Raw genomic sequence first — 57671 nt, forward strand, 5'->3', positions numbered from 1 at the left:
TTACTTAGTATTTTTTATTGTAACCAAATATTAATTTACTTATATAAGTATGTCAACCTCATCGGTGATTTGTAAAATTTTTTCGGCTGACGATGGGGGTAATTGGGTATTAACACTCAATCTGTAAAAGTGATTAAAAGGCAATGCAGCAACCCAATTTGGTAGAGTTGCTTGTCGTTGGGCTGCAAATATTTTTTGAAAGTTTGGGTAAGTTTCCCCTAAGTAAGAATCGCGGGTTGGGACTATACAACGTTGGCATGGATTAACCCCAAATAAATCCACATCTCCTACTCGAAAGGAGACTAAATCACCTTGTTCGTTAAATAGCCGATCTTCCCAAAATGCTGGTACACCATCAATCTCGATATTGGCACGCATCCGTCGGCGGATTTCATCTACACTTAAACCGGGAAACCAAGAAGCTACTTCTGTCAAGGTTGCTGTACTAATTACCGTTGGCCCTGGTGAGCGTGTATCGTCAGGAAAGCCCATCAAAGAGTTTTGTCTTAATGTGACAGCAAACCCAAAATAATCACTTAAAGTTGCTTCTAAGGCTTGCCGACTATCATCCAGATGAAAAATTTGTTGTGAGTTGCCGCCTGGAATTTGTAACGAGATAGTTCTATCGAGGAGTGTAAATTGCGCCCTTAGTAGATGGATTTTAGCATGATGTTTGCCATTGACAAACTTACCCTGTTCATCAAAAATAGCAAACTCGCGGTCATGCTGTAGTGCACCACTGGCAAGAACTCTAGCTTTTTCAACTTCGACACCATCCAGTGATTTAACTGGATACAGTAAAATCTTAGCTAGGTAAGGCATCATAGCAATTTGAGATTTTAGATTTGGGATTTTGGATTAAAGATTGGTGATTTAGCAGCCCCCAATCTAAAATCTAAAATTATTTTGTTACTTATCCACCTAATAATATTGTTAATTTATGGATATAGTGGCGATTTATCTATTCCCCCAATATGATTTAGAGGCCAGAAGCGAACTACAGCCCGTCCAATAATATTTTGGCGGGGGACAACACCCCAACAGCGTCCATCGTAACTATTATTACGATTATCACCTAGAACCAAGTATGAATCGGTTGGTATAGTTTGAGGTCTTGCTAAAAAAGGTGGCTGTGGACCTGATTGGCAAACATCAATTACAGTGGTCTGGCCAGAACTGAGATAATTAGTTTCTGGTAGGGGTTTATTATTAATATAGACCTTGCCATCTCTAAGTTGCACTTGTTCTCCAGGTAAGCCAATCACCCGTTTTATAAAAGCATCCTGGTATTGTTCTTTTTGCAACTCTTTTGTAGGTGAAAATACCACAATATCTCCCCTCTGCGGGTCAGCAAATTTATATTTCAATTTATCGACAATGATTTTGTCTGCTTCCCACTGGTTTGGCGTACCATGCAGAGTCGGTTCCATCGATCCAGAAGGAATCCAGCGTGCTTCAGCAACAAAGGTACGAATACCCAGAGCTAGAATAATACTCAATACAATTGTTCTACCTAGCTCTGCGATCCAGGAATTATCGGGTTGTTGACTAGAGTTGTTATCAGGCACTTGATTTTGCATGAAATTACTTAACGGAAGGAAAGATATAGGTAATTAACTCACCTAGTGAGACTTTATCTGTTAATCTTAACGGGAAAATTTTAATTTCCTGATTATGTTCGCATCCTGACTACCAATTTTAGATTGTGGATTTTAGATTTTGGATTGAGGATTATGACTGGTCTCTGGTAGGCGAAAACAACCTAAAATCCCCAAACCTTATCCCTTGTAAAATAAGGTCAATCCCAAATCCCAAATTCCAAATTGATTCACAGAGTACTTCATAGATTAAAAGTAAACTTTTTTTTAACGCGCGGCAAAAAATTTAACACTCCGAGTGCGACTAAGTTTAACCTAAAATCATAGTTGTCTGTCTGTAATATATAGCTCCCTGCGTGAACTTTGTTAGCCCTATGTCATCTCCAAAAATTTTACTGATTCGCCGCGCTCGCATAGTCTTACCCAATGGTGAACTGATGATTGGGGATGTGTTGACGCGCGATCGCCAAATAGTCGAAGTTGCGCCAGAAATCTCCCAAACACCACTAGCCACTGAAATTGACGCAGAAGGGTTAACTTTGTTGCCGGGAGTTATCGATCCGCAGGTACATTTTCGGGAACCTGGATTAGAACACAAGGAAGATTTATTCACTGCCAGTTGTGCATGTGCTAAAGGTGGAGTCACTTCCTTTTTAGAAATGCCCAATACGCGTCCCTTGACAACGACACAGCAGGCTTTAAACGACAAGCTAGACCGGGCCTCACAAAAGTGCGTGGTTAATTATGGCTTTTTTATTGGGGCAACAGCAGAGAATCTACCAGATTTGCTTTTGGCAAAGCCAACATCGGGAATTAAGATTTTCATGGGGTCGATGCACGGTCAGTTGCTAGTTGATGGCGAAACAGCACTCTCTGCGATATTTGCCAAAGGCGATCGCTTGATTGCCGTTCATGCCGAAGACCAAGCTAGAATCAATCAACGCCGCCAAGAATTTGCCAACATCCACAACCCAGCCGTTCACTCGCAAATTCAAGATAATCAAGCGGCAATGCTTGCAACCCAACTGGCATTAAAACTTTCTCAAAAATATCACCGTCGTCTGCATATTCTCCACATGTCAACAGCCGAAGAAGCAGATTTGCTGCGTCAAGAGAAACCGAGTTGGGTAACAGCAGAGGTGACACCACAGCATTTATTGTTGAACACCAGTGCTTATGAGCAGATTGGTACCTTAGCACAGATGAATCCACCTTTGCGATCGCCCCACGATAACGAAGTCCTCTGGCAAGCTTTGCGCGATGGCGTGATTGATTTCATCGCTACAGATCACGCGCCGCACACCTTAGAAGAAAAAGCTCAAGAATACCCCAATAGTCCTTCGGGAATGCCTGGAGTGGAAACTTCCCTAGCCTTGATGCTAACTGCGGCGATGGAGGGGAAGTGTACTGTTGCCCAAGTTGTGAACTGGATGTCTAAGAATGTAGCTGTAGCTTATGGTATTCCTAATAAAGGAGCGATCGCACCTGGTTATGATGCCGATTTAGTGCTTGTAGATTTAAACACATACCGTCCAGTCCGGCGCGAGGAGCTTTTAACCAAATGCCGTTGGAGTCCCTTTGAAGGCTGGAACCTCACTGGCTGGGCTACAACAACTATTGTCGGGGGTGAAATAGTTTATGACAAAGGTCAGGTCAATACGGAAGTGCGTGGTCAAGCTTTAACTTTCTTATAGCAAATATTTATTTAAGCTTACGTAGTAGACAAATAATTTTACATCAAAGTCATACTTGAACGGGCAAGATTTTCATCTATCCAGAGTTAAGACTAGACCAATATGGTTTGGTTAAAGCTAAAAGACGAAAATTTTTGTTTTTTCTCCTTTACCCTTTTAACCAAAGGGTATTGACTTGTCGCTGTATCAGAAATTGCAACTTAAAACCCTGAATTTATTTATAAGTGTTTCAAGTCAAATCTTCAATAACTATAGGACTTACACAATAACTCTCTGAAACTCTTATTCCTTTGTTTCCTAACGTGCGGAAAGCCACTCTGTGTCTATGCAATACAGTTCGGTTAGCTTGTTTACTGAGGAAAGATCCTCGAACCTCTCTTAAAAAGGGGCTATAGAAATAATCAAGGAGAATTGCTATGTCATTCAAAATTTTGGCTTTAGACGGTGGCGGTATTCGTGGAGTCATTGCAGCACGAATACTTCAACAAGTAGAAAAAGAAATTAGAAATCAGGGGAAAGGAAATTTTTTACACGAGTACTTTGACCTAATTACTGGCACTTCTACCGGTTCAATATTAGCAGGAGGAATTGCTGTTGGGAAGGAGAGTGATGAACTAATTAAACTGTATACAGAGCGGGGTAAAGATATATTTCCGCCAAAGGTAAAAAACCGCTATAAAAACTTACCACCCATCATAAAATCAATTATTGATGTGTTCTCAGCAGCTAAATATTCTCATGATGGAATTACTAGCGTCCTCAAAGACGCATACAAATCCACAAGAATAAAGGATATTGAAAAACCGATTGTTTTAATTCTTGCCTACGATACGCTATATCGAAATACAACCTTTTTTACAAACTGTCATCCAGATTTAGGAGACAGATGGTACGATGACTGTTCTTTATGGGAAATATGTACCGCTTCTGCCTCAGCTCCCAGTTTTTTCCCACCATATAAATTAGAACCTATAGATAAAGAAAAATTTGGTGATTGGGAATTTCCACACATTGATGGCGGAGTTTCTGCTAACAACCCTTGTCTTGCAGCTTTGAGTTTAGTAATGAGGATAAGTCAATCTTCAATATCTTCAACAATCAAGCAAAAATATAAATTGGATAATCTGCGATTGGAAGATATTTCTATCCTCTCTATTGGCACAGGTCAAAGTGGTGAACCATATCAATATAAGCAAATAAGCAAATGGAGAGGCTTAGACTGGGTACAAAATCTGACTAATATCTTCATGGAACCTACATCTGAGATTGATAGTACGATTTGCCGACAAATCATGGGTGGATACGATTCTAAACGTTACTTACGCCTTCAATTTGACTTAAATGAGACATTTCAACCCAAGCCAAAAGAAACTTATAAAGATCCTCGCATTGTCTTACCTCCAGAAGATCGAAAAAACCGATTTACAGGCGAAAAAGTCACCGAAGAAATAGATGATGCTAGCGCGGAGATTATTCAGCAGTTAATAGATACTACCTCTGCATTTATCGATCGAGGTCTTACTTACTATACCAGAGACGACTCTGGTTCTCCGATCAAAAAGGCGATCGCTTCTTTTATTAGAGATAACTAGTGCATCCACGTAGGCATATTAACATAAGGTAATTTAGGGCATAACATCTCGTATTTCTACTATGATTCCTGTAAAAATACGAGATGTTTTAGTTAATAATGTCTCGATCCAAGTGCTAATTACAGATGTTAATCTCAGAATTTTTTGTTAGCTAAAATTATTTAAAATAATTAAAAAGCATAAATTAATTTATTAATTGGTATAGATTATGAACATAACTTGGGAATACTAAGTGGAAGGAAAGTTAAACGACTTATACATAACTTGACTTTGTTTAATTTTTCTCTACTAGCTTTGGCTACTCACTAATCCCGATTGGATCTCCGAATGACAGTAGGTAACTAGTCTGGTTCAGGCTGGCTAAGTTCTGTCAAACTCTCATTTACCCAACAACAGTCTATTTACATCTGCTTGATTTATATACCATCTAAATCATTTTTTAACTGCTGATTACAACAATAAAGCTAGTAGATGTCAATCTCGAATATCTCAGAGGTACGAAAGAAGTAGTAGTGGTCTGTCTTATTAATTCTGAGGAACAGACATGTTTATAGTAAGGACTTTAATTATTGAATTTTTAAGCACTTTAGTGCTGATTACAAACTCATCAAAACTTTTGTGATAGACCACTAGAGTAGATAAACAAAAAGTTCAAAAGAACTATATTTCAACTCAACCTATTTGGATCTCTGTTTTTGGCTTTAACTGAACCCTATTGCAATATATCTGCTGTTGAACAATTATTTCGTTTATTTTTGGTTGAGAGAACAATGTTAGTGACTTACAGTGGTGAACGTGGTAGTGGTAGATAGGACGAGTGTGGAGTTCTCCCTCGACTATTGGCAGAAATTTTTTAGTGTTGCGATTTAAAAAGGTGAAATCTCTCGTACTTGGGTCGGGAGATGAACTTAGATAGCACAATTGAATGGTATGAGTTCGACTTGACGAGTACCCCCATCCCCATAAGTTAAACTCACACTCAGATAACTATCTGGCTTGTAGGGTAATCGTTCCGCCCATTCAACTGCCACAATTCCTGGTACAATCTCAGCACCTTCCCAGTAACTTTCTAAATTCAAAGCTGCAACTTCTTGTGGTTCTAAGCGATATAAATCCAGGTGGTAAAGGGGGAGCCGTCCTTCCGTGTACTCATTGATCAGGGTGAAAGTAGGACTGACAATACATTCAGAAATTCCCAAACCCTTGCCAATACCTTGAACTAGGGTAGTTTTACCAGCCCCTAAATCACCTTCTAGTAAAATTACACTGCCAGGAGTCAGGGATTCTCCGAGAGTAATACCTAAGCGTAGTGTCGCCTCTGTATCTGCAAGAAAAATCTTCATATTTTCATCAATTATATTAGTCATTGGGTATTGGGTATTGGGTATTGGTTATTTGCAAATGACTAATGACTACCTACCATGATGACCTCTACCGTACCACCGCAACAATACTTGTGCTAGTTTCTGCGGATTGTGACGGACAACACCCGTTTCATCTTCATACAAAACATTAGCTGGAACAATCCTTCGCCCTAGCTGAATGACAGCTTCTCTATCCAGAAAAACGGGATGAGAATTTTGTTGGGCGTAGCGCATGAGTGATTGCTCCGAGGGGGATTTTTTGTGAATTAGTACAGCATCAAATAGCCGTCTTTGCCCACAAGCAGCATCAATTGATCTAATGTGATCTGCAACAGTATAGCCTTCAGTTTCTCCTGGTTGAGTCATTATATTGCAGATATAAATACGGGGGACAGATGTTTGAGCGATCGCATCGGCAATTTCTGGTACTAATAAATTAGGAATCAGGCTTGTATAAAGGCTACCCGGCCCAATAATAATGTAATCAGCTTCTTTAAGTGCCTTAATCGCTGCTGGTACTGCTGGAGGATTAGCTGGAATGCAACCAATTTTGACAATTTTCCCCCCAGCTTTGGGAATGCTAGACTCCCCGTCAATGCGGCGACCATCAGCTAATTCTGCCCAGAGGCGAACATCACTGAGAGTTGCTGGTAGTACTTGTCCTCGGACCGCTAGCACCTTAGAACTAGCTGCAACTGCTTGTTCTAAATCTCCAGTAATATCACTCATTGCCGTTAAAAACAAATTGCCAAAACTGTGACCCGTTAACCCATCTCCAGCCCGAAAACGGTATTGAAACAATTCTGTTAATAACTTTTCTTCATCTGCTAGTGCAGCCAAACAATTGCGGATATCCCCTGGTGGTAGCACTCCAAATTCTTGACGCAACCGCCCAGAAGATCCACCATCGTCGGCTACAGTGACAATAGCAGTAATATTAGCGCTGTAAGTTTTCAGTCCTCTCAACAACGTAGAAAGTCCCGTCCCACCACCAATTACCACTATTTTCGGCCCTCGGTACAATCGATGATGTGCCAGCAATACATCGATGAGTTCTTCTCCACCTTCTGCTCTTAGTACCTTAGTAATTGAGCCAACGGTGCGAGTTTGTCCCCAAAGCACCAACAGCAAGCCACCGAGCAGCACCAAAGGCCCACTAATATAGTTGGGTAAGATGTTGGTGATTACTACCAAGAAATTCCGAAACAACTCTATCATCCAAAAAATTGGGGTCAGCTTAATCCAGATAGCTAACCCCAAACTCGTCAGCAGTACACCCCCAACACTAATCAACAACCAACGTTTGACCGATAGTCCAGGGGATAACCATTTGAACCACTGGTTAACCCGATAGGAAGTACGAGAACGCGACTGCTTTTGCAGGGCGTTGAGGGCTTGTCTGAGAAAACCAATTGACATACCTGATTTACAGCAGTGCTACAAACAATAATTAACAGAAAATGTACACCACTTGGTTTAAAACACTAGGCGTGAAACTATTATATTTGTCTATTCCATTAGACTAAGAGCAAGTGGTTAAGATTGCCAGTATTCCCACTTAAACAATAGCGTGGCTTACTAAAAGTGAATTGAATGGAAAAACGAATTTTAGGATTAGATCCAGGACTGGCAACTTTAGGGTTTGGGGTAATTACCTATACACAAATTTCCAATAAAGTGCAAGAAACTACAGTAAATATGCTGGATTTTGGGGTAATTAAAACATCAGCAGATGCAGAAATGGGACAGAGGCTATGTACCTTATTTGATGATTTACACACCGTCATAGAAGAATTTAAACCAGATTTGGTAGCGATCGAGAAACTATTTTTCTATCGGATGTCAAATACAATCCTGGTTGCTCAGGCAAGGGGTGTACTCATTTTGGTGTTGGGTCAGTGTCGTCTTCCTTACATAGAGTTTACTCCGGCTCAAATTAAACAAGCTTTAACGGGGTATGGCAATGCGGATAAGTCGGAAGTTCAAGAGGCGGTAGCACGGGAGTTAGATTTAGATGAGATTCCCAAGCCGGATGATGCTGCGGATGCTTTGGCGGTGGCTTTAACGGCTTCGTATCAACTGTAGGTTTGTACTGTACGCAAACAATAAATAAATTTCTTTTCTAATTGGTACGTCAGTACTAGTATAAAACTTATGCATCTTAACACAAGTACTCATACAATTTAGGTATTTCAGCCATGTTTAGCCCACATTCCGCAAGTTAGTTGAAAAATCTTGGTATTTTCCATAACCCAGATATAGCAATGCTTTTAGGTATTAACCTTATATTCGGCATTAGCGTAACTCGCCGCAGGCATCGCAACTCTGCTTAGTATCAAAAGGAAACTTGTTGACATTGACTAATTAATACTCATCGCTTTCTGAGTGCCCATCGCATCAATTGTGATGAAGCAGCCAGATAAGTCATTAAGTGGCATCGAAAGATAAAATACGAGGGTAATAGTGGCTATGTTGCAATTTCAATGCCGATTAGCTTAGTGTGAACAGATGATTGTAGCGTAAATAACCATTTTGGAATCTGTCACACTACACCGTAAATTTACTAATTTGATCGATAAAGTTTTAATTACAAACAGATTAATCAATTTTAGGTAATTTCCGAATAATGAAGAGTTTGCTGATTCCTGTTCAAAATTTGCAATCAAGCGATCGCACTGCCATGTATGCGTTGCTGCAAAATCACTTCCAAGGTATAACCTGGGATGGGTTTCTAGTCGATTTAGAGCGCAAGAACTGGGTTTTATTGTTGAGAGATGAAACATCCAACGCACTCAAAGGATTTTCAACTCTGATGTTATGCCAAAAGACTTTTTTGGGAGAAAAAATTAGTGTAGTATATTCTGGCGATACTATTGTCGATCCTAGTGCGTGGTCGAGTACAACACTACCACGTAGTTGGATTGCCGCTATCAATTTTCTGCGTCAACACTATGCAGAAAATAAACTTTACTGGCTGCTAATTTGCTCTGGTTTTCGCACTTATCGTTTTCTGCCTACTTTTTGGCAAGATTTCTATCCGCGTTATGATGTTACAACACCTGCGGATGTAACAAATCTGATGGTGAGTTTAGCGCAGCAATACTATGGTAGTTTATACCAAGAAGCAACTGGTATCGTCAATTTTCCGCATCCCCAAATTCTCTGTGAAGGTTTAATTGAAATCCCCACAGGAAGACAGACTAACCCCCATATCCAGTTTTTTGAAGAAAAAAACCCAGGTTATCGATTAGGGGATGAATTAGTTTGTTTAACTGAAATTAACTATGACAATCTCACTCGTGCTGGAAAACGGATGTGGGAGTCAGAATCATCGTTACAATTTGTGCAAGATTGTGTTCTTGTTTAACTTTTATGGCATCTACAAACCTACAATCAAACTTTAATAATCCGACACAATTTATAGAAGGATGGTACTGGGCATTACCATCGAAAAAATTAAAAGTTGGTAAGGTAAAAGCTATAACTTTACTAGGTAGAAAGCTGGCAATTTATCGGGGAGTTAGTAGTCAAGTAGTAGCTGTAGATGCTTATTGCCCACACATGGGCGCTCATTTAGCAGAAGGTAAGGTAGAAGGTGATGAAATTCGCTGCTTTTTTCATAATTGGAAGTATGACAGTCGCGGCATTTGTGTAGATGTTCCTTCTCTTGGAAAACCGCTACCTGTGTGTATTAAAACTTGGTATACATCGGAAAAATACGGCATGATTTGGGTTTGGGTGGGAGAAGAAAAGCCAAGTTTACTGCCCTTTGTACCAGAGTTAGAACAGGCAGATTGCAATTATATATTGGGAACTCGATTTGTCAAAAACTGCCATCCCAATGTCTTGCTAATTAATGCGATTGATGCTCACCATTTCAATACAGTACACAATCTGCCTTTAGAGATTGTATTTGATTCCCAAGACATCAACGCCAACGCTATTACCTTCAGTAACATTACACGGGGAGGTAATGATTCTTGGTTAATTCGCCTGATTCGTCCTCTATATCGCAACGAAGTTACTTATAGTATGTGTTATTGGTATGGCAGCACTGGCACTGTGACGTTAGGGCCGGATTTTCTGCACTTTTATATTATATTTACGCTGCGAATGATAGAAGGTGGAAAAACTGAAGGGCAAACAATTCTTGTAACTCCTAAGCGTTCGGGATTTTGGGGATGGGTTTTAAATCGTAGTTTGTTATGGTTAACTCAGCAGGTTGGTAATTACTTTGCAAAAGGTGATACGCAGGTATTTCAGACAATTCAGTTTGATTTGAAGACTCCGACTAAAGCAGATCAATCTATTCTGGAATTTATTCAACACGTTAATCATCAGAAAGCTTTAAGCTGGGGAACTTGGGAAACTGTTAATTATCCAAATATTCAAACCCTATCAGAGGATGTTTGTAAAGTGTCGTATAGCACATCAAATTATGACATTACCCCACCCTAACCCTCCCCTTGTAAAGGGGAGGGGACTAGATTTCCAGTTTCCCCCCTTTATAAAGGGAGATTAGATGCTTTTGGTAACAAATATAACTTTTAAAAAGTCTTCTCAAATTCTAATCATGAATTCACTTTAATTGAACAAGAAAAATATGGATTTTAAATATAATATTGTTGGTTTTGATCTACCACACAGAGATTCTAATGACCGTTTGCGACGGATATTAACAGCAGCATTACCCAATCAGAATAATTTTGCTAATTACCCACAATTAAATTATTGGGATGCTGATTTTTTCAACTTACATCGAGTCCAAATTTTTCAAGAATCTAATATTACGGAACAATCTGCTATTCTGGAGCTTGCAAACCGCAGTTTGTTAGAAGAATCATATTTCATTGAGAAAGCAGGCGTTGGCTACATGGCAAAAATGGTACTGTTAGCAGAAACAGTTGAAGAACGAATTCTTTATGGATTGTTTACGGCTGATGAAGCTACCCACCTTCACAAAATTAGCCATTTTTTACCAGAAATGGAAGTAACTAGCACGGACGATCCGTTTTTGCGCTTATTATCAGAAGTGGTTGGAAGTGCAGATAAAACAGTTTTATTGTTTGTGCTGCAAGTCGTTTTAGAAGGATGGGGTTTAAGCCATTATCGGCGTTTAGCTAAGGAGTGTCGCTATCCAGTTTTAGCAGAACTTTTTTCCAGTTTTTTACAATCTGAATCCCGTCATCACGCTACGGGAACCACCTTGTTTAATCAAACTTCTGTTTCAGCATTCAGTCAAACAACAATTCTCGATATATTAGCACAGTTTTTGTTTATGGTACAGGTAGGGCCGCAAAGTGTACTAGCAGCAGTTGAACAAGTAAAAGGACATCTGACGCGATCGCAAAAAATCCAAATTCTAGAAGAATTGGATACTGAAACCCATAGTGGAACGCGATTACAAATATTGCGATCGCTCATGGGGATAAAATCAGCCCAGTCTATCCTGCAAATTTTGGAAGAACGCGGAGCCTTTCAACCCCTCCCCGCCCATCAATGTGTGTAATTAATATCAATCTTATCTCTGCGTTAAATCAAAACGGATATGGAAAAAACTATTCATCGCAAATTACAAATTAACCACACTCGCAACAAACAGCAAGACCATACTGCTTTAATGGATGAAGCTGTCACCAATTTTCGCTATGAAGATTGTCAAAACGAGTATTGGAATCCAGAAGAGTTTTCCTTGTTATATGGTACACCTTTATGGGAACAGTCCAGCCAACATCAGCGTATAATTTTGAACCAACTTTACTGGGTAGCTTATTACTCACAAATTGTTTCTGCTGAAATTGCCACTATCTTTTTCAATCAAACCAGTGCAGCCGGACTTTACGCTCAAGAAGATTTCCGCTTAATCTGCGATACCTTAGATTTGGAATCCGCCCAAGAGCGATCGCACATTAACGCCTTCCGCACAATTGCCAAAGAGGTTGAACAAGCGTTGTTTGGGGAGCTTATCTTTACCTACCCCATGCGCGGCCCCTTTACAGAAACGATGGTTTATGCTGACACCAATGCTCTAAAAACTTGGTGGAAAAGAATTCAACTTCAATACTTTGGGCTGATTTCTGCAAATAATAGTTTTTTGGCTTGTCAGTATTTCACAGTTCGGGGAGTGCGGACACTAAACGGCAAGTTAGTACAGCACAAACTTAGCAATTATTATCAAAAACATCCTCATCCTGAAGCTGCTCCAATTCCGGCTAAAGTCTCCTATTATCACTTTATGGATGAAAGTTTTCATTTCAATAGTTCGACAATTATATCTCACGATGTTGTCACTTGCCTTAAGCCACCGACTGCTTTTGAGCGACTGGTGGCTAATTTAGGCTTATGGGGATGTCAGCGCGATCATTTTCATTTTTCGGCTGCGATTAACGGGATTTTTTGGTACGATCCGGCGCTGTATAGCAAGATTTATCAGGTGTTGCGATCGCCCATTTTTGGTATGAGCGCTCGAGATGCTAAAGAAATGATGCGGCGTTGTTTTACAGAAGAATCGGAAGGATTACAGCGCAGTTTTTCAACTCATCAGGAAGCGATGAAATCTTATCAGGTCTATGTTGAAAAGCTTGATTATCTTTGGCAACGTAATCGGGATATGTCACTGATGGCTACTAATTCAATTTCTCGATATTTGGTAACTCAAAAAAGGGCTTTTCAAGGTTTTGAATACCGAGAGGATTTATTTTTATCTCACGCAGAGACGGAGAGGCGCAGAGAGGAATGTAAGAGCGTTGTTTAGGTAAAATTTTTGCGTATTATGCCTGACTTATGTAATATATCGTTTCCGGGAAGTGATTTTGCTTCTATCACTTTGGAATTTAATAAAAATTTGTCTGAACATCTTACGATTCAGAATTCACCTGTTTTGTTTGGTTGTCGGACTGGTATTTGTGGCACTTGTTTAATTAAGATTATTGGTAATATTCCTCCTCCTGAAGCTGATGAACAAGAAATGTTAGAAACTTTAGCACCTAATAATCCTTATGCACGGTTAGCTTGTCAGGTTCATGTTACAGGTAATGTTGAAATTTGTAGAATGGAAGGATAAATTTAGTTAAACTTAGTTTAAAGACTTAGTTGAATAAAATCGTGGAAACTGTAAATATCCATCAAGCTGAAATGAATCTCTCACAGCTTTTGTTACGGGTAGAGCATGGAGAAGAAATCATTATTTCTAACAAAGGTATTCCCATTGCCAAGTTGGTTCCGTTTCGTACCTCATCAAATCGCCGCGATAGTTTAGGACAGGATAAAGGGCGTTTTGTAGTACCAGAGGACTTTAACGCTCCTTTACCGGATGAGATGTTGGCAGCATTTGAGGGCGGTGAGGAGTGAAACTTTTGCTAGATACGCAGTGTTGGTTATGGTGGTTTGCCCAATCAGAGCGTTTGAATGAGGAGGCAATCGCACACATTGTCCATGAAAACAATGAATTATGGTTATCAGTTGCCAGTATTTGGGAAATAGGTATAAAAGTTGCTATCGGCAAGTTGCCACTGCCAGATCCTTTAGACAGTTATATTTCTAGTCGGATGGCACAGTTGGGAATGCGATCGCTAGAAATTACAGCCTCTCATGCTTTACAAGCGGCTGCTTTACCATTGCATCATCGAGATCCTTTTGACAGAATGTTGATTGCACAGGCTCAGATAGAAAAAATGACGCTTGTCAGTGCCGATTCAATGTTCAATAAATACGATATTTCCCTGCTTTGGGCTGCCAAATCGTGAGATTTTACTTCAATGGTTGTTGCTTGTGGTGCAACAATTTGCAACTATCTATTACTATCAAACTTGGAATCGCACTTGTTAGTTTTTGGAAAATGTGAGATTTTCTACATATCCACACAAATTAGCTCAACTAGCAGAAGAGGATACATCGGTTTCTTCAAGTTTTAATTCTTTAGGTTCAAAGCTTGATTCAAGTTGATCTAACATCTCTTTACATCCTTCTAAACGAGTACCAAATATTAAATAAAAACTATGTAAAAGCATATTAGAAACTAATACCGAAAATCCTTGCATTTGTTTAGACTTCAAATTGAGAAAACGATTCCGTAGTTCCAGAATATCAGGGTTACTTAAGAATAACTTTAATTTGCCGTTTGTATCACATCCTATATCGACAAGCATCCGAGCGATATCTACTGAATCATTTAGATCCATATCCTCACTGAGGATATTTGCAACAATTCTTTGGTAAGAAAATGGTGTTAATGGATCGTTATCACCATCAGAGGCAGAAATTGCTAATACTTGTTCCTGTAGTTTGGATATGCTTATGTCTAATTGAGCAAGTGTCTGAGAAATTTCCCGAAAACTTTGATGCCAATCTTTTGGAAAGGTATGTTCGCTCTTGTATACCCAAGCACGAGAAATGAAATTATACGCATGTTGTAATATCGTTTGTAACTGGATTTCAATGCGTGTAGGATGTACCGAACGTGAGTAATGACCCTGAAATTTAACTACTATATGTCTTGCCCTATATCCATTACTTTTTTGAATGGGTTGATCTAGTTCGATTATTAAATCATTAGAATCTGCTTTGCGCGATAAAAATCTGGCAAGGATATCAACTTCTTCAAAAGTGGCAACAACAATTCGTATGCCAGCAATATCTTGCATATCAGAGATGTTTAATTTTGTAAATTTACGAGATTTTTCTGAGGCACTTTCATAAGTTTTCAAACGACTTTCAAGCGAGTAAACGTTCACACCTTTTACTTCCTCTAGAAAGAAGTCAAGCTCTAGCAGAAGTTGACGTAATGCTCTCTCGTAAGGCTTTCTAAATTTAAGATACTCAGTTATATTCATGATAGTGAGGATTTTATGCAAGTTATATTTAAGTTCAGTATCTATAGGAGTCCGATTGATTTTGAAAAAATATTGAGACTGAACAACCTGTTTTTTATAAGGCTTTCATCTGAAAACCTGTTCATAAATCAGATAGGATTCCTATAGCACTCTTATACAGCAATATCTTAACCGCATCCTAGAGTGATACACCAATATTGGCTTTAGAGCTTGCCATAATTTAAATACGATCGCTCTCATCACTATGCACTTTGCAGACTTTTGGTATATTGTCGCACTCAGCAACCAACTACAACCTAACAAAGTATTATCACGTAGCATTTTAGGAGAATGGTTAGCGATATTTCGCGGTGAAGATGGACAACCCGTAGCTTTGCGCGATCGCTGTTTACACCGCAATAGCCGTCTATCAACAGGTAAAATCTGTGATGGTGCTTTACAATGTCCCTATCATGGTTGGGTATATGACGGCGTTGGAAACGTTATTGCTGTTCCAGCCGAAGGAGATGATTTCAAACCTTCCTCACAGCGTCGAGCCAAGTGTTACGCTACCAAAGAACAAGATGGCTATGTTTATGTGCGGTTATCCGATACCCCAAGTGTTGCCCCAAGTATTGAGACTGAACCCTTTTCTATGCCTCACTACGGACAAACCGGATGGGAGACGGTGCGGGTAATTAACCGTTTTGCTAACAACGTGACTAATTGTGCGGAGAACTTTATTGATATTCCCCATACGGCTTTTGTTCATCCTGGTGTTTTCCGTACTTCTCGCCAACAAAAGTTAGAGATGACTGTAGAACGCTGCAATGGTTCGGTTTTGGTGGAGTATCGCAACGAAAACAGTAATTTGGGATGGTACAGCCGTTTTCTGAATTTGCAAAATGCAGAGATTAAACATAGCGATCGCTTTTATATGCCAAACATTACCTCTGTAGAGTATAAAATAGCACGTAATCGTCACTTATTCATTACCAGTCAATCTATTCCAGAAAATGATAATTCAACTCTCGTTTACACTGATGTCACCTATAACTACGGTATTTGGAATAAATTAGCGCGTCCCTTCGTGCGGTGGACTGCTCAACACATTATCCGCCAAGACGTGGAAATTTTGGGTATTCAGGGAGAAGCGATCGCTAAATACGGGACACAATTTTATAATACGCCTGCGGACACAATTCATATATTTGTAGAGTCAATTATAGCGGCTATATCTCGTGGAGAAGATCCGCGTTTATTGCCAAATCAATCAGTAGAAGTTACATTTTGGGTTTGAAAATAATTGGTAATTACCCCCCTTAATCCCCCCGATGTATTAGGGGGAGATTGGAAAATCCAGTTCCCTCCCCTTTATAAGGGGAGGGTTAGGGTGGGGTAAAACCCATGTTTAAAATCAGTGTGAGTAATTAAAAGTGGAAATACAAAGCTTTGCACAATTACTAATTTTTGGCACTTTTATCGGATTAGTTGGTTGGACTATTACCAATCAGGTTGGACTAACTCAACTTAAAATAAAAACTCGTGAAGATTGGCTAATAGATAGTACAGGATTAACGATTCAAGGAATTTTGATTCCCTTACTACAAGCTACTTTAGTTTATTCGCTTTATCAACATTTATTCCCTATTCAACAAGGAAGTTTAAAACTATCATTAATACCGAATTTTATTATCAGTTTTGTTGTAGTTGATTATTTATATTATTGGAATCATCGTTTATTGCATACTAAATTGTTGTGGAAAGTTCATCAAATCCATCATACTGTTACTCAGATGGATGTATTAGGAACTTCTCGCAACACACTTTGGACAAGCTTGTTAATTATATATTTATGGATACACACTTTATTTCTATATCTGTTAGCCGATCCCACAGGTTATTTACTTGGAGTCAGTCTAACTTCTGCCTTAGATTTATGGCGACATAGCCGCTTGATGATTCCTGCAAATACTAGGTTATATCAATTTTTATCTTCTTGGTTAATCTTACCACAAGATCATGCTTGGCATCATTGCGGCGAAATCTACAATTATAACTATGGGGCTAATCTAAAAATTTGGGATAAGTTACATGGAACATATTATGAAAGCGAAAAATTGCCATCTATAATTGGAATTCCTATCTCATTAAACTTGTTCCAGAAACTTTTATTTCCATTTTCATGACAGTTATCAGCAAAATACTTTCGTTTTTCCCCACCTTTATATTATTGCTAACTGGTGCAGCAATAATCTACTTCGCTTATTCACCCAATATCTTCAGTATTCTGGCGGTGTTGCTTTCTATTTATGGGCTACCAGTGCTAGTTTACCGCTTGCATGAATGGGTTTATCCTGTGCGCGAGGGTATTAGTTATCTACTAGGTGAAGAATATAGTCCTTGGTGGGGTAGTCATCAAATCCAGGTAATTTATATTGCAATTCCGGCGTTGGAAGCAGTGCTGCGACTGATTCCGGGGGTATTTTCCTGTTGGTTGCGATTGTGGGGTGCTAAAGTTGGGCGAGATGTATACTGGACAACAAGATTGGAGATTGCCGATCGCAGTTTGTTAGAAATTGGCGATCGCGTCGTTGTCGGGCATGGTGTCGGTATCTATTGCCACATCATTAAACCCCGCAAGCAAAATTTAATGTTGTATGTCAAAAAAGTCCAGATTGGCAGCAATGTTTTTGTGGGAGCCGGATCTAATCTTGCTCCCGGTGTAGTCGTTGCTGATGGTTCTTATTTACCAGCAGCTACCAAGCTTTATCCTAATCAAAAGGTGCAATAATGCGTCCGATTATTCAGCTTTTTGGGCAAATCCTCGCGCCAGCTGCGAAGCGATTTTATCGAGCTTTGGATAACCCAGAGTTAATGCAGACATCTGTAAAAAGGGAAATTTGCGATCGCCTAATTAAAAGCGAGTATGGTAAAACTTTAGGAGTTCATTCTGTAGACGATTGGCAGCGTGTACCAATTGTGGATTATAATGCACTGGAACCCTGGTTAAATGCCAAACAGCAGCAAATTGCCCTCACACCAGAACCCATTTTATTCTATGAAAAAACCTCTGGTAGTAGTGGGGCAGTAAAATGGATTCCTTATACTCAATCTTTGCGGCGATCGTTTAATCAGATGTTTTGTGTATGGGCACATGATTTGATTATTAATGGCCCGAAATTTTCCACAGGCAAGATTTATGCTTGTATCTCGCCGCAATTAGATGTAGCTGATAATCAAAGTTTACAGAACGATTTAGATTACTTAGATGGCTGGTTGCGCTGGTTTTTGCGTCCTTGGTTGGTCATGCCCAATAAACTTAATCGGCTGCATGACGCGAACTTATTCAAACATCAATTGGCTTTGGCATTATTAGAAGCTGAAAAACTAGAAATTATTTCTATTTGGAGTCCTAGCTTTCTCCAAGTACATTTAAAATATATTCAAGAAAATCAGGATTTATTGCGAGAAAAATTACACAACCGGATTTCACCTCATCGCCTGCAACTCCTGTGCAAAAGTAATATTCTCTGGATGCAACTCTGGCCAAATTTGAAGCTGATTTCTTGCTGGGATAGTGCCAATGCAGCAGATCAAGCTCAGGGATTAAGATCGCAATTTCCAGGTGTATTAATTCAAGGTAAGGGACTACTAGCAACCGAAGCCCCAATAACGATTCCGTTGATTGTCGCTGGGGGATGTGTGCCGGTTCTTGATGAAGTTTTTTTCGAGTTTGAGGATGAGGGTGGTTCAGTGTATGGTTTGCATGAACTCAATACTGGCAAGGAATACACGATTATTTTATCGCAGAAAGGGGGATTGTATCGTTATCGAATTGGCGATCGCATCCGGGTAACTCATTACTATCGCCACACTCCCTGTTTAGAGTTTCTCGGACGACATCAAGCTATTAGCGATTTGGTAGGCGAAAAGTTACAAGAAACCTTTGTAAATAATGCTCTGGATTTATTGAAATTGCAAGAAACTAATTTTAAAAGCTTAATGCCAATTGCCGATCCTCCACACTATATTTTATTACTAGATTCGGCAAAAGAAACCCCAGAAATTATTGCCGAACAATTGGATCTGGCTCTATCAGAATCATATCATTACCAGAGAGCTAGAGCCATCGGTCAACTTGCACCACCACAGATTTTAATCTCTAATCAAATTCCTGAAATATTAGTTTCCTATCGTATCCGCACTGGAAGTATTTGGGGAGGTATTAAGCATCCAATTCTGGCAACATCACCTATTAGCAATGAATTTTTACAAGAATTAAAATTGAAAGTTGCCAATAAATAGCTAATTTACAACGAAGAATTAACAAAAATAAGTTTAAAGTCTTGACATCAAGTAGAGGTAAATTAAGATTTTTGTTTTCTGAGATGAAGACATAAAGAGGGGATGACGCGGAGAAATTATCAAATACTCTCTCCGCGTCCTTGCGTGCCTTTTATGCAGTAGGTTTTGACAATTGGGCTAATTTATCTGTGTAAATTTCCACTGTGACTGGTGAATTTTGATGAGAAAGGAGCGATCGCTTCATCTCACCCAAGTAAACTGGTACAGAAATCCCTGGTTCTGGGTGGATAATGGTACGGGCGCGAACTGTCAATTTGTCGTCTTCACGTGTACCTGAACGACCATAAGAAAATAAATTACTAGCTGCTTGACGTAAAGTTGCTTCTAATTGTGTTGGCGTAATTTGGGATGATGTGGTGATAACTGCTTGTGTGGAGCCATTGTCATAAACTAGAGTGTACTTGCCTGCTCCTGGAATCACAGCCCGACTTAAGGGGACTATTGATAGTGCAAATAAACCACCCGTCAGCACCAGCATAAAGCCAGTTGTACCCACCAGCCGAAAGCGGATGCCCCATTTGAGAATAAAAGCTAAAGCTGTTAAGGCAGCGAATGCCAAGGTAGCTATACCTGACCATTGGGTGTACTGAAGAAAATTAGCTGTTGTGAGCATAAGGTAGGTTATGGATGCGTCTTTTTTCGTTACCGACACACCTATTTTACCGAGAGCTTACACCATAAGGTCTTTGATTTGTGAGAATTGTAACCCGCAGATACCCCATTTATTTGAGAAGTCGGGTATCTTGTCGATCGCGAATAATTCAGGATTGCTATATCAATTACAAATTATATAGTGCTAGTATTGCCGACAAGTAAAAGATTTATTTCCCTTATCCGAAGTTGAAACATATATCCTATATTCTGCCGGACAAATTTCAACTGAATTAACTGTTTTAATTTGGATGTCATCTGCAATCTCACAACTTTGGAACTGTCCTTTTTCATCGAAAGATATGTAATTTTTTCCTCGGCAGGGAATATTGGATATCTCTGAAAGAGAACTGAAAACTTGCACATTAGTATTTCGATCGAGTATACAAGTTAACAGCGAACCATTGGGATAATAAATCATATTACCTGCTTCACACTCAATTGCTGCTTTTGCAGGTAGAGGAAAAGCAAAGTTAATTGTCAATAACCCTAATGAAGAAGTGAAAAATGTAAAGCTTTGCAATGATAATTTCATGAAGAAATTCTGGTTTTTTTACTAAGCTAAATATTTTTTTATTATGTTTGACTAAATAAAAATAGTAAATATACAAAAGGGCATCTACAAGAGATGCCCGTCATGTAGAAAAAACCCAAAGGGTCGTCCCTACACCTTCCCAACAATCAGCAACAGTGACTAATTAGGTATTAGTCACACTCACAGTCACAGACGTGAATATAGTAATCTTATTAACTTAAAACTATAAATGCCCCCCGTGCATACACTGAAAAAGTTATTGCGGTTCTAAGTCGCGGTGGCTGCGCTGCGATCGCCTGATACTTTAACACTTAAGTTTATGATGTTTAAGATTTAAATAGTTGCGATTTGTCATTTCCTAACTAATTTTGATGAGATGCAAGCTTGTCATATTGGTTATAACGATGTATTACTCCACAAATGGCAGCAAATATTACCCATGAAAGTGCATTCAAACGAAAATCAAAGAGGGTTACATCTACTGTATTCAATAGCATCCAACCAACAAATGCCAAAAGATAACTAAAAAATATCAATCTATCTTCTGTATTTATATGTTTTGCGTTTCGTAGTAATTGGACACCTGTAATCAAAATCCAAGCGAGTAAGGCACAAAATAACAAAGTGCTGGGAAAGCCAGTTTCAGCAGATAACATCAAAAAAAAGTTATGGGGATGGCCCAAGGGAATTTCCATTTGGGCTTTATAGAGTCTACTAAAACTACGTAACCCCCAGCCAGTCAAAGGATGTTCTTGAGCTAAAGACCAGGCAAATCCCCACTGAGTTTTTCGCATTAAAGCGACTGGCCGATCTGGATACATGTCGTCATTTAACCTTGCCCAAAAGAAAGCAGGAACGTACTGACGAAAAAATTGAGCGACTGGTGAGGGAGCAAAAGCTGCCAAAAGCACACTAGAAACGATCGCAGCTACACCACCCACAAGAATACGCCAGCCTTGGTAAAGTGCATAAGCTAAACAGGCAAAAATAGCGATCGCCCACCCATTGCGCGAGTTGGTGAAAATTAAGGCAATGAAATTTGTGATCATCGCCACCGTTAAGAAGAGAAAAGGGAGAAATGATTCTTGACTCTTAGCTTTTAGTTGCTGATAGTTTTCTAGCCACAAACCTAGACCAATGATGAAAACTATCACTAGATAAGCTGCGAAAGTGTTAGCGTGCAAGAATAGGGAAGCGATGCGACCTGGCGGATTTCCTCCTGGTCTGATTGTCCAACTCAATACAACCCACACAAACTGGAACTTAAAACTCCAGCCTAAAAATAACTGTCCCAAACCAAGAATTACCACTGGTATGGAACCGATTACTAAAACCCAAGCCATTTGGCGCAATTGGACAAAGGTTTGAATGAGAGCGCTATGAGCAACGAAAAGTAAAAAGAATGGTAATAAATTAAATAAGCCGAGAAAAGCTGCTGTTTTGTCATCGGCAAACCCAGCACTCACGATCAGCAACAGACTCAAAAGGGCAAATCCCCAGTTGAGGGGGCGGCGATTAATTTTGCGAGATTGTTTCAGCCAAGTTATTAATGAAACAAAACCTACAGTCACAGCCCCCAACAATGGACTCAATGGGAAGATTAACAGTGCCCATAGAGAGTAATTCCAAGAAGATCGCCAACGAGACTTGAAATAGTCAGAAACTTTGTTCAAGCTGGCTCCCAACATTCCTCACGAGTGAGGCGAATTTGGGCTAGGGCGAAAATAGTAGGAATGATCCGACCATAGTTAGTGGCGATCGCTCTCCACCCTAAATCTGCAAAAAACCAAGTCCACATCATCGGCCCAATCACGGCAAACATCGTGCGGGTTGCCCCATAACGAGCAGCACTCACTGTCATACCCCGTTGCGCCATTTGCATCGCTACATAGCTTTGGAATTGCGTTGTAGCAGCTTCTGTGCCTGTAATTGCCGCTTGTCTTGCTACTTCATAAGTAGCAAAGTGGATGGCAAATTGACGGGCAATTTGCTTAAGTACAAGTGGCTGGAGAAGTGAAGTAACCGCGATCGCACTACCGCCTTTGAAAAGTAACCCTAAGGGGTCAGGCTGCAATAAAAGTGGTAGAGGTTCTTTTAGTTCTGATTGGATAAGGTGACGCTGCACTCGGAGAGTCAATTTTTCTTTTTCCTGTTCAGGTAATTTTTTCCACACCTGTCCTAACAGATACAAAAATACTTCTGCTTCTAAATCAATAGTTGCCAGTTGATTAGAATAAGGAATTTTTAGATACTTACATACTTGAACTAAGGCTTGTCGATAAGTTACCTGGCCTGTACGTCCCCGTAATACAGTCATCCCATCTGCCGCCAAAAAACGAAAGCGACCTTCTAGTGAATCTAACCAAGCTTTGCGGTCTTGGCTTTGCACTTCGATGGGTTCGGGTGTGTGTACATAGTCTAGGGGATTGAACTTACGACTAAATAGAATTGCCGTTAAATCTTGCAATTCTTCTTCGGTCGCTAACTCTAGCGCCGCCCTCATCTCATCCAATTTCCCTTCCTCCCTTCCGTGCAACTTTCTGTACCTTATTCTACTATTAGCTTTCAGCAGTCATTAGTAGTAATTTTGTCCTTTGATAATAACCTAATGACCAATAACCAATGACTAAGGACTATGGACTCATGACTGATATTGTAGTGATTGGTGCCGGAATAGCCGGTTTAGTCTGCGCCCAGCAATTAAGTCAGGCTGGGTATTCGGTGCTAGTGCTAGACAAGTCCCGTGGTTTGGGAGGAAGACTCGCTACCCGCCGCTTGCATGGAACTTGGGCCGATCATGGGGCTTGTTATCTGAACCCAAAGGGTGAATTATTTAGACATTTTGTGGAGATATTGCGATCGCGCCAGATCCTCGAAGTTTGGACAGAGGAGGTTTATGAACTCACCGCAGAGGCTTTTTTATCTGAACCAAAAAACCGCAGTCCGCGATATGTTGCACCTGCGGGAATGAGTGCGATCGCTAAATCCCTCGCCCCAGGTTTAGAAATATTACTGAATCAGCGTGTCATCGCTATTACCCCAACTCCCGAAAATAGTTGGTGCTTGACTCTCGAATCTGGTAACGAAGAATTAACTGCAAAAGCTATAGTCGTTGCCATTCCTGCACCCCAAGCAATGATGCTGTTAGAACCTTTGGGTAAAAGTGGATTAGATAAAGCCTTTCTTGATAACTTGCGTTCTGTAGAATTTTATCCCTCAATTAGTGCGATCGCTGGATATCCTCCCACATCCCACCCACTCCCTCAGTGGAAGGCGCTAACTTTTATCGATGATGCTGATTTAGCATGGATTGGTTTGGACAGTAGCAAGCGTCCTAACCCTCAGCAACCACATTTTGTAGTGCAAAGTAGCGCTGATTTCGCCCAACGTCATCTAGAAATCCAGGATTTACAACCTGTTGCAGAGCTTATGTTGCAACGAGCAGCTGAATCTCTGTCCCTTCCTTGGCTGAATACTCCCGAATGGATGCAAGTACATCGTTGGCGTTATGCCTTTCCTAGCCGTCCTTGGCGCGAAGCTTTTTTGTCTGCTGAAACTCCCTTACCTTTAGTTTGCTGTGGTGATTGGTGTGGCGGCAATCTTGCAGAAGGTGCGATGCTTTCTGGATTAGCTGCTGCTAATGAAATTAATCATCAGTTGCATCATCTTCCTTTAGACAATGTGAACTTTCTAAACATTTTTACCCGATCGTTTCATCAGTCGCTAGACTGATTTTGCACTTTAGCAATTCCTTATTTGTCTGACTTCCTAAATCAACGGGCAACAAATAAGTTTTTTAGATGAAACGGCAAATTTTGCAGCAAACTTAAAATGTGATGAGAATTACCAACAAAGCTTAACTTCATTAAAAACTTGTTCCTCATTCATGATTTTTATTGCTGTTAATCTTGATCCCCCAGCTTTTATGCTGCGTTTTATGTAGATTTATGCTAAGAATGCAGAAATTTAGAATAATTAGGATTATAAATATATAGTATCGCTAACCTACCAGGATATTAGATGCTGTTTTAATAAATCATACTGCGGATCAGTATAAATTTTAACTAAAATCAGCAAAACCAAATGTCTGATATTCAATCAATATAAAAGGCTAGTTCCACTGGATTTTGCATTTATCAGTGGAACTACTTTTAACTGATTGTTATGACGACGTTGCTATCTAAAAAAGTTGTTTTTTCCACGCATTATTGACTAGATTAAAAAAGGAGTTTAAAAATTATGAAGACGGTAGTTAATTTAACACAGCAATCAGTAGTAGGAGAGATTGAAAGCGTTTTGGATACATATCCATACCATCCATATCAAAAAGCTTTTGCAATTCCTGACTTACGCCAAGAGCTAATTGCTTTTGTCCTCACCCGCATTCCCTCTTTTTACAGCGCTATGTCTGATGGGCATATTTCCCTGGCGGAGGCTGGACAAGAAAGCCTGGCTTATTACAAATTGCCTCGCAAACCCTTAGAGCAGCAACTGCACCTACAGAATTTGATTCACCAAGGCATTTGTTTAATTGTTCAAGAAAAGTCAGATTGGATTAACCATAATGTTTGTGAAACAGTTCAGCCAGCTTGTGAAGCTTCTCACTGGTTTGGTTAATAGTTCGCAGTGAATTCTTATCGAAACAGAATTCTGACTCCTGAATTCTTCTTCAATATTGAGCTAATCCCACGACTAAACGCTGTGGAATTAGCTCAATATTTTTGTAAGTATCCTGCTCTTGAGGTGTAAACTTTGACAATTACTAGGTTCAAAGGACATTCCCAGGACATGAGAAACATAACTGCTCTAATATTGGTAAGCATTACCGTCACTGTCGGGATCGGAGCATTAACACCCAAAGCTACTAATGCCCAATTATTTTATCCACCAGCAAGCGATCGCCATTCATTAATGGTAATCGGTCAAGGGGTAGTGAGAGTGCCAGCAGATACAGCCGATATTGAATTGGTATTCAGTAGCGAAGATAGTAATGATGATTTAGAAACGAAACCCTCATCTCTACCGCAAACCCACAACATATCCTCACCCTCCGGGTATGCCTCCGGCACGCCAAGGGCGAACGGCAGTCCCTCTTTGTTGGAACAACAAGACCGGGCTGCCTCACCGACTCTACTTTTAAATTACAAAACAGCAGCAGAATCTTTACCAAGCAAAAAATCCCTAACTAAAGCAACTCTCCAGCGTGTAGTTAATAGCCTAGTTGCCAAAGGGATTAGTGCTGATAAAATTCAAGTGCAAATTAGCCCTGATTCCAGCGAAAACAGCGCCAAAATATTGGTGAGGCTGGAAAAACCCACACGCGATCGCGTCCAGGAAATTGTTGCTACAGCGAAGAAGTCTACGAGCCAACTGGAAAATCTTTCCGTTAAGAGTGTAGGCGTTGAATACGCAGTAAATGACTGTCAAGCATTGCAGAGTTCAGTTTATCAATCAGCTATGAAAGATGCTCAAAGCCGCGCTCAAGCTTTAGCAACTGCTATGGGCGTTAAACTTGATATTCCTTCTGTAGCTGAACCATTTTACACATTATTTTATTCTTCATGTAGTTCTAAAACGGGAGTTCCTTTACCTTCATTTGCTAGTCTTTTATTATCAACGACTTATAATCCAGATGCCCCAGCAGAAGTAGAGATGAGAAAGGATATTTTTGTGACATATACAACTAAATAAGCATTTATATTAAGTGTGTCGCACTTTGATTTAGTCAAGATTCAGAAGTGCGATCGCTCCTCTGTAATTAAAAAACTCCAGAACTGTTTGTGACAACTCTGGAGTCAGGAAAGATACGCATTTACCTATACCCAAATTTTCACCTTCAGAGCATCTTACGTCATCAGGGTATACACTCAAATACAGTTAAGGATGTTTGAGGATTAACTGCTTTATTTACACAATTTTTCTGTTTGAATAGTACTTACGCACGAATTACGGAATAAGGAAGAGCAGAGGCGCAGAGAAATGAGAGTTTGAAAGATATTTTGTTTAAGTACTATCGAAGTAACGCAAAACAGCCCCAGTAAATCTGAGGCTGCTTTGCGAGAGTTGTTTAGTAGGAGGGGGTACATCAACAAGTGATGCCCTATGTTAAATATAGATAATTCAGTATGCATACCTATTCAGCCATATTTTGGCAGATCGGGATGATTTGGAAAATATCGCTTTTTCCAAAAAGAAACTCCAGATGCACTTAAGGCATTCTGGAGTAGTAACAGGTTTCTAACATCAATCAATTTTTACCCATGCGATCGCCAGATGTCGTTGGGGTATATACTCAAATGTATTTATGTGTACTCATCCGCAAATTGAACAGCAAATCACCTTCTTTTATACTCACAATTTTAAGGACTCTACTGAATTCTACGAACAAATGCTGGGTTTGAAGTTATGGCTTGACCAAGGAACTTGTCGAATTTATACTGTTAGTGGCTCTGGATACTTGGGATTTTGCCAAGCAAGCGAAACATCCACTCCTCCAGCCGACAAGCAACCAAGTGTCATTTTTACCCTAGTAACCCAGCAGGTAAATGAGTGGTTTGAATATCTCAAACAACGTGGTGTCAAATTTGAAAAGCCACCGACACTAAATGAAAAGTACAATATTTACCACTGTTTTTTTCGCGATCCCAGTGGTTATTTGATTGAAATTCAACGTTTTGAGCCTAACCACAAAAAAAGACATAACCAAATTAGTTATGTCTAAACATTCAATTTACAGGGCAGGATTTGTACAGACTAGAACTTTTTGATTTACTGGGGTACATAACACTAACTAATGCTGTATCCCGCATTTCTCACAAGCTTGAGGGGCAGAGGGGAAAGAACTTGGTATTTGAACTCTCCCCTGTTCCCCTGCTCAAGCGCAGGCTTGATCGAGATGTGGTGAGAAATCCGGGTGTATGACCATTATCGAGGGCCATGTACCTTTTCTTCTATCTATTTATTCAGAGTGAGGCGCAAGATTTATGCAGCCACCAATAAATATTTACATTTCTTGACAATTTGCTGCGTAGGCGTAGGCATAACTTTTCACTTTTACAGCAGATTTCAGATTAGTGAAGTACAGCATCTAGGTCTAGTAGCATGGCACATAGCCTATTCTAATTCTGAATTCTGACTCTTGAATTCTGAATTATGCTGTATATAATGGTGACTTAATTGCTGACAAAAAACTCTTTACACTAATCCTAATGATAGGTATTTAACCGGACTCTATATTGTATAACAGGAGCTAAAATGCAATCATTGTGGTCAGCAGTTCGTGTTCTTTAGCAAGATTACTTTTTAAAGTATCCTATTTGCCAATTGTGCTATTTATATAGTTATTATTTTTAAAGTATCGATATTTCATCTATCGATTCACTAAATATTCTCTTAGGGTGACTGCATGACAGCCGAAAAAACCACATGGCTACGTATAACATCGCAATTTAAAGGTTCGGTCATGAAAGCAATCTATAAACATATTTTATGGTGCGGAGCTTTTGGATTTGTGATTTCTGTCCTTTACCATTTTGAACAGCCTGTATCCCAACCGATTTTAGGAAGTGTTATTCCTAGTATTGTTTTAGGCTTATTGCTTGTATTTCGGACAAATACTGCTTATGAGAGATTTTGGGAAGGGAGAAAATGCTGGGGATCTTTAGTAAATAATACCCGAAATCTGGCCAGGCAAATTTGGGTATCTATTGACGAAATCTCACCAGAAGACAAAGACAATAAAATTACAGCATTAAATTTATTGGTGGCTTTTGCCGTGACAACTAAATTGCATTTGCGGGAAGAAGCAGTCAATAGCGAATTGGAAGATTTAATGCCATCTAGTAAGTATAGAAAACTGAAGATTATGAATAATCCTCCGATAGAGGTTGCGTTTTGGATCGGAGATTATTTACAGGAACAGTATCATCGCAATTGTCTTAATAGTTACCAGTTAACATCAATGCAAGAATTATTAAACAATCTTGTAGATAATTTAGGTGCTTGTGAACGGATTTTAAAAACACCTATGCCCTTAGCTTATGCCATTCATCTGAAGCAATTGTTATTACTATATTGTTTCCTGCTACCATTTCAAATAGTGGGGACTTTGGGTTGGTGGACAGCTTTAATTTCGGCGTTAGTTGGTTTTACAGTATTTGGTATTGAAGCAATCGGCTTGGAGATAGAAAACCCCTTTGGTTATGACCCTAACGACTTACCTCTAGATGCGATTTGCGCCACAATGAAACGCAATATAGACGATTTAACGACTCTGACTCCAAATGCGCGATCGTAGTCAGGTAATTTGACTTATGAAAAAAGTTGAGAGTGTTTCTAAAACAATTAGAGCGTTTTCTGACGAATTCTAACATTGATGAGATTCATCTGTTCAGCTTTTCGATTTGCTGCTGGAAATAATTTCGCCAATCTATGGGTAAAGCCCCAACTTGTAGGACGCGGTGTAACAGTTTTAGGTCTTCTGTTTCGCGTGCATACTATCGGGTGATATCAGCAATAGTGACATTATTTGAGTCTCGACTAATTAACTCCAAAGTATCACCATTTTCTACTTTCCCTTCTTGTAGCACTGAAAAGTAAAACCCCGTTAGACGGCTATCTAAAAACTGTTTAACTATATCAGCACGTCCAAACTTGATTAAGAGTTTATAATCTTGTACGACTAGATGTAGCGCATCGAACAGACTCATCTTTTCCCGCCCTCCAGCTTTCGCAGTACTATATAAACGCGAAACTATCTCTTCATTGGTGGATGTGCAATGATGCCTGTACGTCAAACTTTATCAAAGCCTGATATCCAACTTTCTTACTTAGAGTGGAACCAAGGTCAAGAACCCTTACTGCTGTTACACGGTTTAGGCGACCATGCTCTAGTGTGGTCTAGTTTAGGAGATTACTTGGCGACAGACTACCACATAGTCGCACCAGATATGCGCGGACATGGCGAAAGTACTAAGCCTGAGAGAGATTATACCTTTGAAAGTGCGATCGCAGACCTCGAAGCACTTATGGATGGTCTGGGATGGACATCTGCCCATATTGTAAGTCATTCCTGGACAGGTAAATTAGCCGCTATCTGGGCAAGACAAAACCCAAAGCGTTTGCGGAGTATAATTCTCATCGATCCAATTTTCATCTGGAAAATGCCCAGCCTTTTCAGACTAACTTTTCCCATGTTGTATCGCTTCTTACCCTTTCTCAAAAGCATGGGCCCCTTTGCTAGTCATGAAGAAGCCGAACAACAAGCACGGCAATTAAAGCAATATCAAGGATGGAGTTCTTTGCAACAGCAAGTTTTCCAAGCAGGAATAGAACAAAAAACCGATGGTAGTTGGGGCAGCAAATTTACCATCGCCGCCCGCGACGGTATTTTTGAAGCAGTTATGCAAGTCCCTGGTTTTACAATCCCCCTTGATACCCATGCTCTCTTTGTCCAGCCAGAACAAGGACTTAACCGCCAAGATTGGCAAATTCAACCCTACAAAACCTATCTTAAAAAACTACGCATCTGCCAAGTTCCTGGCAATCACTGGCCGTTTTTGACACAACCAGAGGCATTTAACCAAACTGTAGTAGCTTTCTTGGCAGAACACAGATAGAAAAGGGAGCAATGCGATTTTGTGAGCAGGGGGAGCAGGGGAGGCAGGGGAAGAGAAAGAAATAAGTGTATTTATAGCTATAAAGGTCGTAAAAAATACTAAGGTTTTCTCTTCACTCCCCCTGCTCCCCCTGCCTCCCCTGCTCTTTTCACGAGGATCTCACTTTTTCGCGTTGCTCCCGATAGAAAATCTCATTATTATTAGACGGGATTATCATCCGGCAACAGAAGAATTAATAGGAGCGATGTCTAGCAATAAGCGGCTACGCGTCTGTGCTCCCCTTAAATCAGTTATTAGTTATCAGTAACCCGGAAACACTGATAACTAATAACTGATAACTGTTAAAGTACGGATAAGCAAGTCATGAGCCTTTGTATCAATCCCCTTTGCCCTACACCAAATCACCCGAATAATGAACAAAACCGCTTTTGTCAAAGTTGTGGTTCCCATTTGGAATTGCTAGGGCGTTATCGGGTGACGTGCCTATTGAATGACAAAACAGGGTTTAGTAAAGTTTATGAAGCATACGAACAAAATACCCCTAAAATCCTCAAAATACTCAAAGAGGATCTATCAGGTAACGCCAAAGCAGTAGAACTATTTCAGCAAGAAGTAACTGTGCTGGAACAACTCAAGCATCCCGGCATTCCCAAAGAAGATAGTTATTTCCAGTATCAAACCCGAAATGGTTTAGTATTGCATTGCATTGCAATGGAAAAAATCGACGGGTACAACTTAGAACAGTGGCGACAGCAGCAGAATCGCCCTGTTTCTGAAGAACAAGCTATAGCTTGGTTAAAACAATTACTAGAAATTTTGAATTTAGTGCATAGTAAACACTACCTACATCGAGATATTAAACCATCTAATATCATGATTCGATCCCCCATTGAGAAACGTTGGGGGAATTTGGTACTGATTGATTTTGGCACTGCCACTGAAATCGGCAGAACCGACTCAGACCAACTCAGCAACAGCGACAAGATGACAGCCCTTATGTCATCTGGCTACAGCGCTCCAGAACAAATGAATGCTCAAGCAGTACCGCAATCAGATTTCTTTGCCTTAGGACGCACCTTTATATTTTTGCTAACAGGACAGCATCCCTTAGATATGTATGATGTTCAGCAAAATATATTGCATTGGCAAAATCATGCCATCGATATCTCACCATTACTATTAAATTTAATTGATTGGCTAATAGCAACAGATATAGAAAGTCGTCCTGCTAATGCTCAAGAAATTTTACAGCGCCTAGAACAAATTGAAGAAAACAAAAAGTTCTGCTCAGAAGAGGATTTAACCCCACCTAAACGGGAGCCACTTGTAGAAGTAGAGGATTCAGAGCCAAGCTCTCTACCATTGGAGCAGAAGCCAGAAAATAGTATTCCTCCCGCTCCTGTTGTCGAATCTCAGCCAACAGAAACTACTCCTGAAAATATTAATTTAGCAATCGATTTGAACCCGGAGCAGTTATCCGCACCAATTCCTCAAACTTTGCCATCCCCACAGAAAGAGCCAGAAGAAGTACCACTACTGAAATTTTTTGCAGGGCTGTTAGTGATATTAGGATTACTTAGTATAGTGGCTTTAGCAATGCGAAACTCACAATTTATGGTGAGGTCAAATTATGGTCAATCTCCCGAAAAAAGAGGAAATATTGATTATTTTTCTGATCGAGAAGGTAGAGATAGCCAGGGAAAGGTAGCCGAATTTAATATCGCTGTTTTATCACTAGAGTATAAATGGCTTTTAGGTAGCAATTTTCAGATAAAATATAATGATGAAATTATTAGTCTAGACCTTTTAAAGTTGAACTTAGAACAAGAAGATATACAGAATATAATGGGAGATCCCAGCGAGATTATATCTATAGGTACAGTTTCTTGTAAAGGTAATATAGCAGTTCAAGAGCGAATGGCTCTAGAACGTTCTAAACAAATTCAATTTTTAGTAAAAAAAATATTTATTAATACCCCAAGTGTTAAACGTTATCGAATATTAAATTTGGGACAATTTCAACGGAGTGATTGTCAGACAAACCAGGATTTAACTAAATATCAGAGAAGTATTATAATTATTGGTGTAAAAAAGCAATCGGTAGGTGTAATTCTCGATGAAGCACTACGGGATAGGTTAGAGAAGAAGCCTTTTGCTGATTTTAAGTTAGAAGATTATTCTTTGGGCACAGCAGAAAAATTTAAAACAATACCAAGTAATTTACAAAATCTCTATAGCGATCCTAAATGAGCCGTGAAAATCTCCGAGTCCTCTCTCTGCGCTCTCTGTGCCTCTACGGTTCATTTATTTTTACAAATTAGGACTGCGATAAAAAAGTACATCAGTGCATAGGCGTAAGCGATCGTAGTAGAAACTGTCATGGCTTTTTTTGCTACCTTCGTATTAGGTAGCGCTTTAGTTCAGCAAATAATGAGGTGGGATATGGCAGTGTTACACGAATCTCCCTGGTATCAGCAAATTTTTAGAGAAGGCGAACAACGTGGAGAAGAACGAGGACGGCAAGAAGGACGGCGAGAAGAGATTCTGTCAGGTATTGAACTCGCTTTAGAGATAAAATTTGGCACTCAGGGATTGCAAATGATGCCAGAAATCTCTCAAATTGCTGATTTAGATAGATTAAAGGCAATTCAGCAGGGAATTAAGAGCGTCAATACTCTTGATGAATTACAGCAAATCATTTGAAGTAATGGAACTTCCTTGAGTTTGGCAAATCGTGAGATGGAATATGTCAGTATTCGAGAAAACTTTCTTTTATCAAGAAAGTTTTAAATTACCCCAAATTAGCCAAACTCTGGGATGGCAAAGATCTTAATTTTGAATTAGAAATTATAAATTGTTCATGCTCCCATGCCAGAATACCGCTTCAAACCTGCACGCCAAAGTAAGCGATTCGCACCCAAAAATACTAGTAGCCAACCGAACATTGACCAAAATCCCCGCCCTATATCTACGGGTAGCCCCACCAAAAGACTTGCAGGAAAATTAATCAAATAAGGAAAAGGCGTAAACATCACTATTTTTTGCACAGGTTCTGGAAAAACTTCTAAAGGTGCTATCAAACCAGATAAAAATAGATAAAATAACAACCAAAAATTTTCTAAAGCAGTAGCCCGTTCTGTCCAAAAGGCGAACATGGCAAAGGTGTACTGAATCGTAAACCGCAAAGCAAAAGCTATCACCACCGCCAATGTAAACAGCAGAAATCTACTCAAGCTTGGTATCCAAAAAGCTTGGGGATAAAGAATAAAAAATAATGCCACTAATAAAAAAGTAAACATTAGCCGAGCAAATCTTTCAGAAAGATGTCCTGCAACATGATGCCATACTGGGTCGAGTGGTTGTAGTAACTTAGGGGAAAGCTTACCTTCCACAACCTCTTTTTCAAAATCCCAAATTACCCAAACAGTTGTTAATTGTCTAACTACAAAAACCGCTATAAAATAGCGGGCAAAATCCACAGGTGATAGCCCAAACTGCCCACCTTGTGCTGCCTGTATCCAGATACCCATGAGGATAATCGGCAAAGACCCAGCCAAAACCCATAAGATTAGTTCTGCTCGATACTCAACCATATAGGCGTAGTATACTGACAGCAAGGTTAGAGCTTTTTTAATAAATTTTTTCATCTATGGTGCATTCTCCTCTCGGCAACTCTATTTCTGACAGCGATCGCTACAGCTACACAACACCTGCCTGAAAAACTCGTCCAATTACTTCTTCTACAGGCGGTTCGGTGACAGTTAAATCAATTACCTCCAAATCCGTCAAAATCTTCGATAACGTGCGGGTGAGCGCCTCTCTAGATACCATAAAATGCACCGATCGCCCTTCTAAGAGTTGCACATCCCCGTATGTCATAAGTTTTTCTATCGGCAGAGGCTGGGCTAACTCTATATGAACTTCCCGGTAAGGGGCAAAACGTTTTAGTAATCCATCTAAACTGCCGTCATACATCAGGTTTCCCTGGTGAATCAACAGCACGCGTTGACACAAAGCTGTGATATCAGCCATATAATGACTCGTCAACAGCACTGTAGCCTGATAACGCTGATTGTAGTCGCGCAAAAAATCGCGTACTGCTACCTGAGCATTTACATCTAGTCCCAGAGTCGGTTCATCTAGGAATAATACGTGGGGACGGTGTAAAAGTGCTGCTAGCAATTCTGCCTTCATTCGCTCACCCAAAGATAGCTTCCGTACTGGCTGGATAAGTTTGCCTTCTAGGGAAAGCATCTCTGTTAATTCTCCTACCCGCCTTTGAAACTCTTTATCAGAGATGTTGTATACAGCAGCATTAATTTTCAAAGAATCCAGTGCTGGTAAATCCCAAATAAGCTGCTGCTTTTGCCCCATCACTAAGGTAATTTTTTGCAAAAATGCTTCTTTCCGATGAAACGGAATTTGTCCAGCTACTGTGACTTTACCGCTTGAAGGATGAATCAGTCCCGTAAGCATTTTTAGTGTGGTGGTTTTACCGGCACCATTTGGCCCCAAAAACCCCACTACTTCACCAGGGGCAATTTCAAAGGAAATATTCTCAACTGCTTTAATTGAGCGGTAGGTACGGTGGAAAAGGTGGGTAATTGCACCTTTAATACCCGGACTTTTAACTGCCACTGGATAAGATTTACTCAGATTTTCAACAACGATGATTGACATATTTTTTATATTAGAACCACAGATGTATAGAGACACACGTAAATCATCGGTGTTTAACGCTTTTTATCAAGCAGAATTCAGGAGTCAGTAGTCAGAATGGGCTAAACGCCCCGCTAACACAATGAATTGAATTCTGACGGAAAAAATGGATAGCGAGTTTGAGTTTGTCTTGATTGTGACTTCTAGATTCTTCAACTATGGTTCTAATACCAATTCTGTAGAAGATGCGCCAACTATATGAGGAACGAACCGCAAAGGACACAAAGAAACAAAGAAGAAGCCAAGAAAATTTGGCACAGCCTCATAAAGAAATGGTATTAAGTAAGAAAGCAGGGATTTTCGCCAGTGACATATCATCATTTCCTGTGGTGGGCATGACGCACAACACATAGACTTTAGCGTAAACGTCCCGATCGCAGTGTACTGATAATTAACCACAAACCCAATAAACTAGCAACGGCAAAGAGGATGGTGCTTAAAAAAGATAGCTGGCTTGTCTGCGCTCTGGTGGAAATAATTGCTGCACCCATAATCAGCGAACCCACTAGTATACTAAAAGAGAGTCGGTTTGCCGCATCGTCCATTGTGCGCCGCACGCCATCTAAACCCCGCAGCGATAGATTCCACTGTAAGGTTTCTGAGGTTACTCGATCTAACAGCAGTTCTATTTGGCGAGGAGACTGGAGAGAGAGACTTTTTATATCTAAGGCTGTTCGTAATAGCGATCGCACTGGATTATCGCCCAGTAATTGCCGACGAAACAAGTCTGTAATTAATGGTTTAACTTCATCGAAAAAATTAAGCTCTGGGTTGAATGTCCGCGCTACCCCTTCTAAATTCGCCAGAGTTTTGGCATACAGACCCATATTGCTAGGTAATCTAATTTTATTATTCCGCGCAACTTGTAAAACCTCATAGATTATCTGACTGAAGTTTATTTGCGTCAGGCTAACATTGTGATACTTTCGCAACATGCGATCGTAATCATTTTCTAACCGTGATAAAATTACTGGTTGAGCCGAATCTGATAGCTGCAAAGTTAATTGAGCGCACCTTTGAGCATCTAAATCAACGATCGCTAACAACATCTCTGTTAATATCTGCTGTGTACGAGGATCAAGTCTTCCCACCATCCCACAGTCTAAGAGGGCAACTCGCCCATCTTTGAGATAAAACAAGTTTCCCGGATGGGGATCAGCGTGAAAAAAGCCATCAATATATAGTTGCTGAAAAAATACCCGAAATAACAAAGTAGTTATTTCTTTACGCTCTACAGCAGGGTCTTTACCATTATTGTTGTTCTCCAAATCCGCCAACAGAAACGGTACGCCATCCAGCCATTCCATCACCAGTAATTTTTCTGTGGTCAATTCCCAGTTAATTTCCGCAACCACTATTTGTGTAGGATCATACCACCGACTTTTAGATAAGTTGCGTCGCAGTTGGTCTGTAAAACCCGCTTCCCGTGTAAAATCTAACTCGGCTTCTAGAGCTTTGGTGAATTCTTCGGCGATGGATTTGATTTCATAGGTTTGCCCAAACTCAGTCCGCGCCACTAAATCGGCAATACCTTGAATTAAAGCAATATCTTGGGCAATAGTCAGATCAATTCCCGGACGTTGGACTTTCAGAGCGACTTCTCGACCATCTGCTAATGTAGCGCGATGAGTCTGGGCAATTGATCCCGCCGCTACGGGGATCGGGTTAACTACGCTGAAAGTTTCTGTTAGTGGACGTTTTAATTCTTTACGGAGGATTATTTCTATCTCTGACCAAGGGACTGGTGGTACTTCGTCTTGTAAAGTTGATAGTTCCTCAATGTAGGCGGCGTTCAGTAAATCTGGACGCGTAGACATTAGCTGGCCAAGTTTGACGTAAACTGGCCCCAAGTCTACCAAGATATTTTTTAAAACCGCAGGTGTCGGTAACTGAGGTTCATCAGCTTTGCCACCAGTGAGCAACCTTCGCATATAGTCCCAGCCATTGCGAAGGAATACTTCCAGAATTTCTCGTTGACGGGGAACAGTTTGGGTGAGGAACATTTTTATAAATAACTGCAAAGACGCAGGGAGTTAAAGAGGTAAGCAACAGAGAATGACAATACAACCGGAATCCGCTCTAGTTTTGGTACTGGTTAAAGTTTTGCTAGCTGCGCCATAGTCTTGGAATCTTTTTAGAGATGATTGTATGGCTTCGTAGAGTTTCTGTTCGCTCAACATTCGTTTGACGTAATGAGAGCAAGAATCCCCACCATGTAATAAGCGATGAGAGCAACTAAATCCTTTGGAAGGAGAAATATATTTTTGTTTGATCGACCGTAATAGACTGCATTGCCATTGTTTTGGCCAGAGGCTCAAAGCTAATAATGTCCATAACTGTCAGAAAAAATAGCAGACAGTCAAGTTATAATAGGAAAATAGACTTTTTCGCCTCTGCCAAGGGTTTTAACTTTTATAGCAGGTCGGTAAATCGGGGATCGCTTTGGAGAATTTTAAGGATCTGCTTAATTTCCTGGGTACGTTCTTTATTGACAACGAGGGTGACATTGCGATCGCGCACAATCACCACGTCCTCTAAACCAATAGTAACAACTACATCCTCTGGATTGGAGGCATAAATAATCGCCCCATGCGTATCTAGCCCTATGTGGGTAGCAAGTTCTACATTGGGATTCTCTTCTGTTTTGAGTAAGCGCTCGATCGCATTCCAATCTCCCAAATCATCCCAACCAAAATCAACTGGCAAAACGTATGCTAAAGTTGTCTTTTCCATTAGGGCATAGTCTATACTCTTCTTAGGCAACTGGGGATAAATATCAGCACCCTGTTGTTCTAAAGGTTCGATAATTTCTGGAGCATGGGTATGTAGTTCTTTGAGAACAACCCCTGCCCGAAAAACGAACATTCCACTATTCCAGCTAAAACGTCCCGTAGATAAAAAAGTCTCTGCCGTTTCGCGGTTGGGCTTTTCAGTAAAGCGATTGACGTGATAAGCTGGCAACTCATTAAAGCTACCTATCTTTTCACCTTGTTCAATATAGCCGTAACCGGTTGATGGAAAAGTAGGTTTGATCCCCAGTGTAACGATCGCTGCTGTGCTTGCTGCCAGTTGCGTAGCCGCGCTTAATGTGTGTGCAAACGCTTCTTCGTCCGCAATCCAGTGGTCAGCAGGGAAAAAGCCAATCACAGCGTCTTCTCCATAGCGCTGTTTGATTTTTAAACTTGTCCAAGCAACGGCTGCGGCTGTGTCTCTGCCTTCCGACTCAATTAGTAAGTTTTCAACTGGTAGATCGGGTAATTGTTGTCTTACCCCTTCAGCTATCTGACTAGAAGTGATCACCCACAAGGAATCCCATCCCGTTCGGGTTCGCCAGTCGCCTGCGGAGGGAAACCCTCCCGCAGCGCTGGACTCACCGCCACCGAGTTTTATCAATCGATCGGCGGTTGCTTGTAATAAACTTCTAGAGCTACCATCAAGACTTAAAAATTGCTTAGGTCGGTTTTTGCGGCTCAGGGGCCAAAAACGTTCACCTTTACCACCAGCTAGGATTACGGGGAACAATAAAGTATTCATGTTGTCATACACGCCTACCGAAGAACATTATAAGTTTACAGTGAGCCTTTCCACTGGCAATATCTGTAGCTTGGATTAACATACTTTTAGGGAGTGGTTGAGTGGGGAAATAATTGTGATAAAACAAGTCGAATGGTCGGAAAATCCGGTTACATCTCAGCAAGTAGTAGAATTTGAACCTGAGGTGCGACAGCAGCAAATTCAACGCACGGAAAATCAGGTAGCGCCAGCACCAGTAGCCGACTCAGAGGAGGAGGATGTCGAACTAAACTCGCCAGCCAATCCGAACCGTAGCGTCGTCGAATCAGTGGGCGCGATTCCCAATCAGCTTTACGAGAGACTGGGCTTAACCATGCCTCGATGGCTGTTGTGGATCATGACGATTGTCATCGGCATCATCTTATCTGGGCTGCTAGTCTCGACATTAGCACTGTGGACTCCTTTGTGGAGCAATCTCGATCGAACAGATGAAGATTTAGGAAATACTCCAAAAGACGAGGTAAAAATACCGCTACCAGGAGAGTTGTGGAGCAAACTCTCCCAGTACCAGCTTTCACGACCCATGAATATTTTAATTATGGGAATTGAACCAGTTAACGGTACTGTTGATGGTTCACCAGAAAGCTTTGCTGGCAAAAGCGACTCCATGCTTATGGTACGCCTTAACCCTAGTGAAAAATCTGTACGGGTGCTTTCGATTCCCAAAGATACGATGATTGCCATCCCCGAAAAGGGAGAAAAGGGATTAACTAAGGTATCTGATGCCAATGCCAAAGGCGGCCCAGTCTTGGCAGCACGGGTAGTTAGCCGGACATTAAATAATGCTCCAATCGATCGCTACATCCGTATTTCTACTAGCGGCTTACGGCAGTTAGTCGATCAGTTAGGCGGGGTCGAGGTCTTTGTTCCCCAATCGATGGCATATAAAGACTCTAGCAGTCGGCTGTCGATTAATTTAGTCAGTGGTTGGCAAACCCTCAATGGCGAACAAGCAGAACAGTTTGTGCGGTTCCGCGAACCAGGTTTGGGAGATTTGCCGAGAGTGCAGCGTCAGCAAGCACTAACAGCAGCATTGCTGCAACGCTTAAATAGTCCTACCATTTTACCCAGGTTGCCTCAATTAACTCGCTTGATGCGAAAATACTTTGATACCAACCTGAAGATGGAAGAAATGATGGCGTTGGTCAACTTTGGCCTCAACCTAGATCGAGATAATTTCCAAATGACGGTGTTACCTGGTACCTTTAGCCGCTTTAGCAAAGACCCTGATAGCTATTGGCTAAATATGACTGGACAACAGAGCCTGTTGAATGATTATGTTGGGGTAAATGTACCTGGTCTGAAACCAGATATACGTCAGGTTCCTAACCTCAAAATTGCTATTCAAAATGCCTCCAATCAACCTCAGCTAACTGAAAAAGTTATTGCTTATCTCAAACAGAAAGGCTTTACTAATATTTACAAAGTGCCTGATTGGCCAGATACCCAACGTCAAACTCAGATTATTGTCCAAAAAGGCAATCGGCGAGTTGGTGTTGATTTGCAAAAAGTCTTAGGCTTGGGTCAAATCGAGGTGTCAGCGATTGGTGATTTAGAATCTGACCTCACAATTCGGATTGGTAAAGATTGGAAATAGTCATTGGTCATTAGTCATTAGTCATTGATCTAATGACAAAGGACTAATGACAAAGGACTACTAAAAAATAATGAAGTTATGAAAAAGATTTTACTGCGATTTTTGGGTTTGATTGTAATTTTGATACTAGCATTTTGCTGGATAATACTTAATCCTAAACCTGCTTTTGCTCAACTCAACACAATTAACTACAACAATATAAATTTAGAAAATCGTGATTTCTCTAATGCTGATTTGGCAGGTGTGACTTTTGTAGCAGCAGAAATGCGGGGGACGAATTTTCAAGGAGCGAATTTAACCAACGCAATTCTCACTAAAGGAGTTTTGTTAAAAGCAAATTTGGAAGGCGCGAATTTAAGCGGCGCTTTAGTCGATCGCGTCACTATGGATGGTGCTAACCTAAAAAATGCCATTTTCACAGAAGCAACTTTGACCCGTAGCCGTTTTTACGATGCCGAAATTACAGGCGCTGATTTTACCGACGCTTTGATTGACCGTTATCAAGTGTCGCTAATGTGTGAAAGGGCTGATGGGGTAAATCTGGTTACGGGTATGTCAACGCGAGATAGTTTAGGTTGTAAGTAAAGAGGCTCAGTGTTGAGCATAAAAACGGAGACATCTTACCGAAAAGATGGAAAATACAAATTCTTTATTAAACTATGTATTATTCGCTATCGATTTGATTTTAATTTGGGATTTGGTCAGAGATAAAAATATAAAAATTTATGAGCAAACACAAAAGAAATTTCAAGTTAGTAAGCTGTCGTGTATTTAATTTGCACAACTAGGGCGGGCAAGATGCCCACCCCACAAGAGATTTATTTTTTGGAGGATGCAAATTAAACTATTTTTAGCTTACCTATTTTTACTACAATATATGGCAGTTGTGATGTCTTCAGGGAACAGATAAAACCTCTACTTCTCCTTGTTACCCTACTTAATATTGAGTGAGAATTGCAAAACCAGTTTCTTTTAACTACTACTAGGAATTTCAATCAAAAACTCTGTTCCTTCTCCAGGTTTAGAGGAACATTTAATTTGTCCATGATGTTTTTCAACTACTATTTGATAACTAATAGACAATCCTAAACCCGTACCTTTACCTGGTGCTTTGGTAGTGAAGAAGGGATCAAACATGTGCGATCGCACTTCTTCTGAAATCCCTAGACCATTATCAGCTATTCTAATTACAACCTGGTTATTAGTGGTGTGCGTATTAATCCAGATAGTCAAAGGTATTATAGGACACCTTTGTGATAACTTCAAATACCTTTGCTGTATAGTTTTAAATTTTTCCTCTAATGCATCAATACTATTACTAAGAAGATTCATAAACACTTGATTTAATTGCGCGGGATAGCATTCGAGCAAAGGGAAAATAGCATATTCTTTAATAATCTCAATAACTGGGTGTTCATGATTATTTTTGAGCCTATGCCCTAAAATCAGCAAAGTACTATCCAATCCTTCATGAATATCTACTGCCTTCAATCCAGCCTCATCTGTACGAGAGAAGTTTCGCAGTGATAGCACAATATCACAAATTCGCTCTGCTCCTACTTTCATTGATTCAAGAGTTTGGGGTAAATCTTCAATGATAAAGTCCAAATCAGCCTTGTCAATTTGATCTTGGACAGATGGTAACAGGGAGGAATTTTGACGGTAAAGTTTCACTACCTTTAGTAGTTCTTCAGTATATTTATTTAAATGTATTAGATTGCCAAAAATAAAACTCACAGGATTATTGATTTCATGAGCCACTCCAGCAAGTAATTGTCCTAAACCTGCCATTTTTTCACCCTGAATTAACCTAGTCTGAGTTTGTTTTAATTCTTGCAGAGCTTGAGTCAGTTCTAAAGTTTGACGTTTAGTTTGGTCGAGTAATTCCGCTTGATGAATTGCAATTCCCAATTGTACAGCTACTTGAGCCAGTAAATTGATTTCTTCCTCTTTCCAATAACGTGGTTGCGAATTTTGATAAGCAACTAATAATCCCCATAATTTTTCACCTTGTCGAATGGGAACAAAAGTTTCGTTGCGCGGAAGTTCGTTATCGTCTTCTGTGTCCTCAAAAGTTTCCATAATCATTAGTTGCTCTTGTAGGACAGGTTTCCAACCATCTTTGAAGGAATCTGCTACAAATTTACCGCTCCAATCTGCGTTGAAGCGGTAGATTGCAACTCTCTCGACTTCGAGCAATTCTCGCACAGCTTGAGTAGTGGTTCTAAAAATAGTTTTAATATCGAGTGACTGGCGAATTTTATCAATGGTTGCAGCTAGCAATTCTTGCCGTTCCATTGCTTTTTCTCGTTCGGTGGCTTCTGCTAACTGGATAACCTGCATTTGAACTTGCTTTAAATAAGAATCCTGTTTTAATGCAACTCCCAATTGCTCGGCTATTTGACTGGTAAATTCAATTTCAGAAGGTTGCCAATAACGAGGAGCGGTACATTGGTGAATACACAATAATCCCCAAAGTTCACCTTTTTTTAATAGAGGTGCGACCATATTTGCCCGCACCTGAAATTTTTCTAGGATTTGGACGTAGCAACTTGCAAACTTGGCTTGATAAATATCAGCGATCGCATTGACTCGACCTTGAGCGTAAAGGGGTGCAAAGTTTTCCCCAAAGCAATAATCATAAACTTTTTCTGCGATTACCGAGTTACACTCAGGGACAAAATCCTCAGAAATAAATTCTCCTTCCCAATCTTTTTGAGGGTCAAAACGAAAGACTGCCACTCTATCAGCTTGCAGCATTTTCCGCGCCTCGGTGACAGTAGTCTGGAAGATTGTATCTAAATCTAGGGACTCCCGAATTCGAGTAATCACGTTAGTTAATGTCTTTTGTTGCTCTGCTTGGTACTGAGCGTATGTCAGCAACTTATGGTGTCGCACTGCCACACCAATTTGTGTGCCGATTTTGGTTAGTGATTCGACTTCATAAGATTGCCACTGTCTGGGTGAGACATTTTGGTAAGCAGCAATGACTCCCCAAAGTTGATCTCCTTGGAGAATGGGGGCAGTTGCAAAGGCTTTTGCTTGGAATTTCTCCAATAGGGTTACATGACAGTTTGTTAATCCGGCTTGGTAAATATCATTAACTGTAAATGTCTCATTGTTAACGTAACGCCCGCCTTGCGTCTGTTGTAAATAAGTATCAAAAATCGTAGGCTGAATACCAACTAGGGGAGTCCAATCTTCAGCAAATGATTCAGCAACAAAGTTACCACTCCAATCTGGATTGAAGCTGAATATGGCAACTCGGTCAGCTTGCAGCAGCTTGCGTATTTCTTGAGTTGTGGTTTTAAAGATGGTTTCAATATCAAGGGGTGAGCGAATTTTATCGACGATCCGAGCTATTACTTGGTCGCGCTGAACTGCTTGAGCTAATTTTGCAGCTTGCAATTGGACTTGCTTGAGATGCTTCGCTTGTTGAATCGCAACGGCAATATGGTCAGCAATTTGACGAACAAACTCAATTTCCGATTCTTTCCAGTCACGAGTCTCATTGCACTGATGAATACAAAGCAGTCCCCACAGTTCATTCTGGGGCGATAATGGGACAACAAGATTACCTAGTATCTGAAATTTACTCAAAATTTCCACATAACACTCACTCAGTCCTGCCTTGTAAATATCTCCTACTGCTTGTACTTGTCCTTCTTGATAACTAGAAGCAAATTCTTCTCCAAAACAGCGATCGCAAACCTTTACTTCTAATGCCGAATTCCAACCAGGCGCAACATCTTCATAAACAAATTCTCCTTTCCAATCTTTCTCTAAGTCAAACTGGAAAACTGCTACACGGTCAGCATTTAGGAACTGACGTACTTGTGTAACAGTAGTTTTAAAAATTCTTTCTAAATCAAGAGACTCCCGAATTCGCACAATTACACTCGCCAGAGCCTTTTGTTGCTCTAGTTGCTCTTGAAATTGAACGCTTGACAATAGAAGTTGATCTTCTGTGGAATTTGAATTTGGTTCCATTGCACTGGATTATATCGTTTTTATACAAGAGTTCTTCATACCAAACTTCATGAGTCGAAAATATGACAAACTGCGAATTTTGACAGCGTTCAACTATTTACTAGAAGATGGTTATTCTTATAGTTCCCCTTTCTTGATCTATTTTCTTTAATGGGTTAAAAATAATTTTGACTTGTATACAAAAGAAGACATGAATAATTCAAGATTGGTAGTAAACGGCTCTAGCCCTTACTAAGAGACGATTTAAATGAACTTCACATTGCGATCGCAGTAATTTTGCTTTGCTCCCCGCAGGCATCAGACTATAAACTAATGACTGATTTGCCAAAATTTACCTGACAGACTAAGGTATTTCAGGTTAAATGTTTTAAAGTATGCACTCTGTAAGAGTTGTCGGGTATTATTCGTGACACAACAAGACCAAAAACCCTCTCGTTCTTTCGCTGGAATTGCTGGCATTGTTGCCGCAGCCACATTAATTAGTAAAGTCTTCGGTTTAGTGCGGCAGCAAGCGATCGCTGCGGCTTTTGGTGTTGGTGCTGCTGCTACCGCCTATAGCTACGCCTATATTATCCCTGGTTTTCTATTGATATTACTCGGTGGTGTCAATGGGCCATTACACAGTGCGATCGTCAGTGTTTTAGCCAAGCGACGGCGAGAAGAAGCGGCTCCCCTAGTGGAAACCGTGACAACACTGGTGGCTGGAATGCTGTTGCTGGTGACAGTTGCTCAAATTTTATTTGCGGATGCGATCGTTGATATAGTCGGTCATGGTTTGGAAGAGACAACCAGAGCGATCGCCATTCAACAACTCCGCATTATGGCACCAATGGCTTTATTTGCCGGTTTAATTGGCATCGGCTTCGGTACTCTTAATGCAGCCAATCAATATTGGTTACTTTCCATTAGTCCCTTATTATCTAGTATTACCGTTGTTATCGGTCTTGGTATCCTGGCGATGCAATTGGGCAAGGATATTATTAAACCGGAGTACGCTTTAATTGGTGGAATGGTCTTAGCTTGGGGAACCTTAGCAGGAGCAGTTCTCCAGTGGTTAGTGCAGCTAATTGTCCAGTGGCGGTTAGGACTCGGCACATTACGCCTGCGGTTTGACTTTAAATCCCCAGGTGTTCAAGAAGTCATTAGAATCATGACTCCGGCGACAGTTTCCTCTGGAATGATGCCAATTAATGTTGCCACCGATCTTTATTTCGCCAGTCCTATTCCTGGGGCTGCGGCAGGATTTAACTATGCGAATCTATTAGTCCAAACTCCCTTGGGGATTATTTCTAATATCATTTTACTGCCTCTGTTGCCGATATTTGCCAGGCTTGCTAGCCCCGAAAATTGGCCAGATTTAAAATTACGCATTCGCCAAGGATTGTTACTCACTGCCTTCACTATGCTACCGCTAGGGGCGTTGATGGTAGCGCTATCAGTACCCATTGTGCAGGTGGTATATGAACGCGGTGCTTTCAAACCAGAAGCCACACAGCTAGTTTCATCCTTGCTAGTCGCTTACGGAATTGGGATGTTCGTCTATTTGGGACGTGATGTTTTGGTGCGAGTATTCTACGCTTTAGGCGATGGACAGACACCTTTTCGTATCAGTGTTTTTAACATCTTGCTCAATATCTTATTAGATTGGTTTTTCGTTAAACCTTTTGGCGCTCCCGGTTTGGTGTTGGCAACAGTGGGTGTAAACTGTAGCTCAATGTTGATGCTGTTGTGGCTACTCGATCGCAAACTCAATGGTTTACCTTGGCGCGAGTGGGGTTTGCCGATTCTGGGTTTGGCTGCTGGTAGCATGGTAGCTGGGGTAGCAAGCTATGGGACATTGGTTGGTTCTCAACAATTGCTAGGTAAAACGGGTTTACTGATTCTGGTGTTGCAATTGTGCGTATCTGGCTTTGTAGGGATTGCGGTGTTTGCTGCGATCGCTTCCTGGATGAAAATACCAGAGGTGAATATTTTTATATCTCGCCTCCGTCAGCGCTTTTTGAAGAAATAACTGTTATTTGAATTTTTCAATCGGTATAACCAAGTGGGTGAGAAATAATTCAGCCACTTGGGTGAACCAGATGTGCGAGGTTACATTTTGTAAAAAAAGAGATTCTAGTACTAGAGAACATTGATTTTACCTAACTCTAGTGAAAAGAATTCTATGAAACTTACAAAATTAGCTGCCTCTGCATTCGCGATTGCTTCCATTGTCCTCTCGGCAGGAATTGCTTCTGCTCAAACAGCCGGTACAAACGGTAATTACATTGGTGCTGGTGTTGCAGTTGGTGCAACCAGTGGCGGACAAGGAAACGATGAAGCGCAAATTGGCGGTAATATTCAAGGACGTTACGCCGTTCCTAATGCACCTGTTTCCCTGCGTGGTTCTGTGCTGTATGGTGGTGATGCTGCTGCAATTATGCCCATCGTGACTTACGATGCGCCCATCGCCAAAAACACTAACGTTTACTTCGGTGGTGGTTATTCTTTTGTAACTGATGAAGGTCAAAAAACCCCATTAGGCAATCGGAATTCACCTGTAGTCACCCTTGGGATTGAATCAGAAGTTAGCAATAATGTCATTGCCTACGGCGATACTAAATGGGGTATTGATGCCTACAGAAATAGTGATGCTGATGCTGTCAGTTTCCAAGCTGGATTAGGCTATCGTTTCTAGTTATTACGAGCTAGGAAACAGCTTATTCGCAACCTAAAGCATGATGTTTACCAGCCGTAATAGTAATTATTTCTGTCATGTCTGAGCATTAAAACTCAAACATGACCCATTTTTTTAATCATTTTTATTTATGATTATGATAACCAATTATATTTGGCTATTATCAATAGTTTCTCTTAAAGTGAAATGACCAATTTTAAATATGCATAAAAGATATTACTCATGGAAAAGATTAATCCCATTCCAGAAATACTGGGTGAAACAACTGATGTAGAATCTTGGCTAATTCGGGCTGGGCTAAGATTTTCAGACTTAGGTGACGATGCCGCCAGTCTTGCAATCCGTAAGCAATGGCGAGAATATCAAGCCGCAGTTCAAAGATGCTGTGCAGTCTTACACCAACCACCATCACGTGTTCAACTAAGCGGCGACTATGCCAACCTGAGAATACCTGGTGGTGCATCAACTATAAAACTTACTCATTGACAGAAAAGAATAAATATAAATGTTTTGAAAAACCACATCTATCGTAGGGATAATATCCTGTGAGAAGTGGATTCATGTCTATATGAATTTCCCCTACCACACAGGTCTATTCACATTAAAGAATTATTAATAATAAGCTGAGACGACGAATTTATCTTGATACACAACATAAATAGATCCCCGATCGCTTTTGCGAAATTGGGGATCTATGGTTTTTAACGATCGCAAATTAAAAAAGCCTACGATGGTGTAAGAACAACCTAAAGTCCAAAATCATTTATTGCCGTTGCCATTACCACCATTGCCATTGCTGTGAATGACACGTTCAGCAAGCTTTTCCGGTACTTCCTGCAAATGGTCATATTCCCAGTGGAAGGAACCAACGCCAAGAGTGAGCGATCGCAGTTCTACAATAAAATTCTGCATCTCAGCTTGTGGCAAGTATGCAGAAACATTATCCCAGCTTTGCCAATCGTTTCTGCCCTCATAACCTAAAATTTGCCCCCGTCTACCACTCAATAGTTGCAGCACTTTGGAGGTAAATTCGCTTGGCGTAGTCACTTCCACCCGCAGAATTGGTTCTAACAGGGTAGGTTCCGCTTGGGGTATCCCCGTTTGCATGGCTAATCGGGCAGCTTGCTTAAAGGCTTGTTCGGAACTATCAACGTTGTGGTAAGAACCATTAGTCAGAGTTACCGCCAAATCCACTAGTGGGAAGCCCAAAGGCCCAGATGTTAGAAATTCCCGCACGCCCATTTCCACCCCGGGAATGTATTGTTTCGGAACCACGCCACCGACAATAGTTTCATTAAAGTTAAAGCCTGTACCGCGTGGTAAGGGTTTGATTTCGAGAAAAACATCACCAAACTGTCCGTGACCACCGCTTTGATGCTTGTAGCGCCCATGAACTGAAGCCACCGTTTTGCGAATGGTTTCTTTGTAAGGCACTTGCGGTAAATGGGTTGTCATCGGTAGATTATATTTGCGGCGCAGTCTGTCTAGGGTCACTTGTAAATGAATCTCGCCTTGACCCCACAGGATTACTTCGTGAGTATCGCCATGTTGTTCCCAAGCAAGCGAACAGTCTTCTTCTAATAACTTGGTGATGGCACTGCTGAGTTTAACTTCATCGTTACGCTTTTCTGGTGTAATAGCCAGAGCATAGACAGGTTCCAACTGGGAAGCTTTAGGTAATTCTATTGCCGACTGCTGTTCTATCGAGATTGTATCGCCTGTCTTGATTCCTTCTAAACGGCTCAATGCCACAATTTCACCAGCACTAACTTGGTTAACAAACTGTTGTTGTTGCCCCATGAGGCGGTAAATTCCACCAGTCCGAATGCCGTTGAGGACAATACCATCAGTTAATTTGCCCCGCCAAACACGCACGAGAGAGAGTTTGCCACCTTGGGGAGTGTAATAAGTTTTTAATACCTGTGCTAGAGGTGTATCACCTTTTAAGTTTTTTAAGCGACGTTCTGCTGTGGTTTCTGCTTCAGGGGCTTCTCGTAACAAGGCTTCTAATAGAGGTCTAACACCATAATCTTGTTCTGCCACACCAAAGAAAACGGGTACTACTAAATCTGCCCCTAATTCCATTTTTAAATCTTTGAGAATTTCTTCTTGGGGTGGTTCGATGTCTTCTAAAAGTTCTTCGAGTAAATGGTCGTCAAAATTTGCTAGGGTTTCGAGCATTTCTGCCCGTGCTATATGTTCTTCTTCTTTTAAACTTTCGGGGAAGGGGATGGGGTCAGCTGGTGCGCCTGGATGATATTTATATGCCTGTTCGCTTACCATATCGATAAAGCCGATGAGTTGTTCCCCGTTCATGATGGGATATTGATGCGCTACCAGGGGACGGCTAGATACTGCTTTCAGGGCGTGTAACGTTTCTAAGACATGAATATTTGCCCGATCCATCTTGTTGACGAAGACGAGGTGGGGAATTTCCCAATCGTCGAGGAATTTAAATAATGGGGCAAGGGTGAGGACTCGTTCGCGGATGGGTTCGCAAACTACAATTGCCGCATCCACTCCGATTAAAGCATTGTAAGTTTCTTGGGCAAATTCTACGCTTCCCGGACAGTCAATAAAAGTGAAGCGAATGTCGTTATACTCAGTGCTAGCGGCACTGACTTCTACACTCATCTGGCGATCGCGCGACTCGGTAGCGCTATCTCCTACTGTATTGCTGTCTTTAATACTCCCTTTGCGAGAAATTGCCCCTGTGACAAATAACAAGCTTTCTAGTAAAGTGGTTTTTCCACTTAAATAAGGCCCGACAATTGCCACATTCCGCGAATCCGATTTTACTTTTTCATTCATAAAACCTCCCTTGCGGTAAGTCTTTTATAACCGCATGATTCTGTATATATCAAGGGATAAAAAAATGGTTCTCTGGAGTCAAAATTACCCCTTCTTTAATTTGTTATTATCCACCCTTTAATCGAAAGTTTAAAAAAATGTAGCCTGTCGTAAGATTTAGCTTAACAAAAGTTAATGGCAGTAAAGTTTAATAGCGAATCTAAAATTATTGTAAATAACTTTTTATGAAGTAAATTTAACTGAAAGTGTTGCGAATCAGAAAATCAATGACATTATCATTTTCTAAATATCCCATAATAGGGTTAGTAAGTTTGACTTTGTTGGTTGTTAGTATTCCCTCGCCGTCTCTTTCTCTCTCTCCCTCTGTCCCCTCAAAGCTGGCACAATCTAATGGTAAAACTGCTATAGACTCGTTAAACCAAGGCTTACAGGCAATTCAGGCGGGAAAAGTACAAGATGCGATCGCAGCTTTTAAACAAGCAGCCAAGTTAGATCCGACATTAGCACCAGCCTACTATAATTTAGGATTAGCATACCGACAGACGGGACAATTACAACCCTCTGCGGATGCATTTTATCGAGCAACGCAAGCCGATGCTAAATTTGCTCCAGCTTTTGCTAATTTAGGTGGTGCGTTGTTAGAAGGCAATAATTTACAGTTAGCTAACGATTATTTACAGCGATCGCTAGAACTCGATCCAAAATTAGGATTTGCCCATTATAACTTGGGCTTGGTACGAGAGCAGCAAGGAGATTGTAAGAAAGCGATCGCATCTTTTAAAAAAGCGATTGAATATAGCAAAAATGCACCAGAACCTCCTTACCATATAGGTATGTGTTATCTCCAACAAGGTAAACTCGATCCAGCTAGAAGTGCATTTTATCAGGCATTAAAAATTAATCCTAAGTATCCAGAAGCTTACTACAATCTCGGCTCAATTTTTTTCCAACAAAGTAAATTACAAGAGGCATTAGAAGCTTTTAGAAAATCAGCCGAAGCTAACTCTAACTATCCCAACGCTTATTATGGTGCAGGGTTAGTTTTTATCCAGTTAAAGCAATATGGTGATGCAGTACAAGTATTGCAATTCGCTAGAGATTTATACAATGCTCAAAAAAATCTCCAGTGGGCGAAAAACGCCGAGAAATTGTTGCAACAGGCACAAAATTTAAAATGAATAGTAAATTTTCATTAGTCATTAGTCATTTGTTCTTTGTCTAAAACGAATGACCAATGACCAATGACTGATAAATTACCAACCTCGCTGAGGCACAAAAGCTTAATATTGCATAACATAAAACTATTGGATTGGCTCGCTGGTGTTATCTGAACTAGTCCCAATTGGAATGGAACCTAATGCAAAAGCGCCAGAAAAGTCGATTTTTATTTAGCGATCGCTGGCTCGATCGGCATTTAATTGTTCGCAACATAGAAGCCTTTCAAGACTTAATTGTGATTGTCTTGTGTTTGGGTTTGTTCGCCGTCATGCTAATCCAACACTCGCAAGGTACTTCCTACGTATTCAAATATACTCTTTTTGGAAGATGAATCGCTCTTTCAGGGTGAGTATAAAGTTAATTAGAAATTCTCAAAGAGGGTCAAGCAATGACTACAAATACAAGTAACGGACAATCTCAAACAGCGATTAGCGACTTGGAGTATGATTTTGTCACCGTCTTGCACAATAAGGCTGAAGCTGTTAAAGCTTATGATACCTACATTCAAGATGCAGAGCAAGCAGGTTCTCAGCCTTGTGTAGAGTTGTTCCAAAAATTGCGGCAATCTGATATTGAACACGCACAAGAGATTCGCCAACATCTGCAACAATTGCTGCAACACGGTAAGATGTAATCCAGTTTTTGAAGAGCTACGCCTACACACTTGTTGATTACATTAGACGCAAAGCGAAAATAGTTTAGACGCGTCTGTTTCAGCATAAAAAAAGCAGATGGTTATTCCCATCTGCTTTAATACTAAAGATTCATTCTCTCCTTTACATAGATACCAACTGATTAACTGGAGCAATCCCAGCCAAATCTAAAATTGGCGCGATCGCATCTTCTCGCTTCACCGCCATCATGTGAACCCCTTGACATAATTGCCGCGCTATTTGCACTTGCTCGGCGGCAATTGTTATCCCTTCCTCAAAAGGATCTTTAGCTTTTGCTAATCTATCAATAATATGTTGGGGAATATTTACACCCGGAACACATCTATTAATAAACTGAGCATTCTTTGCCGATTTCAACAGAAAAATTCCTGCCAAAATCGGTTTTTTATAGCCAGCAGCAATTGTATCCATAAACTTTTCTAGAACATCAAAATCAGTAATCAACTGACTTTGAAAAAACTGCGCTCCAGCTTCGATTTTGCGTTCAAATCGACTTTGCAAACCCGACCAACTTTTACATTGCGGATCTACTGCTGCACCAACAAATAAATCTAACGCTCCATCAGTCAAGGGTTTTTCGTTACAATCAACGCCTTGATTCATTTTCCGAATTAGTTGCAGCAGTCGCACAGCTTCCAAGTCAAAAACTGCTTTGGCATCTGGATGATCGCCTGCTTTTACTGGGTCGCCAGTCAACGCTAAAATATTACGAATACCTAAAGCATGAGCGCCCATCAAATCAGCTTGTAAACTAATGCGATTGCGATCGCGGCAAGCAATTTGACAAATTGGCTCTATGCCATTTTGTGACAAAATCACTGATGCCATTAACGAGGACATCCGTAACACTGCACGACTACCATCAGTAACATTGACAGCATGAACCCTTCCCTTAAGAATCGCTGCCATTTGAATCATGTGTGTTGGATCTCCCCCTTTCGGCGGTGCTACCTCGGCAGTAACTAGAAATTCACCTGCTTGTACAGCTCTCTGGAAGGCTGTGGAGCTATGGGTGTAATGCATAAAATTAAGAATTTCAATTTCTTAAATGGTATAGCAAATCACACCTAAAAGCGAAAGCCTATAGAGGGAGAGAGTAACCTAAAGCAGCTTTTACTTGTGATAAAGTTTGATTTGCGATCGCTCTAGCTTTTTCCCCTCCATCGCGCAACACAGACTCCAAATAGCTTTTGTCTGCCGTTATCGCCTGATACTTTTCTTGAATTGGTTTCAGGGACTCAATTATCGTGTCCGTCAATAATGGCTTAAATTGTCCCCAGCCCATATCCTGACACTCAACTGCGACATCTTCCTTTTTCTTTCCAGCAAGCAATGTATACAGCGTCAACAAATTATTACACTCTGGACGCGCTGGATCGTCGAAAGTCAACCCCCGAATCGGATCGGTTTTACAACGCTTAATTTTGTATTGAATCTGTTCTGGTGAATCTAGCAAACTGATTCGGCTTAAGTCAGAAGGATCGGACTTTGACATTTTGCGTGTACCATCCGCTAAACTCATCACCCTTGCCCCTTCCTTACGAATCAAAGGGTCTGGTAACTTCAGCACGGGCTGATCTGGTTTACCAAATTGGTGATTTAACCGAGCCGCAATATCTCGTGTCAATTCTAAGTGTTGCTTTTGGTCTTCACCCACTGGCACTTTATCAGCTTGGTAAAGCAAAATATCAGCTGCCATTAGCACAGGGTAATCCAATAAACCTGCACTCACATTTTCTCCCTGCTTTACAGCCTTTTCCTTGAACTGGATCATATCTTGCAGCCAGTTTAGAGGTGTAATGCAGTTGAGCAACCAGGTGAGTTCACTGTGGGCCGAAACGTGAGATTGAACAAAAATGGTGGAGTGATTTAAATCAAGACCACAAGCTAAATACAGAGCAGCAAGAGTGTACGTATCAGCCGCTAACTGTTTTGGGTCATGTGGCACTGTAATTGCGTGTAAGTCAGCCACAAAGAGGTAATTTTCGTATTCGCTCTGACCTTCTACCCAGTTGCGAATGGCTCCCAAGTAGTTACCTAGATGGTAATTGCCCGTTGGTTGAACTCCAGAAAGAACACGTTGCTTGCCCATAAATTTCACTCTAGTTATCTCAATTCTGCACTATGCAAAGTGGCGATGTCTGGTGACAAGTCGCTTCTGTGTAGGAGTATGCGCCTACGCAAAACTCATCTAATTTTGACATTTTCCAGGTCAACTCGCCCTTGCGAGATGAAGATTTTAACTCAATCTCCGATTGCTATAGAAACTCTTAACGAAGGAAAACGATAACTTAGTAAAGTAATGACACAAGTTTGTGTGCTAATGATAGCTTGTAAGGGACTTCCAAATAAAAAAATATCCCAAATTTTCTTGTGGGATGGGCATCTTGCCCGTCCTAATATTGGATACAAGATGCCCATCCCAACAAAATGGATAATTTATTTCTTGGAAAGCCCTAAGGTGGCTACTTACTGTAGTCTCAATACAAAGCCATTGTTTATCGATACATTAACAATGCAGAAGGTTGCGTTCAAATAACACAGCAATACTGTTACCTACTGCATGGTCTATTTGCCTGAAAATGGCTGTGATTTACAGAAATAAAAAAATCTAAGTTTTTATCAGATAAAGTAGCACTAATCTGGAAATTGTGAATTAATTTTTCCAGCCTAGTGACTTTACTGATGAAAGCTTGGCTACTCTAATTCCATAATGGAATGACACTAAATAGACTGGGTGTAGAGTGAGAGAAAAATAGAAATAAGTGCAAACATCAATAAATATTTGACTCACTACACCCAATACCATAAATAGCCTTGATAAACCAACTTTCTTTTTAGAGCTTTTCTCACACTGCTTTTTTGCAGCCGCTTGTGTTTGAAGCTACTTTTTATATTCTATGAAGCGAATTGTGCCAAGATATCCCTGTAGTGTAGCGCTGGCAAGGGTGGGCATTATGTTGTCCGCAGGCTTAACTGCGACTAGGATGTAGTGCATTTGTATTTTGAAGCTTAAGGACGTTAGAAGACGAATGAAGCAGTACTCTCAGCTCACGATGATTTCTTACATAGTAGGCCCTACTTTGATCGTGATAAGTCATTTAGGATCCCTAATCATTATTTTTACTGGCTTATCGTGGGGTGCTGCCTTATGGGCCGTGTTGTTATATGTAATACGAATGCTTGCAACTACTGGCATCTACCATAGGCTACTCACCCACAAGAGCTACCAGGCTCCAATGTCAGTTCTATGGATTGGAAGCATCGTAGCTGCTTCAGCTGGGCAGATGGGGCCAAGTTGGTGGAAAGCTCACCACATGGCCCATCATCAATCCTCAGACCAAGAAAAAGATCCTCATTCCCCTTATCTACCTTTCAAGGGAATCAAAGGATTCTGGTGGTCTCAGGCTGGATGGTTATTCTCCCCACAGTTTTTTCCCTCAAAGCTTCCCACGGATGTTGAGAGCAACCTAGTTTTAAAGATTATTGACCGTTTGCACTTTATTCCTACCGTTGCTCTTGGTGCTATCTCTTACTACATTGGCGGAACTGAATATCTCGGCGCTTTTTTCCTCAGCACAACTGTCCTTTTCCACGGTGTCGCCACCGTCAACTCACTCAGCCACATACTTGGCGAGCAACCGTTCATAACCAACGACCACAGTCGGAACTCTTGGCTTGTGGCATTTCTGACCTTGGGTGAAGGCTGGCATAATCTTCATCATGCATTCCAGTCGTCAGCTAGGCATGGCATAACCGTGCGAGAGGGTCAGGTTGCTTATCTTCCAGACCCAACATTTTGGTTCATCAGAATGCTTGAGTTCCTGAAGCTAGCGTCAAAAGTTAGAGTCCCTTCTGAAACAGAACTTCTTACCCGTGCCAAAAACCGCAACTCTCAGAACTTAGTGTTCCAGGCTGAAGCAAAGACATCTGTCTGATATTTGGGTTGGTAAATTGGTCAAACTAAATGATGGGGAATGTAATTGACACTACGTCGTTCAATTCTAGCAGGGGAAACTTTACCTTTGTCCGCTTAAGAATGAACCATTAAAAATTGACCATTGCCATTATATTCACCATTACAACTAGCAACATTGCGAATAAACCATATCTGGCTCAATATTTCTTACCTTTCTGCTAAACTTACTTGTCCTCCAATTAGGCCCAGAAACCCAGTTCCAAAGTGCTGAATCTCCAAAAAATTTGCTTGCTCAGGTGAAGTTTTATAAATCCGAAATGTCTTCATAATTCCCAAGGTGGCAGCACTTTCTAGAGGGCCAACAAAGCTAATATCCCGGTCAAGAAAATAGGTTTTATTAGCCCATAGAGTCATTTGATTTGCATTCAAAAAGTAGCAGCCTGAATGAGGGTTGAGGGCACGAATAAAGGTAATTGGTGTATTCAGGATTGTACCCTTTAGTTCTTGTTGCTCTTGGACATTTTGAAAGGGAGTAGTTACTCGTGAAGCCAAATTTCCATCAATGTAAGCTTTGTGAACCAAACTGTTAGGGGAGACTTCATAACGATTTGGCTGGAGCAAATTTAAATCACCTGCTTGTTGGGTAAACCAGTTTAATTTTATAAAAAACCAAGGGTCATGGATAATTAGGTCATCTTCAAGGAAGCAGTAGTAATCATACTGACCAAGATAACTTTGCAGAACAGCTTGGCACTCAAATCCTAAAAGCAGAGGTTCTACATTAGTAGAATGATGTTTATATAAATGGGATGGCAAGGGAAGATGATTTAGAAGATGATTATCTTTGGTTGTACAAATAACAATATCTAGTTCGTGAGATTGAGGTTGGTTAGCAGGGAAAGCTAGTCGTTGAGCAATGTTGATGAACCTTTGAGATTTGCCAAATAATTCGTGTAAGGCGGTAATGTTTTTAGTTAACGCCTGCAAGCGGGGTTGTGGGTCTTTCCATTGAGAAGCATGACGACCCTGATTGCTAGGTTTAAAAAAATGGGCAACAGTAAAAATAATCCGCATTTTAAATATCGCTTTTATATTTCTCTGTTATTTGTCCTTTGTTAGTTGTAACTAATGACCAATAACTAATGACTAATGCCATCTAATCTTTGCCAAATCCTTTAGAAACTGACCGTTTTTTCAAAATCTCAGAATTTTTTCCAGCAAACATCCATTGTAAATGCTGTGGTAACAGTTTCGCTAAATCATAACGTTTCAGAATTGTCTCTCGCGCATTTGCACGAATTACGTTCATTTCTTGGGGATGATTCAGTGCCTCTTCAATCCGATTAGCAATGTTTTGGGGAGAAAAGAAATCTACTAGCAGTCCATTTACTCCATCTTGTACGACTTCTAATACTGGCGAAGTCTTAGAAGCTATTAGTAAACATCCTGCTGCCATTACTTCTAACATTGACCAAGATAAAACAAAAGGACGGGTTAAATAAATATGAGCAGAAGAAGCTTGTAAAACCTGAAGGTACTCATTGTAAGGAAGCCTATCTGTAAAGTGCAGCCTCGATAAATCCAAAGATGATTTTAATTTTTCTAGCATTAATTGTTTATAAGTCTGACCATTGGGAAGATTCTTTCCATAAGCTACCCGATCTTCTCCTACAACTACTACATGGCACTTAGGTCTTCGCTGCTGAATTAGCGCTACCGTTTCCATAAACTGCGGAAAACCTCTATAAGGTTCCATCCCGCGTCCTACATAAGTTACCAACTCTTCCACATGGGAAAGATCCAGATTTATTCTTGGTAAAACTAACTTTGCACCTGGTTTGGGAACAAAAAAATTTGTATCAACACCATCATGAATTACAGTGAGTTTGTTATGATATTCTTTGGGAAACTGCTGACGCTGCCAATACGTCGGAGAAAGACCGCGATCGCAGCTATATAAATCAGTCAAAATCGGCGTATTTTTCACGCGAATACGGCATTCATCATCAGCATTCAGTGGTTCATTGGGATCAAAATCCGCATCCGAACCGTGAGCGTGATAAAACCACTCGAAATAACACAATAATTCTGCTTTGGGAAAAACATCTTTCATAAATAAAGTTGGCCCCCAACCAGAATGACCGTAAACTATATCTGGAACGAAACCCTCGGCTTTTAATTTTTCTGTTACACGATAGACAGCCTGGGCGGTAAGAACAGCATTTTCCAGGCTACGGACATAATGGTGGGTTTGGGGAGCAGCT

The 57671-nt window shown here is 40.5% G+C and carries 50 protein-coding genes and 3 pseudogenes (1 of these 53 running past the window's edge); 31 read left to right on the plus strand and 22 right to left on the minus strand.

Annotated features, from left to right (window positions below; all coding sequences use genetic code 11):
• Positions 1–39 precede the first annotated feature (39 nt).
• Both V7K42_RS01915 and lepB read right to left on the minus strand, forming a co-directional pair.
• The gene (locus tag V7K42_RS01915; RefSeq protein ID WP_334913162.1) at positions 40–822 is read right to left on the minus strand and encodes an MOSC domain-containing protein; all 783 of its coding nucleotides are present in this window, start codon (positions 820–822) and stop codon (positions 40–42) included.
• 116 nt (positions 823–938) lie between these two features.
• A complete protein-coding gene (lepB, locus tag V7K42_RS01920; protein WP_094345119.1) occupies positions 939–1580 on the minus strand; it encodes a signal peptidase I in 642 nt (213 codons plus the stop codon).
• A gap of 392 nt (positions 1581–1972) precedes the next feature.
• Here lepB and V7K42_RS01925 point away from each other — a divergent pair, with 392 nt between their 5' ends.
• Both V7K42_RS01925 and V7K42_RS01930 read left to right on the plus strand, forming a co-directional pair.
• Entirely contained in the window at positions 1973–3292 is a 1320-nt protein-coding gene (locus tag V7K42_RS01925) for a dihydroorotase (RefSeq protein ID WP_334913034.1), read from the plus strand.
• A 416-nt stretch (positions 3293–3708) separates the two neighbouring features.
• Positions 3709–4884 carry a patatin-like phospholipase family protein gene (locus V7K42_RS01930; RefSeq protein ID WP_334913036.1) on the plus strand — a complete coding sequence of 392 codons (1176 nt, stop codon included), beginning with the start codon at positions 3709–3711 and terminating at the stop codon, positions 4882–4884.
• A gap of 908 nt (positions 4885–5792) precedes the next feature.
• On the opposite strand, the gene tsaE is transcribed toward V7K42_RS01930, so the two are convergent.
• A complete protein-coding gene (tsaE, locus tag V7K42_RS01935) occupies positions 5793–6227 on the minus strand; it encodes a tRNA (adenosine(37)-N6)-threonylcarbamoyltransferase complex ATPase subunit type 1 TsaE (protein WP_334913165.1) in 435 nt (144 codons plus the stop codon).
• Positions 6228–6296: 69 nt separating this feature from the next.
• Entirely contained in the window at positions 6297–7667 is a 1371-nt protein-coding gene (locus tag V7K42_RS01940) for a gluconeogenesis factor YvcK family protein (protein ID WP_334913038.1), read from the minus strand.
• Positions 7668–7841: 174 nt separating this feature from the next.
• On the opposite strand from V7K42_RS01940, the gene ruvC reads away from it, so the two are divergent.
• The 8 genes from ruvC to V7K42_RS01980 all read left to right on the plus strand — a co-directional run bounded on the left by ruvC (position 7842) and on the right by V7K42_RS01980 (position 13993).
• Positions 7842–8333: a crossover junction endodeoxyribonuclease RuvC gene (gene ruvC / locus V7K42_RS01945; RefSeq protein WP_334913040.1), complete on the plus strand. Its 492-nt coding sequence runs from the start codon at positions 7842–7844 to the stop codon at positions 8331–8333.
• A gap of 541 nt (positions 8334–8874) precedes the next feature.
• Positions 8875–9615: a hypothetical protein gene (locus tag V7K42_RS01950; protein WP_334913042.1), complete on the plus strand. Its 741-nt coding sequence runs from the start codon at positions 8875–8877 to the stop codon at positions 9613–9615.
• A gap of 5 nt (positions 9616–9620) precedes the next feature.
• On the plus strand, positions 9621–10706 hold the full coding sequence (locus V7K42_RS01955; RefSeq protein ID WP_334913043.1) for an aromatic ring-hydroxylating dioxygenase subunit alpha: 1086 nt from the start codon (positions 9621–9623) through the stop codon (positions 10704–10706).
• A gap of 145 nt (positions 10707–10851) precedes the next feature.
• Positions 10852–11757: a ferritin-like domain-containing protein gene (locus tag V7K42_RS01960; protein ID WP_334913045.1), complete on the plus strand. Its 906-nt coding sequence runs from the start codon at positions 10852–10854 to the stop codon at positions 11755–11757.
• 39 nt (positions 11758–11796) lie between these two features.
• Positions 11797–13002, plus strand: a complete 1206-nt coding sequence (locus V7K42_RS01965; RefSeq protein ID WP_334913048.1) for a P-aminobenzoate N-oxygenase AurF — start codon at positions 11797–11799, stop codon at positions 13000–13002.
• 18 nt (positions 13003–13020) lie between these two features.
• Entirely contained in the window at positions 13021–13311 is a 291-nt protein-coding gene (locus V7K42_RS01970; protein WP_334913050.1) for a 2Fe-2S iron-sulfur cluster-binding protein, read from the plus strand.
• A 41-nt stretch (positions 13312–13352) separates the two neighbouring features.
• A complete protein-coding gene (locus tag V7K42_RS01975; RefSeq protein WP_334913052.1) occupies positions 13353–13598 on the plus strand; it encodes a type II toxin-antitoxin system Phd/YefM family antitoxin in 246 nt (81 codons plus the stop codon).
• The gene (locus V7K42_RS01980) at positions 13595–13993 is read left to right on the plus strand and encodes a type II toxin-antitoxin system VapC family toxin (RefSeq protein WP_334913055.1); all 399 of its coding nucleotides are present in this window, start codon (positions 13595–13597) and stop codon (positions 13991–13993) included. The genes V7K42_RS01975 and V7K42_RS01980 overlap by 4 nt, the downstream gene beginning before the upstream one ends.
• A gap of 126 nt (positions 13994–14119) precedes the next feature.
• Here V7K42_RS01980 and V7K42_RS01985 read toward each other — a convergent pair whose 3' ends face one another.
• Positions 14120–15079, minus strand: coding sequence for a hypothetical protein (locus V7K42_RS01985; RefSeq protein ID WP_334913057.1), 960 nt, complete (start codon positions 15077–15079; stop codon positions 14120–14122).
• A gap of 244 nt (positions 15080–15323) precedes the next feature.
• Between V7K42_RS01985 and V7K42_RS01990 the strand changes: the two genes are divergently transcribed.
• From V7K42_RS01990 to V7K42_RS02005, 4 genes are all read left to right on the plus strand, one after another.
• A complete protein-coding gene (locus tag V7K42_RS01990; RefSeq protein ID WP_334913059.1) occupies positions 15324–16358 on the plus strand; it encodes an aromatic ring-hydroxylating dioxygenase subunit alpha in 1035 nt (344 codons plus the stop codon).
• A gap of 136 nt (positions 16359–16494) precedes the next feature.
• On the plus strand, positions 16495–17247 hold the full coding sequence (locus V7K42_RS01995; protein WP_334913062.1) for a sterol desaturase family protein: 753 nt from the start codon (positions 16495–16497) through the stop codon (positions 17245–17247).
• A complete protein-coding gene (locus V7K42_RS02000; RefSeq protein WP_334913064.1) occupies positions 17244–17852 on the plus strand; it encodes an acyltransferase in 609 nt (202 codons plus the stop codon). The genes V7K42_RS01995 and V7K42_RS02000 overlap by 4 nt, the downstream gene beginning before the upstream one ends.
• The gene (locus V7K42_RS02005) at positions 17852–19366 is read left to right on the plus strand and encodes a GH3 family domain-containing protein (protein ID WP_334913066.1); all 1515 of its coding nucleotides are present in this window, start codon (positions 17852–17854) and stop codon (positions 19364–19366) included. Before V7K42_RS02000 ends, V7K42_RS02005 begins: the two co-directional genes overlap by 1 nt.
• A gap of 151 nt (positions 19367–19517) precedes the next feature.
• Here V7K42_RS02005 and V7K42_RS02010 read toward each other — a convergent pair whose 3' ends face one another.
• The 4 genes from V7K42_RS02010 to V7K42_RS02025 form a co-directional block, all read right to left on the minus strand.
• Positions 19518–20039, minus strand: coding sequence for a Ycf51 family protein (locus V7K42_RS02010; protein WP_334913167.1), 522 nt, complete (start codon positions 20037–20039; stop codon positions 19518–19520).
• A 183-nt stretch (positions 20040–20222) separates the two neighbouring features.
• Positions 20223–20612, minus strand: a complete 390-nt coding sequence (locus tag V7K42_RS02015; protein ID WP_334913068.1) for a hypothetical protein — start codon at positions 20610–20612, stop codon at positions 20223–20225.
• Positions 20613–20974: 362 nt separating this feature from the next.
• A complete protein-coding gene (locus V7K42_RS02020; protein ID WP_334913070.1) occupies positions 20975–22300 on the minus strand; it encodes an O-antigen ligase family protein in 1326 nt (441 codons plus the stop codon).
• Positions 22282–23124 (minus strand): hypothetical protein, encoded by an 843-nt coding sequence (locus tag V7K42_RS02025; RefSeq protein ID WP_334913072.1) that lies wholly within the window; start codon positions 23122–23124, stop codon positions 22282–22284. The genes V7K42_RS02020 and V7K42_RS02025 overlap by 19 nt, the downstream gene beginning before the upstream one ends.
• A 131-nt stretch (positions 23125–23255) precedes the next feature.
• Here V7K42_RS02025 and V7K42_RS02030 point away from each other — a divergent pair, with 131 nt between their 5' ends.
• From V7K42_RS02030 to V7K42_RS02050, 5 genes are all read left to right on the plus strand, one after another.
• Entirely contained in the window at positions 23256–24344 is a 1089-nt protein-coding gene (locus V7K42_RS02030) for an NAD(P)/FAD-dependent oxidoreductase (RefSeq protein WP_334913074.1), read from the plus strand.
• Between the two features lie 507 nt (positions 24345–24851).
• Complete coding sequence (locus V7K42_RS02035; protein WP_334913076.1) at positions 24852–25229, plus strand: hypothetical protein; 378 nt, start codon at positions 24852–24854, stop codon at positions 25227–25229.
• Positions 25230–25400: 171 nt separating this feature from the next.
• The gene (locus V7K42_RS02040) at positions 25401–26303 is read left to right on the plus strand and encodes an SIMPL domain-containing protein (RefSeq protein WP_334913078.1); all 903 of its coding nucleotides are present in this window, start codon (positions 25401–25403) and stop codon (positions 26301–26303) included.
• A 613-nt stretch (positions 26304–26916) separates the two neighbouring features.
• The gene (locus V7K42_RS02045) at positions 26917–27333 is read left to right on the plus strand and encodes a VOC family protein (RefSeq protein WP_334913080.1); all 417 of its coding nucleotides are present in this window, start codon (positions 26917–26919) and stop codon (positions 27331–27333) included.
• A gap of 684 nt (positions 27334–28017) precedes the next feature.
• Positions 28018–28908 (plus strand): bestrophin family protein, encoded by an 891-nt coding sequence (locus V7K42_RS02050; protein WP_334913082.1) that lies wholly within the window; start codon positions 28018–28020, stop codon positions 28906–28908.
• 85 nt (positions 28909–28993) lie between these two features.
• Here the strand turns inward: V7K42_RS02050 and V7K42_RS02055 are convergent.
• Positions 28994–29092: pseudogene (locus V7K42_RS02055) on the minus strand (3-alpha domain-containing protein); the annotation flags it as partial.
• A gap of 15 nt (positions 29093–29107) precedes the next feature.
• Positions 29108–29320 (minus strand): MOSC domain-containing protein, encoded by a 213-nt coding sequence (locus tag V7K42_RS02060; RefSeq protein ID WP_334913084.1) that lies wholly within the window; start codon positions 29318–29320, stop codon positions 29108–29110.
• Between the two features lie 72 nt (positions 29321–29392).
• On the opposite strand from V7K42_RS02060, the gene V7K42_RS02065 reads away from it, so the two are divergent.
• The 3 genes and pseudogenes from V7K42_RS02065 to V7K42_RS02075 all read left to right on the plus strand — a co-directional run.
• Positions 29393–30229, plus strand: a complete 837-nt coding sequence (locus tag V7K42_RS02065; RefSeq protein ID WP_334913169.1) for an alpha/beta fold hydrolase — start codon at positions 29393–29395, stop codon at positions 30227–30229.
• Positions 30230–30592: 363 nt separating this feature from the next.
• Entirely contained in the window at positions 30593–32479 is a 1887-nt protein-coding gene (locus V7K42_RS02070; RefSeq protein ID WP_334913086.1) for a serine/threonine-protein kinase, read from the plus strand.
• Between the two features lie 117 nt (positions 32480–32596).
• Positions 32597–32932: pseudogene (locus V7K42_RS02075) on the plus strand (transposase); the annotation flags it as partial.
• A 155-nt stretch (positions 32933–33087) separates the two neighbouring features.
• Here the strand turns inward: V7K42_RS02075 and V7K42_RS02080 are convergent.
• The 5 genes from V7K42_RS02080 to V7K42_RS02100 form a co-directional block, all read right to left on the minus strand.
• Entirely contained in the window at positions 33088–33876 is a 789-nt protein-coding gene (locus V7K42_RS02080; protein ID WP_334913088.1) for an ABC transporter permease, read from the minus strand.
• A gap of 52 nt (positions 33877–33928) precedes the next feature.
• Positions 33929–34909: an ABC transporter ATP-binding protein gene (locus tag V7K42_RS02085; RefSeq protein ID WP_334913090.1), complete on the minus strand. Its 981-nt coding sequence runs from the start codon at positions 34907–34909 to the stop codon at positions 33929–33931.
• Positions 34910–35304: 395 nt separating this feature from the next.
• Positions 35305–36951, minus strand: coding sequence for an ABC1 kinase family protein (locus tag V7K42_RS02090; protein ID WP_334913092.1), 1647 nt, complete (start codon positions 36949–36951; stop codon positions 35305–35307).
• Positions 36952–36981: 30 nt separating this feature from the next.
• The gene (gene yidD / locus V7K42_RS02095) at positions 36982–37266 is read right to left on the minus strand and encodes a membrane protein insertion efficiency factor YidD (RefSeq protein WP_334913094.1); all 285 of its coding nucleotides are present in this window, start codon (positions 37264–37266) and stop codon (positions 36982–36984) included.
• A 94-nt stretch (positions 37267–37360) separates the two neighbouring features.
• Positions 37361–38482 (minus strand): mannose-1-phosphate guanylyltransferase, encoded by a 1122-nt coding sequence (locus V7K42_RS02100; RefSeq protein WP_334913096.1) that lies wholly within the window; start codon positions 38480–38482, stop codon positions 37361–37363.
• Between the two features lie 115 nt (positions 38483–38597).
• Here V7K42_RS02100 and V7K42_RS02105 point away from each other — a divergent pair, with 115 nt between their 5' ends.
• Positions 38598–40118: an LCP family protein gene (locus V7K42_RS02105; protein ID WP_334913098.1), complete on the plus strand. Its 1521-nt coding sequence runs from the start codon at positions 38598–38600 to the stop codon at positions 40116–40118.
• Between the two features lie 78 nt (positions 40119–40196).
• On the plus strand, positions 40197–40703 hold the full coding sequence (locus tag V7K42_RS02110; RefSeq protein WP_334913100.1) for a pentapeptide repeat-containing protein: 507 nt from the start codon (positions 40197–40199) through the stop codon (positions 40701–40703).
• Positions 40704–41090: 387 nt separating this feature from the next.
• Here V7K42_RS02110 and V7K42_RS02115 read toward each other — a convergent pair whose 3' ends face one another.
• Positions 41091–44108 carry a GAF domain-containing protein gene (locus V7K42_RS02115; protein WP_334913102.1) on the minus strand — a complete coding sequence of 1006 codons (3018 nt, stop codon included), beginning with the start codon at positions 44106–44108 and terminating at the stop codon, positions 41091–41093.
• A gap of 406 nt (positions 44109–44514) precedes the next feature.
• Here V7K42_RS02115 and murJ point away from each other — a divergent pair, with 406 nt between their 5' ends.
• The 3 genes from murJ to V7K42_RS02130 all read left to right on the plus strand — a co-directional run bounded on the left by murJ (position 44515) and on the right by V7K42_RS02130 (position 47271).
• Positions 44515–46119 (plus strand): murein biosynthesis integral membrane protein MurJ, encoded by a 1605-nt coding sequence (murJ, locus tag V7K42_RS02120; RefSeq protein ID WP_334913104.1) that lies wholly within the window; start codon positions 44515–44517, stop codon positions 46117–46119.
• Between the two features lie 153 nt (positions 46120–46272).
• Positions 46273–46785 carry an outer membrane beta-barrel protein gene (locus V7K42_RS02125; RefSeq protein WP_334913106.1) on the plus strand — a complete coding sequence of 171 codons (513 nt, stop codon included), beginning with the start codon at positions 46273–46275 and terminating at the stop codon, positions 46783–46785.
• Between the two features lie 222 nt (positions 46786–47007).
• The gene (locus V7K42_RS02130; RefSeq protein ID WP_334913108.1) at positions 47008–47271 is read left to right on the plus strand and encodes a hypothetical protein; all 264 of its coding nucleotides are present in this window, start codon (positions 47008–47010) and stop codon (positions 47269–47271) included.
• Positions 47272–47544: 273 nt separating this feature from the next.
• Here V7K42_RS02130 and V7K42_RS02135 read toward each other — a convergent pair whose 3' ends face one another.
• The gene (locus tag V7K42_RS02135; RefSeq protein ID WP_334913110.1) at positions 47545–49596 is read right to left on the minus strand and encodes an elongation factor G; all 2052 of its coding nucleotides are present in this window, start codon (positions 49594–49596) and stop codon (positions 47545–47547) included.
• A 266-nt stretch (positions 49597–49862) separates the two neighbouring features.
• On the opposite strand from V7K42_RS02135, the gene V7K42_RS02140 reads away from it, so the two are divergent.
• From V7K42_RS02140 to V7K42_RS02150, 3 genes and pseudogenes are all read left to right on the plus strand, one after another.
• Complete coding sequence (locus V7K42_RS02140; protein ID WP_334913112.1) at positions 49863–50774, plus strand: tetratricopeptide repeat protein; 912 nt, start codon at positions 49863–49865, stop codon at positions 50772–50774.
• A 179-nt stretch (positions 50775–50953) separates the two neighbouring features.
• A pseudogene (locus V7K42_RS02145) lies at positions 50954–51094 on the plus strand (phosphate-starvation-inducible PsiE family protein); the annotation flags it as partial.
• Between the two features lie 108 nt (positions 51095–51202).
• Positions 51203–51448, plus strand: a complete 246-nt coding sequence (locus tag V7K42_RS02150) for a hypothetical protein (RefSeq protein ID WP_334913114.1) — start codon at positions 51203–51205, stop codon at positions 51446–51448.
• Positions 51449–51590: 142 nt separating this feature from the next.
• On the opposite strand, the gene V7K42_RS02155 is transcribed toward V7K42_RS02150, so the two are convergent.
• Together V7K42_RS02155 and trpS are read right to left on the minus strand one after the other, a co-directional pair.
• Positions 51591–52511 (minus strand): methylenetetrahydrofolate reductase, encoded by a 921-nt coding sequence (locus V7K42_RS02155; RefSeq protein WP_334913116.1) that lies wholly within the window; start codon positions 52509–52511, stop codon positions 51591–51593.
• A gap of 58 nt (positions 52512–52569) precedes the next feature.
• A complete protein-coding gene (gene trpS, locus V7K42_RS02160) occupies positions 52570–53580 on the minus strand; it encodes a tryptophan--tRNA ligase (RefSeq protein ID WP_334888126.1) in 1011 nt (336 codons plus the stop codon).
• Positions 53581–54544: 964 nt separating this feature from the next.
• On the opposite strand from trpS, the gene V7K42_RS02165 reads away from it, so the two are divergent.
• A complete protein-coding gene (locus tag V7K42_RS02165) occupies positions 54545–55426 on the plus strand; it encodes an acyl-CoA desaturase (RefSeq protein WP_334913170.1) in 882 nt (293 codons plus the stop codon).
• Between the two features lie 188 nt (positions 55427–55614).
• On the opposite strand, the gene V7K42_RS02170 is transcribed toward V7K42_RS02165, so the two are convergent.
• Together V7K42_RS02170 and V7K42_RS02175 are read right to left on the minus strand one after the other, a co-directional pair.
• Positions 55615–56481 (minus strand): calcium-binding protein, encoded by an 867-nt coding sequence (locus tag V7K42_RS02170; protein ID WP_334913118.1) that lies wholly within the window; start codon positions 56479–56481, stop codon positions 55615–55617.
• Between the two features lie 82 nt (positions 56482–56563).
• Positions 56564–57671, minus strand: partial view of a glycosyltransferase family 4 protein gene (locus V7K42_RS02175; protein WP_334913119.1) — the 3' portion only. 158 nt of this gene lie beyond the right edge of the window; only the last 1108 of its 1266 coding nucleotides appear in the window; the start codon falls outside the window, past its right edge — the gene reads right to left on this strand; it ends in the stop codon at positions 56564–56566.

The sequence above is a fragment of the Nostoc sp. genome (genome assembly GCF_036917455.1).
Taxonomy (GTDB): domain Bacteria; phylum Cyanobacteriota; class Cyanobacteriia; order Cyanobacteriales; family Nostocaceae; genus Nostoc.

What these genes read in the sequence shown, in the direction of transcription:
- V7K42_RS01915 (WP_334913162.1), bottom strand. Translation starts at nt 822, where the DNA reads ATGCCTTACCTAGCTAAGATTTTACTGTATCCAGTTAAATCACTGGAT.
- lepB (WP_094345119.1), bottom strand. Translation starts at nt 1,580, where the DNA reads ATGCAAAATCAAGTGCCTGATAACAACTCTAGTCAACAACCCGATAAT.
- V7K42_RS01925 (WP_334913034.1), top strand. Translation starts at nt 1,973, where the DNA reads ATGTCATCTCCAAAAATTTTACTGATTCGCCGCGCTCGCATAGTCTTA.
- V7K42_RS01930 (WP_334913036.1), top strand. Translation starts at nt 3,709, where the DNA reads ATGTCATTCAAAATTTTGGCTTTAGACGGTGGCGGTATTCGTGGAGTC.
- tsaE (WP_334913165.1), bottom strand. Translation starts at nt 6,227, where the DNA reads ATGAAGATTTTTCTTGCAGATACAGAGGCGACACTACGCTTAGGTATT.
- V7K42_RS01940 (WP_334913038.1), bottom strand. Translation starts at nt 7,667, where the DNA reads ATGTCAATTGGTTTTCTCAGACAAGCCCTCAACGCCCTGCAAAAGCAG.
- ruvC (WP_334913040.1), top strand. Translation starts at nt 7,842, where the DNA reads ATGGAAAAACGAATTTTAGGATTAGATCCAGGACTGGCAACTTTAGGG.
- V7K42_RS01950 (WP_334913042.1), top strand. Translation starts at nt 8,875, where the DNA reads ATGAAGAGTTTGCTGATTCCTGTTCAAAATTTGCAATCAAGCGATCGC.
- V7K42_RS01955 (WP_334913043.1), top strand. Translation starts at nt 9,621, where the DNA reads ATGGCATCTACAAACCTACAATCAAACTTTAATAATCCGACACAATTT.
- V7K42_RS01960 (WP_334913045.1), top strand. Translation starts at nt 10,852, where the DNA reads ATGGATTTTAAATATAATATTGTTGGTTTTGATCTACCACACAGAGAT.
- V7K42_RS01965 (WP_334913048.1), top strand. Translation starts at nt 11,797, where the DNA reads ATGGAAAAAACTATTCATCGCAAATTACAAATTAACCACACTCGCAAC.
- V7K42_RS01970 (WP_334913050.1), top strand. Translation starts at nt 13,021, where the DNA reads ATGCCTGACTTATGTAATATATCGTTTCCGGGAAGTGATTTTGCTTCT.
- V7K42_RS01985 (WP_334913057.1), bottom strand. Translation starts at nt 15,079, where the DNA reads ATGAATATAACTGAGTATCTTAAATTTAGAAAGCCTTACGAGAGAGCA.
- V7K42_RS01990 (WP_334913059.1), top strand. Translation starts at nt 15,324, where the DNA reads ATGCACTTTGCAGACTTTTGGTATATTGTCGCACTCAGCAACCAACTA.
- V7K42_RS02000 (WP_334913064.1), top strand. Translation starts at nt 17,244, where the DNA reads ATGACAGTTATCAGCAAAATACTTTCGTTTTTCCCCACCTTTATATTA.
- V7K42_RS02005 (WP_334913066.1), top strand. Translation starts at nt 17,852, where the DNA reads ATGCGTCCGATTATTCAGCTTTTTGGGCAAATCCTCGCGCCAGCTGCG.
- V7K42_RS02010 (WP_334913167.1), bottom strand. Translation starts at nt 20,039, where the DNA reads ATGCTCACAACAGCTAATTTTCTTCAGTACACCCAATGGTCAGGTATA.
- V7K42_RS02015 (WP_334913068.1), bottom strand. Translation starts at nt 20,612, where the DNA reads ATGAAATTATCATTGCAAAGCTTTACATTTTTCACTTCTTCATTAGGG.
- V7K42_RS02020 (WP_334913070.1), bottom strand. Translation starts at nt 22,300, where the DNA reads ATGTTGGGAGCCAGCTTGAACAAAGTTTCTGACTATTTCAAGTCTCGT.
- V7K42_RS02030 (WP_334913074.1), top strand. Translation starts at nt 23,256, where the DNA reads ATGACTGATATTGTAGTGATTGGTGCCGGAATAGCCGGTTTAGTCTGC.
- V7K42_RS02035 (WP_334913076.1), top strand. Translation starts at nt 24,852, where the DNA reads ATGAAGACGGTAGTTAATTTAACACAGCAATCAGTAGTAGGAGAGATT.
- V7K42_RS02040 (WP_334913078.1), top strand. Translation starts at nt 25,401, where the DNA reads ATGAGAAACATAACTGCTCTAATATTGGTAAGCATTACCGTCACTGTC.
- V7K42_RS02045 (WP_334913080.1), top strand. Translation starts at nt 26,917, where the DNA reads ATGTGTACTCATCCGCAAATTGAACAGCAAATCACCTTCTTTTATACT.
- V7K42_RS02050 (WP_334913082.1), top strand. Translation starts at nt 28,018, where the DNA reads ATGACAGCCGAAAAAACCACATGGCTACGTATAACATCGCAATTTAAA.
- V7K42_RS02060 (WP_334913084.1), bottom strand. Translation starts at nt 29,320, where the DNA reads ATGAGTCTGTTCGATGCGCTACATCTAGTCGTACAAGATTATAAACTC.
- V7K42_RS02065 (WP_334913169.1), top strand. Translation starts at nt 29,393, where the DNA reads ATGCCTGTACGTCAAACTTTATCAAAGCCTGATATCCAACTTTCTTAC.
- V7K42_RS02070 (WP_334913086.1), top strand. Translation starts at nt 30,593, where the DNA reads ATGAGCCTTTGTATCAATCCCCTTTGCCCTACACCAAATCACCCGAAT.
- V7K42_RS02080 (WP_334913088.1), bottom strand. Translation starts at nt 33,876, where the DNA reads ATGAAAAAATTTATTAAAAAAGCTCTAACCTTGCTGTCAGTATACTAC.
- V7K42_RS02085 (WP_334913090.1), bottom strand. Translation starts at nt 34,909, where the DNA reads ATGTCAATCATCGTTGTTGAAAATCTGAGTAAATCTTATCCAGTGGCA.
- V7K42_RS02090 (WP_334913092.1), bottom strand. Translation starts at nt 36,951, where the DNA reads ATGTTCCTCACCCAAACTGTTCCCCGTCAACGAGAAATTCTGGAAGTA.
- V7K42_RS02100 (WP_334913096.1), bottom strand. Translation starts at nt 38,482, where the DNA reads ATGAATACTTTATTGTTCCCCGTAATCCTAGCTGGTGGTAAAGGTGAA.
- V7K42_RS02110 (WP_334913100.1), top strand. Translation starts at nt 40,197, where the DNA reads ATGAAAAAGATTTTACTGCGATTTTTGGGTTTGATTGTAATTTTGATA.
- V7K42_RS02115 (WP_334913102.1), bottom strand. Translation starts at nt 44,108, where the DNA reads ATGGAACCAAATTCAAATTCCACAGAAGATCAACTTCTATTGTCAAGC.
- V7K42_RS02125 (WP_334913106.1), top strand. Translation starts at nt 46,273, where the DNA reads ATGAAACTTACAAAATTAGCTGCCTCTGCATTCGCGATTGCTTCCATT.
- V7K42_RS02130 (WP_334913108.1), top strand. Translation starts at nt 47,008, where the DNA reads ATGGAAAAGATTAATCCCATTCCAGAAATACTGGGTGAAACAACTGAT.
- V7K42_RS02135 (WP_334913110.1), bottom strand. Translation starts at nt 49,596, where the DNA reads ATGAATGAAAAAGTAAAATCGGATTCGCGGAATGTGGCAATTGTCGGG.
- V7K42_RS02140 (WP_334913112.1), top strand. Translation starts at nt 49,863, where the DNA reads ATGACATTATCATTTTCTAAATATCCCATAATAGGGTTAGTAAGTTTG.
- V7K42_RS02150 (WP_334913114.1), top strand. Translation starts at nt 51,203, where the DNA reads ATGACTACAAATACAAGTAACGGACAATCTCAAACAGCGATTAGCGAC.
- V7K42_RS02155 (WP_334913116.1), bottom strand. Translation starts at nt 52,511, where the DNA reads ATGCATTACACCCATAGCTCCACAGCCTTCCAGAGAGCTGTACAAGCA.
- trpS (WP_334888126.1), bottom strand. Translation starts at nt 53,580, where the DNA reads ATGGGCAAGCAACGTGTTCTTTCTGGAGTTCAACCAACGGGCAATTAC.
- V7K42_RS02165 (WP_334913170.1), top strand. Translation starts at nt 54,545, where the DNA reads ATGATTTCTTACATAGTAGGCCCTACTTTGATCGTGATAAGTCATTTA.
- V7K42_RS02170 (WP_334913118.1), bottom strand. Translation starts at nt 56,481, where the DNA reads ATGCGGATTATTTTTACTGTTGCCCATTTTTTTAAACCTAGCAATCAG.